This is a genomic window from Salipaludibacillus sp. CUR1 (genome assembly GCF_021028955.1).
Taxonomy (GTDB): Bacteria; Bacillota; Bacilli; order Bacillales; family Salisediminibacteriaceae; genus Salipaludibacillus.
This window is the reverse complement of record NZ_JAIWPE010000031.1, coordinates 1-56,906: the sequence shown is the minus strand read 5'-3', so window position 1 is coordinate 56,906 and position 56,906 is coordinate 1. Positions and strand designations below refer to the sequence as shown.

59 protein-coding genes are annotated in these 56,906 nt (G+C 42.3%); 34 read left to right on the top strand and 25 right to left on the bottom strand.

The annotated features are described in order from the left end of the window. Positions 1-38 precede the first annotated feature (38 nt). Positions 39-767, top strand: coding sequence for a hypothetical protein (locus tag K8O68_RS07500; RefSeq protein ID WP_230896299.1), 729 nt, complete (start codon positions 39-41; stop codon positions 765-767). Between the two features lie 553 nt (positions 768-1,320). Then, complete coding sequence (gene pdaA / locus K8O68_RS07495; protein WP_230896298.1) at positions 1,321-2,115, top strand: delta-lactam-biosynthetic de-N-acetylase; 795 nt, start codon at positions 1,321-1,323, stop codon at positions 2,113-2,115. 44 nt (positions 2,116-2,159) lie between these two features. On the opposite strand, the gene K8O68_RS07490 is transcribed toward pdaA, so the two are convergent. Continuing rightward, a complete protein-coding gene (locus K8O68_RS07490; RefSeq protein ID WP_093049230.1) occupies positions 2,160-2,525 on the bottom strand; it encodes a GAF domain-containing protein in 366 nt (121 codons plus the stop codon). A 128-nt stretch (positions 2,526-2,653) separates the two neighbouring features. Here K8O68_RS07490 and K8O68_RS07485 point away from each other — a divergent pair, with 128 nt between their 5' ends. Then, positions 2,654-3,526 carry a DNA-3-methyladenine glycosylase family protein gene (locus K8O68_RS07485; RefSeq protein WP_230896297.1) on the top strand — a complete coding sequence of 291 codons (873 nt, stop codon included), beginning with the start codon at positions 2,654-2,656 and terminating at the stop codon, positions 3,524-3,526. A gap of 15 nt (positions 3,527-3,541) precedes the next feature. After that, a complete protein-coding gene (gene rlmD, locus K8O68_RS07480) occupies positions 3,542-4,945 on the top strand; it encodes a 23S rRNA (uracil(1939)-C(5))-methyltransferase RlmD (RefSeq protein WP_370640498.1) in 1,404 nt (467 codons plus the stop codon). A 206-nt stretch (positions 4,946-5,151) separates the two neighbouring features. Here rlmD and K8O68_RS07475 read toward each other — a convergent pair whose 3' ends face one another. Further along, positions 5,152-5,541 (bottom strand): DUF948 domain-containing protein, encoded by a 390-nt coding sequence (locus K8O68_RS07475; protein WP_230896296.1) that lies wholly within the window; start codon positions 5,539-5,541, stop codon positions 5,152-5,154. A 374-nt stretch (positions 5,542-5,915) separates the two neighbouring features. Here K8O68_RS07475 and K8O68_RS07470 point away from each other — a divergent pair, with 374 nt between their 5' ends. From K8O68_RS07470 to K8O68_RS07460, 3 genes are all read left to right on the top strand, one after another. Continuing rightward, entirely contained in the window at positions 5,916-6,200 is a 285-nt protein-coding gene (locus K8O68_RS07470; protein WP_230896295.1) for a hypothetical protein, read from the top strand. Positions 6,201-6,988: 788 nt separating this feature from the next. Then, positions 6,989-7,384 carry a glucose starvation-inducible protein B gene (locus K8O68_RS07465; protein WP_304618979.1) on the top strand — a complete coding sequence of 132 codons (396 nt, stop codon included), beginning with the start codon at positions 6,989-6,991 and terminating at the stop codon, positions 7,382-7,384. An 85-nt stretch (positions 7,385-7,469) separates the two neighbouring features. After that, positions 7,470-7,646: a YjzC family protein gene (locus tag K8O68_RS07460; protein WP_093049246.1), complete on the top strand. Its 177-nt coding sequence runs from the start codon at positions 7,470-7,472 to the stop codon at positions 7,644-7,646. Positions 7,647-7,927: 281 nt separating this feature from the next. Here the strand turns inward: K8O68_RS07460 and K8O68_RS07455 are convergent, their stop codons facing one another. Further along, a complete protein-coding gene (locus K8O68_RS07455) occupies positions 7,928-8,350 on the bottom strand; it encodes a CBS domain-containing protein (RefSeq protein WP_230896294.1) in 423 nt (140 codons plus the stop codon). A 376-nt stretch (positions 8,351-8,726) separates the two neighbouring features. On the opposite strand from K8O68_RS07455, the gene K8O68_RS07450 reads away from it, so the two are divergent. Beyond that, positions 8,727-10,088: an MATE family efflux transporter gene (locus tag K8O68_RS07450; protein ID WP_230896293.1), complete on the top strand. Its 1,362-nt coding sequence runs from the start codon at positions 8,727-8,729 to the stop codon at positions 10,086-10,088. Positions 10,089-10,099: 11 nt separating this feature from the next. Here K8O68_RS07450 and K8O68_RS07445 read toward each other — a convergent pair whose 3' ends face one another. The 4 genes from K8O68_RS07445 to K8O68_RS07430 all read right to left on the bottom strand — a co-directional run bounded on the left by K8O68_RS07445 (position 10,100) and on the right by K8O68_RS07430 (position 14,918). Beyond that, the gene (locus K8O68_RS07445; RefSeq protein ID WP_230896292.1) at positions 10,100-11,542 is read right to left on the bottom strand and encodes a DEAD/DEAH box helicase; all 1,443 of its coding nucleotides are present in this window, start codon (positions 11,540-11,542) and stop codon (positions 10,100-10,102) included. 521 nt (positions 11,543-12,063) lie between these two features. Then, a complete protein-coding gene (locus K8O68_RS07440) occupies positions 12,064-13,578 on the bottom strand; it encodes an FAD-dependent oxidoreductase (RefSeq protein ID WP_230896291.1) in 1,515 nt (504 codons plus the stop codon). A 192-nt stretch (positions 13,579-13,770) separates the two neighbouring features. Next, the gene (locus K8O68_RS07435) at positions 13,771-13,941 is read right to left on the bottom strand and encodes a hypothetical protein (RefSeq protein ID WP_230896290.1); all 171 of its coding nucleotides are present in this window, start codon (positions 13,939-13,941) and stop codon (positions 13,771-13,773) included. A gap of 209 nt (positions 13,942-14,150) precedes the next feature. Continuing rightward, positions 14,151-14,918 carry a YqjF family protein gene (locus tag K8O68_RS07430; RefSeq protein WP_230896289.1) on the bottom strand — a complete coding sequence of 256 codons (768 nt, stop codon included), beginning with the start codon at positions 14,916-14,918 and terminating at the stop codon, positions 14,151-14,153. Between the two features lie 152 nt (positions 14,919-15,070). On the opposite strand from K8O68_RS07430, the gene K8O68_RS07425 reads away from it, so the two are divergent. Continuing rightward, positions 15,071-15,844, top strand: a complete 774-nt coding sequence (locus K8O68_RS07425) for an alpha/beta fold hydrolase (protein ID WP_230896288.1) — start codon at positions 15,071-15,073, stop codon at positions 15,842-15,844. Positions 15,845-15,954: 110 nt separating this feature from the next. Here K8O68_RS07425 and K8O68_RS07420 read toward each other — a convergent pair whose 3' ends face one another. Further along, positions 15,955-16,743, bottom strand: coding sequence for a hypothetical protein (locus tag K8O68_RS07420; RefSeq protein WP_230896287.1), 789 nt, complete (start codon positions 16,741-16,743; stop codon positions 15,955-15,957). A 218-nt stretch (positions 16,744-16,961) separates the two neighbouring features. Here K8O68_RS07420 and K8O68_RS07415 point away from each other — a divergent pair, with 218 nt between their 5' ends. From K8O68_RS07415 to treR, 4 genes are all read left to right on the top strand, one after another. Further along, a complete protein-coding gene (locus K8O68_RS07415) occupies positions 16,962-17,069 on the top strand; it encodes a putative holin-like toxin (RefSeq protein WP_230896286.1) in 108 nt (35 codons plus the stop codon). Between the two features lie 324 nt (positions 17,070-17,393). Beyond that, on the top strand, positions 17,394-18,239 hold the full coding sequence (locus tag K8O68_RS07410) for a FixH family protein (protein WP_230896285.1): 846 nt from the start codon (positions 17,394-17,396) through the stop codon (positions 18,237-18,239). A 572-nt stretch (positions 18,240-18,811) separates the two neighbouring features. Next, positions 18,812-20,506: an alpha,alpha-phosphotrehalase gene (gene treC / locus K8O68_RS07405; RefSeq protein ID WP_304618972.1), complete on the top strand. Its 1,695-nt coding sequence runs from the start codon at positions 18,812-18,814 to the stop codon at positions 20,504-20,506. Between the two features lie 22 nt (positions 20,507-20,528). Beyond that, positions 20,529-21,245 (top strand): trehalose operon repressor, encoded by a 717-nt coding sequence (treR, locus tag K8O68_RS07400; RefSeq protein ID WP_230896284.1) that lies wholly within the window; start codon positions 20,529-20,531, stop codon positions 21,243-21,245. A 57-nt stretch (positions 21,246-21,302) separates the two neighbouring features. Here treR and K8O68_RS07395 read toward each other — a convergent pair whose 3' ends face one another. From K8O68_RS07395 to K8O68_RS07380, 5 genes are all read right to left on the bottom strand, one after another. After that, positions 21,303-22,184 (bottom strand): hypothetical protein, encoded by an 882-nt coding sequence (locus K8O68_RS07395; protein ID WP_230896283.1) that lies wholly within the window; start codon positions 22,182-22,184, stop codon positions 21,303-21,305. Positions 22,185-22,267: 83 nt separating this feature from the next. Then, a complete protein-coding gene (locus tag K8O68_RS07390; RefSeq protein WP_230896282.1) occupies positions 22,268-22,474 on the bottom strand; it encodes a DUF4281 domain-containing protein in 207 nt (68 codons plus the stop codon). Between the two features lie 149 nt (positions 22,475-22,623). Then, positions 22,624-22,779, bottom strand: coding sequence for a YfhD family protein (locus K8O68_RS07385; protein ID WP_230896281.1), 156 nt, complete (start codon positions 22,777-22,779; stop codon positions 22,624-22,626). Positions 22,780-22,823: 44 nt separating this feature from the next. Continuing rightward, the gene (locus tag K8O68_RS21420; RefSeq protein ID WP_255717070.1) at positions 22,824-22,952 is read right to left on the bottom strand and encodes a hypothetical protein; all 129 of its coding nucleotides are present in this window, start codon (positions 22,950-22,952) and stop codon (positions 22,824-22,826) included. Between the two features lie 67 nt (positions 22,953-23,019). Next, positions 23,020-23,925: a TIGR01777 family oxidoreductase gene (locus K8O68_RS07380; RefSeq protein WP_230896280.1), complete on the bottom strand. Its 906-nt coding sequence runs from the start codon at positions 23,923-23,925 to the stop codon at positions 23,020-23,022. 85 nt (positions 23,926-24,010) lie between these two features. Between K8O68_RS07380 and recX the strand changes: the two genes are divergently transcribed. The 3 genes from recX to K8O68_RS07365 all read left to right on the top strand — a co-directional run bounded on the left by recX (position 24,011) and on the right by K8O68_RS07365 (position 27,126). Further along, on the top strand, positions 24,011-24,829 hold the full coding sequence (recX, locus tag K8O68_RS07375; protein ID WP_230896279.1) for a recombination regulator RecX: 819 nt from the start codon (positions 24,011-24,013) through the stop codon (positions 24,827-24,829). 139 nt (positions 24,830-24,968) lie between these two features. After that, positions 24,969-26,645, top strand: a complete 1,677-nt coding sequence (locus K8O68_RS07370; protein ID WP_230896278.1) for an L-lactate permease — start codon at positions 24,969-24,971, stop codon at positions 26,643-26,645. Between the two features lie 163 nt (positions 26,646-26,808). Further along, the gene (locus K8O68_RS07365; RefSeq protein WP_230896277.1) at positions 26,809-27,126 is read left to right on the top strand and encodes a YfhH family protein; all 318 of its coding nucleotides are present in this window, start codon (positions 26,809-26,811) and stop codon (positions 27,124-27,126) included. A gap of 73 nt (positions 27,127-27,199) precedes the next feature. On the opposite strand, the gene K8O68_RS07360 is transcribed toward K8O68_RS07365, so the two are convergent. Both K8O68_RS07360 and sspK read right to left on the bottom strand, forming a co-directional pair. Then, a complete protein-coding gene (locus K8O68_RS07360; protein ID WP_093049293.1) occupies positions 27,200-27,361 on the bottom strand; it encodes a YpzG family protein in 162 nt (53 codons plus the stop codon). A 26-nt stretch (positions 27,362-27,387) separates the two neighbouring features. Then, on the bottom strand, positions 27,388-27,549 hold the full coding sequence (gene sspK / locus K8O68_RS07355) for a small acid-soluble spore protein K (protein WP_093049297.1): 162 nt from the start codon (positions 27,547-27,549) through the stop codon (positions 27,388-27,390). A 92-nt stretch (positions 27,550-27,641) separates the two neighbouring features. Between sspK and K8O68_RS07350 the strand changes: the two genes are divergently transcribed. Next, a complete protein-coding gene (locus tag K8O68_RS07350; protein WP_093049300.1) occupies positions 27,642-27,908 on the top strand; it encodes a YfhJ family protein in 267 nt (88 codons plus the stop codon). Positions 27,909-28,033: 125 nt separating this feature from the next. Here the strand turns inward: K8O68_RS07350 and K8O68_RS07345 are convergent, their stop codons facing one another. Beyond that, the gene (locus tag K8O68_RS07345) at positions 28,034-29,020 is read right to left on the bottom strand and encodes a metal-dependent hydrolase (protein WP_093049303.1); all 987 of its coding nucleotides are present in this window, start codon (positions 29,018-29,020) and stop codon (positions 28,034-28,036) included. Between the two features lie 126 nt (positions 29,021-29,146). Here K8O68_RS07345 and mutY point away from each other — a divergent pair, with 126 nt between their 5' ends. The 5 genes from mutY to K8O68_RS07320 all read left to right on the top strand — a co-directional run bounded on the left by mutY (position 29,147) and on the right by K8O68_RS07320 (position 34,346). Beyond that, complete coding sequence (gene mutY, locus K8O68_RS07340; RefSeq protein ID WP_230896275.1) at positions 29,147-30,238, top strand: A/G-specific adenine glycosylase; 1,092 nt, start codon at positions 29,147-29,149, stop codon at positions 30,236-30,238. Continuing rightward, the gene (locus tag K8O68_RS07335; RefSeq protein WP_230896274.1) at positions 30,235-30,993 is read left to right on the top strand and encodes an SDR family NAD(P)-dependent oxidoreductase; all 759 of its coding nucleotides are present in this window, start codon (positions 30,235-30,237) and stop codon (positions 30,991-30,993) included. The genes mutY and K8O68_RS07335 overlap by 4 nt, the downstream gene beginning before the upstream one ends. 630 nt (positions 30,994-31,623) lie before the next feature. Next, positions 31,624-33,237 (top strand): gamma-glutamyltransferase family protein, encoded by a 1,614-nt coding sequence (locus K8O68_RS07330; RefSeq protein ID WP_230896273.1) that lies wholly within the window; start codon positions 31,624-31,626, stop codon positions 33,235-33,237. A gap of 15 nt (positions 33,238-33,252) precedes the next feature. After that, complete coding sequence (locus K8O68_RS07325; RefSeq protein WP_230896272.1) at positions 33,253-33,819, top strand: chromate transporter; 567 nt, start codon at positions 33,253-33,255, stop codon at positions 33,817-33,819. Beyond that, positions 33,816-34,346, top strand: coding sequence for a chromate transporter (locus K8O68_RS07320; RefSeq protein WP_230896271.1), 531 nt, complete (start codon positions 33,816-33,818; stop codon positions 34,344-34,346). The genes K8O68_RS07325 and K8O68_RS07320 overlap by 4 nt, the downstream gene beginning before the upstream one ends. Positions 34,347-34,350: 4 nt before the next feature. Here K8O68_RS07320 and K8O68_RS07315 read toward each other — a convergent pair whose 3' ends face one another. After that, positions 34,351-34,575, bottom strand: a complete 225-nt coding sequence (locus K8O68_RS07315) for a cytosolic protein (protein WP_230896270.1) — start codon at positions 34,573-34,575, stop codon at positions 34,351-34,353. 112 nt (positions 34,576-34,687) lie between these two features. On the opposite strand from K8O68_RS07315, the gene fabL reads away from it, so the two are divergent. The 5 genes from fabL to K8O68_RS07290 all read left to right on the top strand — a co-directional run bounded on the left by fabL (position 34,688) and on the right by K8O68_RS07290 (position 39,110). After that, the gene (gene fabL, locus K8O68_RS07310; RefSeq protein ID WP_230896269.1) at positions 34,688-35,449 is read left to right on the top strand and encodes an enoyl-[acyl-carrier-protein] reductase FabL; all 762 of its coding nucleotides are present in this window, start codon (positions 34,688-34,690) and stop codon (positions 35,447-35,449) included. A 71-nt stretch (positions 35,450-35,520) separates the two neighbouring features. Continuing rightward, a complete protein-coding gene (locus K8O68_RS07305; protein WP_230896268.1) occupies positions 35,521-35,874 on the top strand; it encodes a gamma-type small acid-soluble spore protein in 354 nt (117 codons plus the stop codon). A gap of 277 nt (positions 35,875-36,151) precedes the next feature. Further along, positions 36,152-36,616, top strand: a complete 465-nt coding sequence (locus K8O68_RS07300) for a DUF3939 domain-containing protein (protein ID WP_230896267.1) — start codon at positions 36,152-36,154, stop codon at positions 36,614-36,616. 69 nt (positions 36,617-36,685) lie between these two features. Beyond that, entirely contained in the window at positions 36,686-37,213 is a 528-nt protein-coding gene (ntdP, locus tag K8O68_RS07295; RefSeq protein ID WP_093049332.1) for a nucleoside tri-diphosphate phosphatase, read from the top strand. A 154-nt stretch (positions 37,214-37,367) separates the two neighbouring features. Continuing rightward, the gene (locus K8O68_RS07290) at positions 37,368-39,110 is read left to right on the top strand and encodes an ABC transporter ATP-binding protein (protein ID WP_304618967.1); all 1,743 of its coding nucleotides are present in this window, start codon (positions 37,368-37,370) and stop codon (positions 39,108-39,110) included. A gap of 499 nt (positions 39,111-39,609) precedes the next feature. Here K8O68_RS07290 and K8O68_RS07285 read toward each other — a convergent pair whose 3' ends face one another. The 3 genes from K8O68_RS07285 to K8O68_RS07275 form a co-directional block, all read right to left on the bottom strand. Further along, positions 39,610-40,692, bottom strand: a complete 1,083-nt coding sequence (locus K8O68_RS07285; protein WP_230896265.1) for an FUSC family protein — start codon at positions 40,690-40,692, stop codon at positions 39,610-39,612. A gap of 303 nt (positions 40,693-40,995) precedes the next feature. Then, positions 40,996-45,495: a glutamate synthase-related protein gene (locus K8O68_RS07280; RefSeq protein WP_230896264.1), complete on the bottom strand. Its 4,500-nt coding sequence runs from the start codon at positions 45,493-45,495 to the stop codon at positions 40,996-40,998. Between the two features lie 304 nt (positions 45,496-45,799). After that, on the bottom strand, positions 45,800-47,095 hold the full coding sequence (locus K8O68_RS07275) for a glutamate-1-semialdehyde 2,1-aminomutase (protein ID WP_235788443.1): 1,296 nt from the start codon (positions 47,093-47,095) through the stop codon (positions 45,800-45,802). Positions 47,096-47,693: 598 nt separating this feature from the next. On the opposite strand from K8O68_RS07275, the gene K8O68_RS07270 reads away from it, so the two are divergent. Beyond that, a complete protein-coding gene (locus K8O68_RS07270) occupies positions 47,694-48,134 on the top strand; it encodes a potassium channel family protein (RefSeq protein ID WP_230896263.1) in 441 nt (146 codons plus the stop codon). 54 nt (positions 48,135-48,188) lie between these two features. Continuing rightward, positions 48,189-48,659, top strand: a complete 471-nt coding sequence (bcp, locus tag K8O68_RS07265) for a thioredoxin-dependent thiol peroxidase (protein WP_230896301.1) — start codon at positions 48,189-48,191, stop codon at positions 48,657-48,659. 199 nt (positions 48,660-48,858) lie between these two features. Here bcp and K8O68_RS07260 read toward each other — a convergent pair whose 3' ends face one another. Genes K8O68_RS07260 through K8O68_RS07245 form a run of 4 tightly spaced genes read right to left on the bottom strand, consistent with a single transcriptional unit; the run spans position 48,859 to position 51,993 of the window. Next, positions 48,859-49,650 (bottom strand): hypothetical protein, encoded by a 792-nt coding sequence (locus tag K8O68_RS07260; protein ID WP_230896262.1) that lies wholly within the window; start codon positions 49,648-49,650, stop codon positions 48,859-48,861. Positions 49,651-49,667: 17 nt separating this feature from the next. Continuing rightward, the gene (locus K8O68_RS07255; RefSeq protein WP_230896261.1) at positions 49,668-50,483 is read right to left on the bottom strand and encodes a hypothetical protein; all 816 of its coding nucleotides are present in this window, start codon (positions 50,481-50,483) and stop codon (positions 49,668-49,670) included. After that, on the bottom strand, positions 50,476-51,258 hold the full coding sequence (locus tag K8O68_RS07250) for a hypothetical protein (RefSeq protein ID WP_230896260.1): 783 nt from the start codon (positions 51,256-51,258) through the stop codon (positions 50,476-50,478). Before K8O68_RS07250 ends, K8O68_RS07255 begins: the two co-directional genes overlap by 8 nt. Continuing rightward, the gene (locus tag K8O68_RS07245) at positions 51,259-51,993 is read right to left on the bottom strand and encodes a hypothetical protein (protein WP_230896259.1); all 735 of its coding nucleotides are present in this window, start codon (positions 51,991-51,993) and stop codon (positions 51,259-51,261) included. Between the two features lie 169 nt (positions 51,994-52,162). Here K8O68_RS07245 and K8O68_RS07240 point away from each other — a divergent pair, with 169 nt between their 5' ends. From K8O68_RS07240 to perR, 4 genes are all read left to right on the top strand, one after another. Further along, complete coding sequence (locus K8O68_RS07240; protein WP_230896258.1) at positions 52,163-52,600, top strand: hypothetical protein; 438 nt, start codon at positions 52,163-52,165, stop codon at positions 52,598-52,600. Between the two features lie 207 nt (positions 52,601-52,807). After that, the gene (locus K8O68_RS07235) at positions 52,808-53,758 is read left to right on the top strand and encodes a D-2-hydroxyacid dehydrogenase (protein ID WP_230896257.1); all 951 of its coding nucleotides are present in this window, start codon (positions 52,808-52,810) and stop codon (positions 53,756-53,758) included. An 18-nt stretch (positions 53,759-53,776) separates the two neighbouring features. Then, positions 53,777-54,073: a cyclic-di-AMP receptor gene (locus K8O68_RS07230; RefSeq protein WP_230896256.1), complete on the top strand. Its 297-nt coding sequence runs from the start codon at positions 53,777-53,779 to the stop codon at positions 54,071-54,073. Between the two features lie 208 nt (positions 54,074-54,281). Next, positions 54,282-54,719 (top strand): peroxide-responsive transcriptional repressor PerR, encoded by a 438-nt coding sequence (perR, locus tag K8O68_RS07225; protein WP_230896255.1) that lies wholly within the window; start codon positions 54,282-54,284, stop codon positions 54,717-54,719. A gap of 96 nt (positions 54,720-54,815) precedes the next feature. Here the strand turns inward: perR and K8O68_RS07220 are convergent, their stop codons facing one another. Continuing rightward, the gene (locus tag K8O68_RS07220; protein WP_093049385.1) at positions 54,816-55,175 is read right to left on the bottom strand and encodes a YgzB family protein; all 360 of its coding nucleotides are present in this window, start codon (positions 55,173-55,175) and stop codon (positions 54,816-54,818) included. A 229-nt stretch (positions 55,176-55,404) separates the two neighbouring features. On the opposite strand from K8O68_RS07220, the gene K8O68_RS07215 reads away from it, so the two are divergent. Next, entirely contained in the window at positions 55,405-56,283 is an 879-nt protein-coding gene (locus tag K8O68_RS07215) for a nucleotidyltransferase-like protein (RefSeq protein ID WP_230896254.1), read from the top strand. The last annotated feature ends 623 nt before the right edge of the window (positions 56,284-56,906 follow it).

Below are 56,906 nucleotides of genomic sequence, written 5' to 3'. Positions count from 1 at the left end.
TTTAACAAGAGGTAAACAGGGGAGGGGATGAACAATCAATGAAGAAGATCATGCTTTATGCCGTTCCAGCAGGGTTGCTTATTGTCATAGCGCTGATTTACAGTGTTGTAGAGTTTCCTCAATTGGCCAGTTCCGAGGATAAGGAAGCAGCTGAAAATGCCGAAATGGAAAGTGACCGAGCGACAGAGGAAAATGAAATGGATAATGATAATAATTCAGGGGATCAGAAGAGTTCGAACGGGACAAGCTCTGAAAAGAATGAGGGGAGCGGGGCTGAACGTATATTCTTTATGTCCGATACTTATTTTTATATTGATCGGAGTGAACATAAGGATGCGATTAACTACAAAGAAGGAAAAAAAGAAGAAGCAAAGGAAATAATCGGTGAGCTTCATGAAATAATGAACAACCTTGTAGGATTCGGGAAAGTTGAAGTAATTAACTTTCACAGCTTAAGAAATGATAAGTATTTTGACACTGATGCTTTTCAGGACCGGTTATCTGCTCTTCAGGAAGATTTACTCGCAGAGTCGAGAGCTCTGTATGATATAAGAAATTTACAAAACTTTTATATGATGGGCTCCAGCTATGAAACAGAGGACAGGATGGCCCTCCGGTATGCCCACCGAATTATTCATGACCTTGATATATATGTTAATGGTGACGGGAAAAAAGACGAGCGGCGTATCTGGGGAGTCACTGAAGCTTATGGAAATGATAGTGACATCGATAAAATGTATGATTATATTAGAAATTATGGAGAGTAAACAGGTTTAACAATGCGGTTTTAAATAACCAAACTGTTAGCATGAACAGTAGGGCTGGACAAAAGAATAGTAATCATAAAGAACAGCCGGAACAAAATTTTCGAATTTGGTTCGGCTGTTCTTTTGAGAAAAGGAGTGATTTCAGTCCGCCAGGCGGACGCTTGCCCAGGGGCTTGCCTTCAGCTAAATTCAACTCAGCCCTGAAGCTTCGTTGAATTGGATCTTCAGACTGCGCTTAACCCCTGTGGCGTCGCCGCCTTCTGTCCTTCAATTAAAAAAGCTGAGGCTATTTAAAAATTGGTAAAACTAAAATAACCCACCTTCTAAAATATCTGATAAAGAATTTTGTTCGTTTTTTATAAACTTGTCTTTATTTATGTCTCAGTTCGTTTTTTTTGAGTGCTTCCAGGCAGATTTTTATTAATAGCCCTGTTACAAGAAAAAGATATAATTAGTTATGAATAAATGTTATCCGCTCTCGCTGATTTGTATGTATGAAAAAGTTATTTGTACAAAAAATAACTTTAAGTAAAAGAAAGCGAGGGCATCGTTCATGAAACAAGTGACTTTAACATTATTATTAGTGATTTGTGTAAGTTTATTTCCTCAAGGTGCAGCGAGTGCTGAAGCGTTAAGCAATAAAGAGCATAACTGGAGCTTTAACCCGGCACAAAATAACCAGCCGGCAACAACTGAACCGCTTTATGAGGAGTTAATTGAGAAATACGGCGGTCTTTATATCGGGGATACACGAGAAAAAGAGCTGTATTTAACATTCGACAACGGATACGAGAACGGATATACAGGCGAGATTTTAGATGTATTGAAAGAAAAAGAGGTTCCGGCAGCTTTTTTTGTTACAGGGCATTATTTAAAAGAAGAAACAGATCTCATTGACCGAATGGTGAATGAAGGGCATACGGTTGGAAACCACTCTTACCATCATCCGAGTCTGCCGGCAGTTTCAGACGAGCGACTGGAAAGGGAAATCCGGTCACTTGAAGAAGAATATGAAAAAGCGACAGGACGGACAGATATGATGTACCTTCGCCCGCCAAGAGGCACCTTTAGTGAGCGCACTCTCGCCAAAACAGCAGAAATGGGATATGTAAATGTGTTTTGGTCACTCGCATACAAAGACTGGGAAACAGACAAACAAAAAGGGGCTGATTACGCTTATGAAAAAATCATGAAAAGGGTACACCCGGGAGCTGTGATGCTGCTTCACAGTGTCTCCAGCGATAATGCCAAAGCTTTACCGAAAGTTATTGACGATTTAAAAGCTGAGGGCTACACATTTAAAAGCCTGGATGAGTGGCGGCTGAAGCAGGAAATATTATTTCAGTAAACTGGAAAGAGCTGGGGGGACAGACCCCCCAGCTCTTTCCAATTTTAATGCGCAAGGCTTAGTTCGCCTAACGCCTGAGCAATTGTTTCCAATGTTGAAACATCGGTGACGTCAAAAGCGATTGCTTCTTTGCTGCGTACGACCATAATTCCTACGGCTTCGTTTGAAGAATTTTTTAGTGGGAACTTTAATTCCCCGTTTGCTTCCCATTCAAGATGGTCTTCCAGATTAGATGCTGCCACAAGGCGCATTTCTTCCTGTCTCTCAAAGTAGTAAATTCCGACCCAGTCAATATAAGGCACATCCTCTTTTAATGATTCCGCAGTCGTTTGCAAAACCTCAGGAAGTTCTTTTCTCTTATATACTTTAGACATAATTTTCAAGGAAGCAATATCTGTAGCAATAGACATGTAAATCTCTCCTTACTGAATATCAAGTTCACTGCTATTTTAACAGACACAAAGGAGGGAGAGGCATTCCAAGTTAAGGAAACCTCTGAAATATGATATCATTTGAAGGGAAGAAAGGCGGTGTCCCAATGGATGAGAAGATTAGGCCTAGTGGTCCATACAATTTTAGCCAAGCATTAAAAAGGCTCTCAATGGACCCTTTATTACACATAGATATGATGAAGGAAGAAATCCGCATTCCCCTCTGGATAAAGGGTTATCCGGTGGTTGCTCATATGAAGCAGACCGGCACATTTGAAGAGCCGTGTTTTCATATAAAGTCAGGAACCCACTCTTCAGTGACTGCTGACGAGATCATTGACCAGCTGTCTCACCTTTTCCACTGGCATATTCCATTGGAGGAAATTGCTGATTTTTTCAGAGATAAAGAATTAAACCGGCTATTTGACCAGTTTCGCGGCACACCTTTTGTTTGCGACTTTCAACTTTACGGCTGTCTAATGAAACTCATTATTCATCAGCAATTAAACATGGCATTTGCTTTTACACTTTCATCACGATTTGTGAAAACATTCGGTTTTGAAGAAGACGGCGTATGGTTTTATCCGACACCTGACATTGTCAGCCGGCTTCATCCGGATCAACTGAAAGAATTACAGTTCAGCCAGCGAAAAGCCGAATATGTGATAGACACATCTAAACTTCTTGCAGAAGGGAACCTTAACTTGGAAGAAGTGGCTTTGATGCCGGATGAAGAGGTTATTAAATCGCTTGTAAAAATCCGCGGTATTGGCCCCTGGACAGCAGAAAATTTCCTTATGTTCGGATTAGGCCGGATGGATCTTTTTCCGGTCCAGGATATAGGCATTCAAAATGCCATGAAAAAGTATTACAATTGGGAAGCGAAACCCACACATGCGGTGATGCTTGAAAAGTCAAAGGAATGGAAACCATATAGAACATATGCAACCCTTTACTTGTGGGAAAGTATTGAAACATAAATTGAGGTGTAACGAGTGAAAGAACGGAAGAAGGCCGGCGGGCCGAAAACTGAACTGAAAATTAAAAAAGGCCAGCGTTTCCCTTTGACAATTAAACGAATGGGGATCGACGGCGAAGGAGTAGGGTTCTTTAAGCGACAGGTTGTGTTTGTTCCCGGCGCCTGGCCAGGGGAAGAAGTCGTTTGTGAAGCGGTGAAGGTCTCCCATAAATTCGCGACAGCTAAAATTGTAAAAGTGAGGCGGAAATCCGATGAACGGACGACCCCACCGTGCCCTGTCTATAATGAATGCGGCGGCTGCCAGCTTCAGCACGTGAGCTACAGCGCCCAGCTTCGTGAAAAAAAAGATGTCGTTCGCCAGGCATTCGAGAGGTATACGTCTATTAATCTTGAGAAAGTTGATTTCCAGGATACTATTGGAATGGATGACCCGTGGCACTACAGAAATAAAAGTCAGATGCAAACCGGACTGCACAACGGTAAGGTGATTGCCGGGCTTTACAGCACCAACAGCCATAAGCTGATTGACATACCGGAATGTATCGTCCAGCACCCGCAGACGAATAAGGTTACCCGAACAGTCAAACAAATCGTCCAGGATTTAAAAATCCCCGTTTATAATGAAAAAAAACATAAAGGATTTTTGCGTACAATCGTTACCAGGGCGGGATTCAAAACAGGTGAATGGCAGCTTGCTTTAGTTACAAAAGAAAAAGAATTCCCCCGGAAGGAATTATTTTTAGAGGAGCTGAAACGGAGGCTCCCGGATGTAACTTCAGTCATTCAAAATGTTAATCCGGAAAAAACATCGCTCGTTTTCGGTGACGAAACGTTCGTCCTTTACGGAAAAGAAAAACTTGAAGAAAAACTGGGCGACTTTACTTTTCATTTGTCTGCCAGGGCATTTTTCCAGCTGAATCCTGTTCAGACAGAAAAACTTTACGATGAAGTAAAGAAAGCCGCAAACTTAAGCGGAAAAGAGAATGTTGTGGACGCATACTGCGGTGTTGGCACGATCGGTCTCTGGGTAGCAGATAAAGCGAAAGAGCTCCGCGGAATGGATATTATTCAAGAGTCCATTGCCGATGCTCGTAAAAACGCTGCCAACCACGGAATTGATCATGCCACGTATGAAACGGGAAAAGCAGAAATGTGGCTTCCGAAATGGGAAAAGCAAGGGTGGAAAGCGGATGTGGTCATTGTAGATCCGCCTCGTACCGGACTTGACGCCTCACTCATCGACACGCTGCTCAGAACAAAGCCTGAACGGATTGTGTATGTCTCATGCAACCCATCAACGTTAGCGAAAAATGTGAAAGAACTCTCTAAAGGAGGCTATAAACTTAAAAGCCTTCAGCCTGTAGACATGTTTCCTCAAACGGCACAAGTTGAATGTGTCTCATGGTTAGTGAAAAAATAAAAAGTAGGAAAGTGTAAGACTTGAGGAGATAATACAAGAGTAGTCGAGATTGAAGAGTAATATGTAAACTATAATGGAACGACAAAAGGTGTCAGATCCTATAGTTAAGAAGGGTCTGACACTTTTTTAGTTTTAAAATGTGGAAAAGTGCCAGTACTCATAGCATTATTGGTTTATCAGTGTGGGGGCATATATAATCTTTCTACTTACTTCAATTTAATTCGGACCGGACGGATCTTCTTTTTATCCTGCGTATCATCTGTCTCCTGTGTATGAATGGTTTTTCGGTTTTCTTTTTTCAAAGCAGTTCGTTTCATTGAACTTGTTGCATTGTGCAGCATCTCCCCCATATCACGAACCGAATCAACTAATGGATCAACAGATTCCATTTTTCCTTTTACATCAACTGAAATTTTGTTGGCTTCATGTATTAGCTCCTCTGCCTCATCTGTAATGCTGTTTACAGATTCCCTGGCGTCTGATAGCGTCTTCTTTGTTTCAGCCAGTGTTGCCATTAGTTTTCTTAATGTCAAAACCAAAAATACGACGAGAAAAACAAATGCAACAGCTGCAATGCCTACACTCCACGCAATCATTGAGACCACCTCCCTTCTTCACTCAGTCTATGAGGGTGGAGGTTCGGACATTCCCTATCACAACACTTATTAGTATGAAAATGTTCACTTTTTCTACTCCATATCAACATTTACTGTGAATTACTTCTAAAAAAAGCTCCCAAGGGGGCTTTTTTTAGTTCCCTGTTACCTGCAAAAAACCTTTTATAACCGAGAGTGAAGCAGCTGTTCAAAGACTTTAGCTGCCGCAGCCTGATCGATATAAGTATAAATTGAAGAGTAATTATAAAAATGATATCCTGCACTGAAAGCCGCTTATAACTAAAAGTTCTGAGGTTTTCTTATAACATTCTGGCTTAGCTGCTGCTCGTGATTAAATGAAGGGGGGAATGTATGTGAATTCTGAGACTGGCTGGACAACCATTGAAGAAGTCAGAGGAACGGTGGACAATACATATAGCAGATGTCAATTAAGAACAAAGATTGAGCTGAAATCATGGTTATATCATTCAGAAAAATGTCATGAGGAAGGAGCTTATCCTTTACCTTTTATGGATTATGTTTCCCGTATGAGTGATAAAGATTATCTTGAACAAGTTAAGCTTGATGAGATTAACTGTGAAGATTTAGGGGGGAAAGGTCAAGTCATAGACTATTTAACAAAACGCATGAACAGGTAAGGGACTTTCTCTTATCTGCCTGAAAGAACCAGAGGAGAGGCTGGGACAAAAGAATAGTAATCATAAAGAAAGCCGAACAAATCTTATGATTTTTGTTCGGTTTTTCGCTTTTGTACTTAATAAAAAATTAACTCTGATAAATAGTAATGGCAGTGATATCAGTCCCCCAGGCGGATGCTTCCCGGGGCTTGTCTTCAGCTAAATTCAATGAGCTTATTTGAATAGGGTCTTCAGACCGCGCTCAATCCCTTGGGCGTCGCCGCCTTCTGTCCTTCAATCAAAAAGCAGAGGCTATTTAATATGTGGTAAAACTAAAAGTACCCATGTTATAAAATGTTTGAAAAGTATTTTTCGTCTCTTACAAACTTGTCTTTGGTTGTGTCCCGGCCCCTTTCTTTACTTTCGAATGACTCTGGTAAAGCAGTATAGCTATATCATAAGCGGTAAGGTAAGTTATTATAGCAGCTGGATTATTTTAAGACCTGCGCCTTATTATAAATTTATTCTAAATTTACTTTTATAGGGATTAAGAAGGGCGTGGAAAAAACAAAACGAGATAAAGCCTGAGATGCCAGGAATTAATCATGAGGGAAGATGATCCCAAAAAATTCCATCTGAATTTATTTTTATTACTTTCATGGTTCGAAATCCTCTTTTAGTGTTACAAATCTATTAAAAGAATAACTTAAAATTTTTTAAAAAGGAGGTTTAAGAAAAACTCGGTTTAAAGAGAAGGACAAGTTGGAATATGTAGTAATGTAACATCAAAATTTAAGGAGGTTTTCAAATTGGCTAACAATCAAAATCAAGGAAATATGAGCAGAGAAGAAGCAGGACGCAAAGGCGGAGAAGAAACCAGCAGAAAATACGATCAAGAGCATTTCGAAAAAATTGGTCAAAAAGGTGGCGAAACCACCAGCGAAAAATATGACCAGGAACATTTCGAAAACATCGGCCAAAAGGGCGGAGAAACAACAAGCAAAGGTCAAGGTCAAGGTAATAACTTCTATAAGGATATCGGCCAAAAAGGCGGAGAAGCTACCAGTGAAGAGCATGGCCAGGAGCACTATCAGAACATCGGCCAAAAAGGCGGAGAAACAACAAGCGAGAAATATGGCGAAGAGCATTATGAAAAAATTGGAAAAAAAGGCGGCCGTAACTCTGGAAATGGTTCAAGCAACTAATCATTACGACCGCATAAGACAATAAAACCGATAGTTTGTTCTGGCAAACAAACTACCACCATTATTATAACGGAGGTGCTTAGAGATGGCAAACGAACAATATAAAACTGGTGAAAAAGCGCCAGAGAGCGGAAACTATAAAGTTGACCAGCTTGTAAACGGCAACTCCAGTACGGATAATTCAGAAATTAATTTAAGTGAAGGTGACCAATTCCCGCCTTCTCCGGGAGAAAATGAGGCGGCCTATTGGGTAAAAGCTTAAGCTAAATAATTTATATAAACTGGTCCCCCTTTGAGGTTTATCAAGGGGGACTTTGATTTGTACCTGTCGCAAAAAACTCTGACAAGTGTGCCCGGAAAACTGTGAAGATACATATTTTTTAGCCGTTAATAAGTCGTGCGTCGTATCTTACACCCATTCTGGTTTTAGCGGCTGAACAAAAGATTAAGAATGTCCTTCAACGGTAACTAGTGTGCCAGCAGAGGCACAAAAAAGGAGAAAGCGGATTTCCGCTTTCTCCTTCTAAAATCTAATAGCTTTTATTAGTTGTTTCCTTCACCTTTAGAAATTTCGCTTATAATATTTCCTGCAGTTTGTTCAGCATTCTCTACGCCTAAGTCGCCGAGAGTGACAACACCTTTAACACTGTCGTTTTCCAGTACTAACAGTCTTTTAATACGGTGATCCTGCATAATCTTGGCAGCTTCCTCAACATCCATGTCCGGGTGGCCGGTGATGATGTTTTCGGTCATTATATCCTGAGCTTTCACATGTTCAGGAGAGCCTTTAGCTAATCCTTTAACTACAATATCTCTGTCTGTTACAACACCGGAACATTTATCGTTGTCTACTACCGGAATGAATCCGACATCTTCTTCTTTCATTTTTTTCGCCATAGTAGCCAGGTTATCGTAAGAGTTGCAGTACTCCACGTTTGCAGTCATATACTCTTTCAATTGTGCCATTCACAAATCACCCTTTCTTAAAAAGTGTATATTCTTCTTTTACCATACAGATAAGGAGTCAAACTGAAAATTGGTTAATATTACAAACATTTTTTCCGGGTTTCAATCAAGTTAACCTCATATAAAATAGGGGTTACAGATAAGTCAGCTGTAGTTTTTTATAAGATCCTCACACAGATAAAGTTTATATATTTACGAGAAACGTACCGAATGATTTTCTTACAATGAGAAAATTATCAGGTTGGATGGTATGATAGATTCAATCTCATTTTTTTAGCAGGTTTTGCTGAATTCCAGAACGGGAGTGTTAAACTTTTAACAGCCTGCAGGGAACAGAGCCAAAAAAGATAGAAATAATTAATACGGGTGAAAAGCAATGGAACATGTGAATACGAGAAAAGAAAAAGTACAGTTATTTTTAAAAATATTATGGCCAATCATGGTCACACAGGTTAGTTTGTTTGCGATGAATCTGGTAGATACGATGATGTCCGGAAGAGTGGGAACAGACGACCTGGCTGGGGTCGCAATTGGATCCAGTCTATGGATGCCTGTTTTTACTGGAATTAATGGCATCCTGTTAGCCGTCACCACGATCGTCGCCCATCTCGTCGGGAGCGGCAGAAGCGATAAAATTACTGAATCCGTTACCCAGGCGATGTATTTAGCTATGGTCCTTGCTTTTTTAGTCGTAATGGGCGGAGTGCTGTTTCTTCAGCCTCTCTTGTCGATAATGAATTTAACACCGGAGGTTAACCATATTTCATTCGGTTACTTAGTCGGATTAGCCTTTGGAATTATTCCTCTGTTCCTGGCAAGCGTGCTGAGGAATTTCTTTGACGGGCAGGGATTCACGCGCATCACGATGCTAATAATTATAGCTGCAGTGCCTTTTAATATACTTTTAAACTATGGTTTTATTTTCGGTAACTTTGGTCTTCCGGCTCTTGGGGGGATCGGGGCCGGCTATGCGACAGCAGCCACGTACTGGATCATCCTCTTCTTCAGCGCCTGGATGACTTTTAAGGTACCGGCGATCAGGCATTTCCGTCTTTTTATGACATGGATGAAACCATCATGGGTTAAATGGAAGGAACAGTTGTCTATAGGTATACCAATCGGCCTGTCAATCTTTTTTGAGTCGAGCATCTTTTCAGTTGTGACGTTACTCATGGGGGTTATGTTTACAACGGTAACGATTGCAGCCCACCAGATCGCCCTGAGCTTTACCTCTCTGATTTTTATGATTCCATTAAGCATCTCCATGGCATTGACCATTGTAGTCGGTTTTTCTGTAGGGGGAGGGAGACTGCAGTCTGCTAAACAATACGGCCGCCTGGGGGTATTAGGGGGAATCGGATTTTTGGCAGTCGGTGCGGTTTTTCTCTACTTCTTCCGGGAGCAAATTGCATATTTGTATACTGAAGACCGTGATGTGGTTATTATGGCAGGGCACTTCTTCATCATTGCCATTGTCTATCAGCTGTCCGATGCCGCCCAATCCGGCCTCCAAGGGGTGCTGAGGGGATATAAAGACGTGAAAGTTCCCTTTATAACCGCCTTTACTTCTTACTGGGTAATTGGCATACCCGCAGGCTATTATTTAGCCGCATTTACTGCACTAGGCCCATTCGGACTTTGGGTGGGGATCACTTTAGGTCTGACCTGTGCGGCCATCGGATTCTTCGTCCGGCTGCAAATTATTCAGCGGCGTATTGAGTTGCAGAGTAACAGGTAGGTGTCTGCCTGTTACTTTTTTGCTATATGAACTTTTAATTTTTTACCTTTAACGGTTCTGTTTTTCATCTCCTGCAAAACTGCCGGGCCTTTTCCGTTCAGAATATCAATATAGGTCATACGCTCCTGAATGTTTATTATGCCAATATCGTCCGCTGAAATGCCCTGAATAGTTGTAAGGGTGCCAACGAAATCGACAGGTCTCAGCTTCTTTTGCTTCCCGCCGTTAAAATACAGTTTAGTGATGTTTTCGTTCAGCTGAGCACTCTTGTCTTTTTTGAGGGGCGCCTGTTTACTCATTTTTGCATTAAATGCTTGTGTATGTTTAGTCACTTCTGCTTCAGAAGGAGGGCAGGCTGTATTTATAGATAAGCCTGTAAAACGTTCGATTTCATCGATCGCAGGGGCTTCTTCAGCCGTAAATAAAGTGACCGCTTTACCTGTTTTACCAGCGCGGCCGGTGCGTCCTGTGCGGTGCACATAGCTCTCTGTTTCATAAGGCATGTCATAATTAATGACAAGGGAAATGTCCTCTATATCGATTCCTCTGGCTGCCACATTAGTGGCAATTAAGTAGCGGAATTCGCCCCGCTTAAACTCATTCATTACAGAGAAACGGTCTCCCTGAGTCATACCGCCGTGGATTTTCTGGCATGAATACCCGGATTGATCCAAAAAGCTCAGCACGTCATCCACTTTTTCCTGAGTGTTGCAGAAAATAATGCAGCTGTCAGGGTTTTCAACAATTGAGATTTTTTTTAACACAGCCAGTTTATTTTCATAAGTTACTTCGATAAACGAATGGTCAATATGCTTGGTTTCACTCGTTTCTGTTACCTTGATTTCAACAGGATTGTTCATATATTTCCGGGTAAGCTCTTCAACATCTTCTGGGATTGTTGCTGAATAAAGGGATGTTACTCTGTTTTCAGGCAATTCTTTTATAATTGATTCCACCTGGTCAATAAATCCCATGTTAAGCATTTCGTCCGCTTCATCAATCACTGTGAATTTTATATTGTCAAGAAGGAGAGTCCCTTTCAGGATATGGTCATAAACTCTTCCCGGCGTCCCGATGACGACATGTGTTTTTTGCTTTAGTTCCAGCTGTTGCTTTTTGAACGGCTGTTGTCCGATAAGAGCCGCAGCCTTGATACGTTTAAACCTGCCGATATTTGTGATGTCTTCTTTTATTTGAACAGCAAGTTCCCGGGTAGGTGTGAGAATCAGCGCCTGTGGCTTATTTTCGTCCCATTCCGCCAGTTCGCAGACAGGTATGCCGAAAGAGGCTGTTTTTCCGCTGCCAGTTTGAGATTTGACTACAAGATCTTTCTTTTCCAGAGCGGAAGGGATGACTTTTTCCTGAACCTCGGTAGGATGAAGATAATTTAAATCTTCCAGTGCCCGTTTAATCTCTTCACTTAATCCAAATTTATTAAAAGTATCTGTATTCATTTTAACCCTCATTTTATTTTAAATTTTGTTATTTATTATTTCCGAAGCAGGTTTCAAATCATTTACTCTTTTTGAACATGCTGTTAAAAACTTTATGAAAAAACCTGCTCGTTAAATTTACCAGTAATAGTGATATAAAGAAAGCTAATTTATGAGTGGAGCATTTTTGTAAAGAATGTAGGGAATTTGTTTTTTAAAGAGAGAGTCAGATAATAATTATTCAAAGTTACTGATAGAAGAGGTAAATTCGCCGATTGATTTTGTTTTTCGCTGATTGAATCATATTTTCGCTGATAGAAATCATTTTTCGCCGATTGGACCTCCATTTTCGCCGATAGAGACGATATTCCGCTGATTAAATTCAATTTTAACTGATTGAACAGCTCCTGTTCTGAAATCACTGCCCTTATTCTTTATAAAAGTTCATCTTTTTTAAGTATAAAAGCGAAAAACCGAACAAATATACGGCAAATTTGTCCGGCTTCCTTTAATAATTCATATTCTTTTCCCAGCCTCAAGGTTTAATCGTCTAATTTTTCGAGAGGCTTAGTTGCAGGCCCTTCAATAACCGATCCGTCTGGTTCAAATCGTGAACCGTGGCAAGGACAGTCCCAGGATCTTTCGGCATTGTTCCAAGCAAGGTCGCATCCCATATGAGTACAGGTCGGTTTCACAAGGTTCAGGTTGCCATCCAGGTCTTTGTAGGCTCCGGCTTTTTCTTTATCAGCCTGGACTAAGGCCCCTTCTCCACGGCCAAGTTCGTCAAGTTCAGCGTCTTTTCGGTTAAACTTGCCTTTGAAAAATTCTTTTCCTACCTTTGCATTTTCTTTTAATGCATTTTTTGTATCTTCTCCCGGATGAAATCTGTCCGGAGAGAACAGGTCAGCATACCGGTTCTCGTTACCGCTGATTAAGTCAGAAATTATTAGGGATGCCACCGTTCCATTTGTCATCCCCCATTTAGCGAACCCGGTTGCCATAAATATATTTGTATCTTTGTCATTGACAGGTCCAATATAAGGCATCATATCAAGCGTCATAATATCCTGGGAAGACCAGCGGTAAGGAACGTCTGAGACCCCGAAATGCTCTTCAGCATAAGAATACAGCTTGTTATAGCTCTCAAGCGGGTTATCGTGCTGGCCGGTTGGATGCCCTTCGCCTCCGATAATGAGAAGCTTTTCACCTTCTTCATTCATTGTGTACCTTATCGAACGTTTCGGTTCTTCCGCATTAATATACATCCCCTCAGGAATGTCAGTTGTTTTAACGGCAATTGAATAAGAACGTTCAATATGCTGCCTGGCAAAAAAACCTCGCTCAAAGTCTTTAAACGGATAATGAGTGGCCATAACCACATACTTCGAGGTGACAGAGTGGCCGCTTTCAGTGAGAACTTTTGGCTGCTCCCCTTTAATTATGTCGACTGCCCTTGTATTTTCAAAGATAGGGGTGTTGTTCTCTTTTAGATAAGCTACCAGGGGCAATAAGTATTTCACAGGATGGAAATGTGCCTGCGCGTTCATTTTAAGAGCAGAAGTTACAGGGAAGGGGAGCGGAATGCTGTCAGTGAGGCCTCCGTCTATCCCAAGTGTTTCATACGCTTTTGCCTCTTTCTGTAAGGTTTCATCCCCCTTATCAGTCGTGCTGTAAATATAAGCATCCTGACGGGAGAAGTCACAGGAAATATTATGTTCTTTAATGACACTTTCAATATATTTTAAAGCTTCCTCGTTCGCCTCATAGTACCGTTTAGCATTATCTTCGCCAAACGTATCAATAAAGTAATCATAGTTTACGCCGTGCTGGGATGTGATTTTAGCCGTCGTATGGCCTGTAGTTCCCTCGATGAGTCTGCCGGCTTCTATCATTACCACTTTATAGCCTTTTTTAACAAGAGAGTAAGCGGCGGTGATCCCGGTAATTCCTGAGCCAATAACGGTGACGTCTGCATTCATATTTTCAGAGAGGGCGGGAAAACTCTCCATTTCTAAATCTCTCCACAGCGATTTTGTGTCAGATTGAAAAGTATTCAATGTGTAGCCTCCTTTTTAAGTATGGCAGTATAATGCAAATCCTCAACAGACTAATGAAAAGCATTCGGATGCCTCCGCATTAACTGCTTCATATTTCCTTCATTTTAATCATAGAAAAGGGACTGAATAGGTAAATTCAGTCCCTTTCACTCCGTCTTCCCTTAAAGGAATAGTGAAAAAACTGAGGTAAGCTTAATCATTCTTTCCCTCAAAGTCATCAGGGTTCTTCTCGGAATTATCTTTATTTTTCTCTTTATCTGCTACTTCACGTTGAGGGTCTAAATCCCGCTTAGGGTCTTTTTCTTTGAACTTCTGCTCTGGTGAATCACTGTTGCCCTTTTCAGATTTCTTGTTGTCTGCCATATCTATCCCTCCTGCATGTGGTTTATTACTCCCATTCCTCCTAAAGCCGTTCAGTTAAACATCCTATGAGGGTGTTTTGTTACAGAATTATAAACCCCCGCGGCCCTCCTTATTATTTTTGACGGGGTATGCTGACCGCAATTGTCGAGCTTCTTTAACCAAGTGTGGGTCAGCAGATTAAATAAGTGGGACAGAAATATATAAAGCGCCTATCTGTTAAGTGACCTGTATTTTAAATTTCTTAATTCGTCAAAGTTTGTTTCAGCGACTCCGTATTTTTCAAAGGGATAAAATCTCACTTTTTTAGTTTCACAGAATTGGACGAGGGGCTCTTTTTTAAATGCGGATGGGTCCGTGAAGTCAGTCAGTTCTTTCATATTCCAGTCTGCTTCAGCTTCCTGTAAATCCCACGGCGTGTGGTAAATCGGCCCTTTATAAATATTGTTTCCTTTCAACGTCCATAAACAGTATCTCTCAACAAGCCATTCTGTTAGAGAACCTCTTTCAGCGTAATAACGTTTTTCAGACAGCGGGCGGTACTTTACTGATAAGCGTGCTTCCGGATAACCTCCGTGTGTCCGCCGGCTTTCAAAATACCGCCACTCTTTATTTTTTTCAAATGTCATATCCGCTTTAATATAAGGTAAAGAAAAGACTGTTCTGGCCCCCCGGACAGCTACGGGGCTGTCCGCATCCAGTGAGAAAAAATAAACTCCCGGCTCATCATTAAAATTAACGTATGTTCTTACATTCAGCTCAAGAAACGAACTGAAAGGGATTTGGCCGGGCATGCCTCTCGGGCCGTTTCCATTTGCTTCAAACAGCACAACGCTGACCCAGGCTTGCCCATCGTATGTTTCAATCTCAAATGGTGGAGGAACATAAGGTCTTAAAGCCTCGTAAGGCACAGGCCAGTGCATGAACAGCAAATTGTCCCAAACTTGTCTGGCAATCCAGGGCCATTTTCTTTTTCTCATTGCCGCTTCCTCCTAATAACTGTGTTTTCTGTTCTTTGCCCGTTTTTATCAGGTTAAAAACAGATTTTATCTTTTAGTGGCTTATCTTCTTAAGATATATTTAACAGAGGAAGAGATTAATAAAACGACTATGGACAGGAGGGAACAGCTTAGTGATACGTGTGAATGGTGTGCGGCTGAATGTGAAAATCTACGGGGAGGGAGAGCCGGTCATTCTATTGCACGGACTGGGAGGATCGTTAGAGGGAATGACTCCGCTTGCGAAGGGCCTTAAGGATAAATACAGAGTGATAGCTTACGATTGCCGCGGTCACGGGAGAAGCGAAAAGCCGGCGGTTTATTCACTTGAAGACCATACAAAGGATCTCATCGGACTGGTTAATTATTTAGGATATGAAAAAGTAAAAGCCGTTGGTTTTTCGATGGGAAGCTATATAACTATGAATGCCGCCGCTATCCACCCTCACCGGTTTGAAAAAATGGCTCTAATTGCTCCTAAAATAAAAGGGGACATGTCTTCGGTGGAAAAGCTGTTAAATGAACAAGGGCTGGACGCCCGCACAGCTTCTCCTTTACAACGGTACCTCGTCTTGAGAAAAGCAGCTTTTTCAGCAGACACCTCTTTTTTTAAAAAATTAAAGCTTATGCGTCTTGCCAGCTCTTCAAAATTAACCCGCCGTCAGTCGGCCGCTGCCGCAGAAGCTCTGCGGGGATTTGATTTAAGGCAGAAGCTTTCTGGCATTACTGTCAAAACACTTGTTTGTTCAGGGAAGCATGATGGAATAAACCCTGCTTCAGCCGGTAAAGAAACAGCAGCCATTTTACCGGAAGCTCAATTTGTTCTATTCAAAAACTCAGGGCACCATATCGTCATTGAAGAGGAAGAACGCTGTTTAAATATCATTGAGAAGTTTTTTGAAGAATAAGTCTTTACCTTTTAGCGTGGACAGTCCCTGATTAAACGTAAGGGCCTGAAGGGCTTAATAGGAGGGAGTTTCCGGCAGAGAACCAGACGGACGTCACTGCCGGAAAGAGATTAATAGGGGTAGCGCAGGTCTTTAAGTTCCTGTTTTCTAATATCATCTTTAAAATTTCTGTATTTATCTTTCGTGAGTTTAAGCATTTTTTCAGGATTTTTATGCTTAACCACAGGCAGGTTTTCAAGTTCGTGCTGCATATTTTCCTCGTTCTGAAGGAGCTGCAGATAGAACACCCGGTGGTTCTGTTTAAGTTTGTCCCACAGTTCTTCTTCTTTCATCGCTTTAACCCACTGATTAAGACAGTCTGTATTCTCAGCCGTTTCTCTCATAATTTCATAATGGAGCACTTCCAGGCTCGCACTTGTATGGATGGCCAGTTCAAGCTCTTCTTCTGTCAATGGCTGGCCTTTTTTCTGAAGTTCAGCTAATTTAGCGAAGAAATCAGCGTACAGTTTTTTAAAATAGGCCTGTTTATTATAAAGTGACTGAATCAGAGCGTGGCCTTCTTTAAGAGCTTCTGAATTTACTTGTTCGGATAAAGCTAAAGGAGCTGTAAAAAAATCGTCATTTATAGAAACCCTGACTTTTCCAGTGACGTGGATATGATTCATCAGCCTGTAAAATTGAAAAAGAGGTTTGTGAGCCTTCCTGGCATCACTCTCTGTTTCCTCTTTTTTATTATCAGAAAGAACTGCCATTCCTTGTAAATCGGAAAATTTTAAATAACTTATTAAAAAGTAAAACGTCCCGTTTATTTCCCAAGGCAGCGTATTAACTGATATTTTTTCAAATAGTTTTTTAAACTTTCGTGCCCGCTTCCGCACTTTGTAGACAGCCTTCTCCATGATAACTCACCTTTCCTGTTATAAATGTTATCCTGTTCTATTTATACTTTCGATCTGTCACTAGCCATTAAACTCAAGGAAAACAATGGATTATATTCCTAAATTTAAATTTGTGAACATAGTTTTATAGAAATGCGAACGTACGTTTGCTATAATAGGAAATGCAACTATATAAAGCAAGGTGGCGGCTGAGCCCTCTAAGAAAGGGGGTGAGGCTTATGACGTCATACGAAGCATTAAGTCTAATTTCGCAGTTCAGTCTCGTGCTGATTGCGGTCCTCACATTATTCGTAACCATTGTCGTCTATATGCACAAAAAGAAATAGCCACCCTGCAGCCAAACAAAGGTGACTATTTCCAATAGCACTTGAAAATGTTGGTCAGCCGCTGTTGACGCGGCATATGGTTGCTCAGACCGGGCGTTGCCGCGCCCGGTCTTTTCAGCATATCTAATGTTACTGTTATTATACATTAAACACAGCTTTTATGGCAATCGGGATGTAAAAGCTGTTAATACCCGGAGACGTTGTGAAATGTAGGTGAAGTTTGGTTTATTATATGGTATTTCACTTTAAAATTAGGTATGATCACTTTGAACATATTAATACTATCTTTACAGGAAAAAGTATAAATAGTGGGGTGGATACGTGATGAAATATGTAAGGTTTATCGCTTTTATAATCAGTTTATCAATCATTCTGGCAGCTTGCGGCCAGTCAGAGACAGAGAGTGAAAACAATGGTCCTGTCAGTGTGAACGATATCAATACGGAACAGCTTGAAGTGGAGCTGATTATTCCGGAAACAGCGGATCCCGGGGATGAAATCTCTCTTGAAGCTCTGGTGACTCAAGGCGATGAAAAAGTAGACGATGCGAGCGAAGTCATTTTTGAAGTGTGGATTGACGGAGAGAAAAGTGACAGTGATATGATTGAAGCAGATTATCCCGGTGAGGACGGAATGTATGAGGTCACTTATGAATTCACCGAAGAAGAGATTTATATGGTCCAGCCTCACGTCACCGCCCGAGGCATGCATGTGATGCCGGTTGGAGAGATTGCGGTGGGCGATGCGGAGCCTCGGAAAGAAGACGGAAATAACGAGGCCCAGGAAGATAATGGAGATCATAATCACGGAGACACTAATGAAGAAAACGATCATGGCCATAGCCATGAAGACGGCGGGCACGACCATGTGCACCTTCACGAAGCGATGTCAGTTGACTTGAAAACTGAACAGCCGCTGCAGGCAGGGGAAGAGGCCTCTTTACTTATAGAAGCAGAGTGGGAAGAAAGCCTATGGACAGGCGGAGAGGTCCAGTTTGAAGTTTGGACGCACGGTGATGAGCGCCGCGAATGGCTTGAAGCTGAGGAGACTGAAAAAGGTATCTATGAGGTGATCCATTCATTTGATGAACCTGGAGAATATCACGTGATGGTCCATCTTGAAGATGACGAACTCCATGAACATATTCAATTTATGGTGGATGTTGAGTAAAGAATTAAGTCATTCCCCCGAAAGGCCAGCAAGCCCCTCACATTTCAAATTTGAAATGTGAGGGGCTTTTAATTTGGCAGGGATTAACTTATGCCTGTGATGCAAGGATTCGCCGAAAGTGAACCGGCAGATTAATAAAAGAACTTTATTCGTATGGCAGCTGAATCTGAAAAACTATAAGGAATAAAATCATAGATTCTCCCCACCTGAAATAATAAAAAATCTGTACCACAAACTTTAAAATATAGATCCCGGTGAACGAAGGCGAGGTCACCCGAAGGATAAGCGAAGTCTGAAAATCCACTTTCCCGAAGAGGGCTTCGGGAAAGTTAGTTGAAGACAAGCCCTTGGGTAAGCCTTCGCCGAAAGTGAACCGGCATATTAAGTAAAGCTTTTTCTAATAACATTCTGTGCTGTTCCGGTTAAAAGTTGTGATTCCCGGGAATCAGACAAATACCTTTTTATATCTGGAGCCGATATGTAAAAAAAGCTGCACTCACTTTACTATCTTGTATATACAAGTTATAATAAGCCTATAAATTTCTGAAAACGTTTAACCGGAGGGATTCTTAATGAGTGAACAAATGAACGAATGGTGGAGAAAGTCTGCCGTTTACCAGATTTATCCTAAAAGTTTTAATGATACGACTGGTAATGGTGTAGGTGATCTTCAAGGGATTATTAATAAACTGGACTATTTAAAAGACTTGGGCGTAGATGTTCTATGGCTGACGCCTGTTTATCAATCGCCTCAGCGGGATAACGGCTATGACATCAGTGACTACTACAGTATCCACGAAGAATACGGAACGATGGAAGATTTTGACCGTCTTCTTGAAGAGGCCCACAAGCGGGGGCTTAAAATTATTATGGATATTGTGGTGAACCATACGTCCACAGAGCATGCCTGGTTTAAAGAATCTGCTCAATCCAAAGAAAATTCTTACCGGGATTATTATATTTGGAAAGATCCTGTGAACGGAGAGGAACCGACGAACTGGCAGTCTAAATTTGGAGGGAACGCCTGGAAATATGATGAGAAAACAGGCCAGTATTATCTTCATTTATTTGATGTCACACAGGCAGACCTCAATTGGGAAAATGAAAACGTCCGAAGAGATGTGTACGATATGATGCACTACTGGTTTAAAAAAGGAGTGGATGGTTTCCGGCTGGATGTCATCAACCTTATTTCGAAAGACCAGCGATTCCCAAATGATGACGGAAGTGTCGCGCCTGGAGATGGAAGAAAGTTCTATACAGACGGCCCCCGGGTTCATGAGTTTATGCAGGAAATGAATAAGGAAGTTTTTTCACATTATGATGTGATGACGGTAGGGGAAATGAGTTCAACGACAATTGATCATTGTATTAAGTATACGCGTCCGGATAGAAATGAGTTAAGCATGACGTTTAATTTCCACCATTTGAAAGTGGATTATCCGAACGGAGAAAAATGGGCTGTGGCTGATTTCGACTTTCAGGCACTGAAAGATATTCTGTCGAAATGGCAGACTGAAATGCATAAAGGAGGCGGCTGGAATGCTTTGTTCTGGTGTAACCATGACCAGCCCCGAGTCGTTTCGCGTTATGGAAATGACGGCCGCTACCATCGGGAATCAGCGAAGATGCTGGCTACCACCATTCATATGATGCAGGGGACGCCTTATATTTACCAGGGTGAAGAGTTCGGGATGACCAATCCTAAATTTCCATCCATTGATGATTACCGTGACGTTGAAACATTAAACCTCTACGAGTCTAAAAAGAGGGAAGGCATTCCTGACCAGGAGATTCTTCAAGTCATACAGGAAAAATCCAGGGATAATTCCAGGACGCCTGTCCAGTGGGGCGATGAGAAGAACGGCGGTTTCACTAACGGCCAGCCGTGGATTCCAGTTGCCTCCAATTACCCTGAAATAAATGCTGAAAATGCCTTGAAAGATGACGATTCAATCTTTTTTCATTATAAAAAGCTGATTCAGCTTAGAAAAGATATGGATATTATCACTTACGGGGATTATCAGCTGATTCTTGAAGATGATGACAGGCTGTTTGCGTATGTCCGTCATTACGGGGATGAAAAGCTTGTCGTTATTAACCACTTTTATGATGGGGAAGCCGAGTTTAATGCACCCGAAAATCTTGACCTGGGCAATTATAATGCTGAACTTGTGCTTTCCAATTATCAAGACAGCAGCCAGTTAAGCAATACACTGACACTGCGGCCTTATGAGTCCCTTGTTTATCATTTGAAGAAAGCATGATAAACTAAAATTGGTGATGCCCATGCAAAATAAATATTTACAAATATACCGGGAAATTGCAGATGATATCAGAGAAGGAGTATATCCTTCCCAATCAAAATTGCCTTCCGAACATGATTTGATGAAAGACTATGATACGTCGCGCGAAACGATCCGCAAAGCGTTAAACCTTCTTTCCCAAAATGGGTTTATTCAAAAAGTTCAGGGGAAGGGATCGATTGTCCTTGATGCAAAAAAATTCGATTTTCCAATTTCAGGCCTTGTCAGTTTTAAAGAGCTTGCAGGGAAAATTGGCGAGAGGCACAGGACACATGTTGAGGAGCTTGAACTGATTACTCCCGACGAAACAATCAGCCGGAACCTTGGTATAAGTAAGGGCGGGAAGGTCTGGAAAACTTACCGGGTAAGGGAAATAGACGGAGAGAGAATTATTCTCGACAAAGATTACTTTAACCAGACGTATGTAGAGAAGCTTACAAAAGAAATCTGTGAGAATTCGATTTATGAATATATTGAAAACGAGCTCGGTATGACAATCAGTTTTGCTAAAAAAGAAATCGTGGTAGTTGAACCGACTGAAGAAGACAGACGGCTCCTTCACTTGGAAGGATTCACCAATATTGTAGTAGTGAAAAACTTCGTATACTTTGATGATGCCAGTCTCTTTCAGTATACTGAGTCCCGCCATCGGCCGGATAAGTTTAAATTCGTTGACTTTGCCAGGCGGACGCACGGATAATTGTAAAAGCCGCTTCAGAGCAGTTATATGCCTCTGTAAGCGGCTTTTGTTGTATTTTTATTTGGCAGGTACAACTTTGTTTTTTAAAATTTGCACAATGTCTTTTCTTAAAGACGGGTTGTTAATTGTCTTGTTAAGCCAGTCTTTAGTAGAACTGTCTGTTTCTGCCTTTACACGTCTCAGCAACCTGATAAGAATGTGGCGGAAGACAGAAGAATAATACACATGATCTATTTTATGGGCTTGTTCCAGCAGCTTTTCAATTTGATCAGGGTCTTCAATGTCTGCATAAGCTGCGGCTTTATAGAGAAACAGTTCAACTATGCGGGCACGGTCGTAGCTTAAGTAATAGTCTGCTACGTCCTCAGTTAACTGGGGATATTCCTGAATATTTTTTGCGAGCAGCGGAATAAATGAATCCATCCGGTGTTTAAGAAGAAACTTAAAGGCTTTTAACGCATTAGCCTGTTCTATGGCTTCCTTAAGAGTAGTAAGAATGAGTGAATCATCTGATTTGCCGTCCGCATTTTGAAGGGCGATAAGACGGGAAGGCCATAAGTGCTTAATGTCTTCGAGGTGTTCATCAACCAGATGTTTTAAAATGTTTTCATTTTTCATCTTCGCTTCGTCTTCAGGTTTCAGAGCATCCTTTAGATCGTCCTGTGTGACTTTATGCTGTTTTTTGCGTTCAGAAATTTTCTTGTACTCTTCCATGGCTTTTGCAGATTCAGCGGTGGTTTTGTTCGAAAGATAAAACGAATCAAGGAAGGTACCTTGGTGGTCCAGAACAGCAAAGATGACCGGCGCTTCACGGTCAAATAACAACGCGTGAATTTTCCGCTTTCCCCGGCTCTCCTCGTACTTTAAAACATAGTAGCGTTTTTCACCACCATCTAAATACACTTTCTTTCCTAAAAAACTTTGGGGTAATACTGGCATATTACTTCACCGTTCCTTTCTAAAAATCTAATTTGTCCATGTTCCGAAAAGAGGGATGAAGTCTTTTCCAGACTTAAGAAAATTTAATTGTCATGACGGATAATGAGGTAAATAAGAAGTCCAATGACGGGAAAAAATAATGTTCCTATTAACACGACAATACTGAATTCTTTGCTGTTTCCTTTTCTCAAAGAATCCCGGTAAGCCCAGATACTTGTAAAAATATTTAAGAGGAAGACTCCTAAACCAAATAAGAGAATAAGCATTAAAAAACCGCCGATTTCGACCATCCGCCAAACTCCTTTAAATTAATCTCTCTCTTAATCATAACGGTCTTTCCTTTGTTTGTGTAGGTCAAAAGGAAATTTTTAAAATGGTATTTTCAGGTTTATAACATAAAAACCCTCATCAGGTAAAATATGGATGAGGGTTCAGTCAGTTAAATATTTTCTTTGTCTACGCGCTGTGCTGCTGCTTCTGCCCTTGCGACAGCTTCACGGTCTTCAATATCAGCCATTTCTTTATTGTATTCTACGTCTTTATTTTCCTTCTTAATAGTCACGTTATTGTTTTCCTCATGGCGTTTTTTCATCATAACCAATCCTTTCCTTAGAAGTGTGGGAGATGCTTTGCTGTATTTTAAAGGTTGGTTTTTGCCTTTCTAAACTCCTTGTCTGCTGCTTTAAAAGGAGATTGACATGACATTTGAAGAGCTTTCGGCATACTGCGCAGGCTTTCTTCTTTTTCTCTGTTGTTTTTATAACCCATACAGCCTTCCTCCTTTTATATCGTTTAAAATATTTTTCCCGGAGAGGAGAAGGCTATGCGTATAAGTTTATTTTTTCAAAAGGTCATTCAGCGCCTCTTTCAGGTGAGGGTACGTGAAAGTATAGCCGTTCTCCTGAAGCTTCTTAGGGAGAACTCTTTGACCTTCCAAAACAAGCATACTCATCTCTCCAAGTACAATATGCAGCACCGTACTTGGTACAGGCGCCCAAAACGGCCTGTTTAAAACGTCTGCTAATGTCTTTCCGAAATTTTTCATTTTTTCCGGGTTAGGAGCTGTAAAGTTAACAGGGCCTTGTATGTCTTTATTAGTTACACAATAAGCTAATGCTTTAGCAACATCTTCTATATGGATCCATGACATCCATTGTTCTCCGGTACCGAGCTTTCCGCCCGCTCCCATTTTAAATGGGGGGAGCATTTTTTTCAGTGCGCCTTCTTCCGCCGAAAGGACGATACCGAAACGCGTGCAGACCACTCTGACACCAGAAGGAGCTTTTAAGGCTTCTTCTTCCCATTGCTTTACCACGTCTGCCAGGAATCCGTCACCTGCCTCCCGGTCGTCCTCAGTGTAGGTTTTTGAATAAGATGAGTCATAAAAGCCTACAGCAGAGCCGTTAATTAATACAGACGGTTTTTGCTCCAGATTTTCCATAATTCGAACGGTCTCTCTTGTAGCGTCAATACGGCTATCCAGAATTTCTTTTTTCTTATCAGACGTCCACCTTCCGCTGTTGAGGTTTTCGCCTGCAAGGTTTATCATAGCGTCAACGCCTTCTAATTCTTTTTCAGGAAAGGCGTCTTTCTTAAGCCATTCAACGTAGGAAATCCCGTCACTTTCTTTTTTGTTTGATTTATTCCTTGTTAATATCACGACCTGGTGGCCTTCAGAAAGAAGTTCTTTTGTCACTGCCTGGCCAATTAATCCGGAGCCGCCGGCTATAGATACTTTCATTTATACCGCCTCCTGTTTTAAATGTACTATATATTATTTCCTTATATCGATTGAAATCAAACTTTTTTGGAAAGAGGAGAATTATATGCCCATTATAAGTAAAATAACTGCTGCTAAAAAGAAAAAAGGCAGGTTTCATATTTATTTAAAGACAGAAGAGGGAGAGGAGTATGCTTTTTCTGTCTCAGAAGATTTGCTCGTGAATGAGCATTTATTAAAAGGAAAAGAATTGACAGAGGAAGACATTGAACGGCTTAAGGAAAAAGATGATGTAGACAAAGCGATGCAGAAAGCGTTAAATTATCTTTCTTACAGAATGCGTTCTGAAGGTGAAATAACACGTTATTTAAGGGATCAGGAAGTGTCTGAGGGAGATATAGCCGACATTATCGACAGGCTTCGTGAACTCCAGTTTATTGATGATCTTCGTTTTGCCGAGGCTTTTGTCAGGACGAAGAGGGATACAGCCAAAAAAGGCCCCTTACTTATTGAGCAGGAACTTTATCAGAAAGGTGTCTCCCAGCATCATATTGATAGAGCAATGAAGGAATACGCTGAAGAGACCCAGCTTGATCATGCCATTAAAATGGTTGAAAAAAAACAAAGCTCTTATAAAAAAGAAGGAACAAAAAAGAAACAGCAAAAACTGATGCAGTTTGTCATACAGCGGGGCTACCCACAATCTGTGGCAAGTAAAGCAGTAGCAGAAGCTGAGCTTGAAACAGACCCGGAGGCAGAATGGGAGGGGCTTGTTAAACATGGTGAAAAAGCATGGAATAAATTTTCAGGAAAAGAAGACTGGGAGCGGATCCAGCGGGTGAAACAACAATTATATACCCGGGGATTTACTAGTGAAAAAATTGAGGAATGGCTGACTTATAAAAAAGAAAAAGAGGAAGAATAAAGTCTGGGAAGAAGGTTGAAAGCGGTTCATTAATTGATACATAATTGTCAACTTTGTTTATGAACTAAAGTAATTCAAGTGATAAGATGTCTGTAGTTTTACAAGTACTTATTACATTTTTTCAGAAAGGGTTAGATTTATGTCGTCAATTGTTGCATTAACACCTATAATAGCGGTTATGCTTTTTCTGGTAGTTTTAAAAATGCCAGCAGTTAAAGCTATGACAATCAGTCTCCTGGCTACAATTATATTGGCTGTAATTTACTGGCAGGTTCCGCTCGTTGTGATAGCTGCTTCTACTGTTGAAGGGATTATAATTGGTATATCAATTTTATATATTGTGTTTGGGGCTATTTTACTTCTAAATACTTTGAAGCTCTCAGGAGCAATAGATACAATCCGCACCAGTTTTATGGGAGTATCAAAAGACAGGCGTGTACAGGTTATTATCATTGCCTGGTTATTTGGCGCTTTCATTGAAGGTGCTGCAGGATTTGGAACTCCGGCAGCTATTGCTGCCCCTCTTCTGGTGGCACTGGGCTTTCCTGCAATGGCAGCCGTTGCCCTCGCGCTAATTGCCAACAGTTCTCCGGTACCGTTCGCTGCGGTCGGAACCCCCATTATCATCGGGGTAAATCAAGGACTTGATGAGGGTGGCAGCATTAGTCCTGTGGTACAGCCTGTGGTAGATGCGAGCGGTGGAATCACAGGGTTTCTTCAGGAAGTTGGGGCACAGGTTACTCAAATCGATGTATTTGTAGGTACCCTCATGCCTTTAATTATTGTTATGTTAATGACACGTTTTTTCGGTGAGAACCGTTCTTGGAAAGAAGGGCTTGCTGCGTGGAAATTTGCTATTTTTGCAGGATTAGCCTATACAGTGCCGGCCTTAATAGTGGCAAACCTGCTAGGTCCGGAATTTCCGACAATTTTTGGTGGGCTTATAGGTATGGCTATCGTAGTTCCTGCCGCAAAAAGAGGTTTTCTTGTACCAAAAGAAACCTGGCAGTTTCCTGAGTCCAAAAATTGGCTTGATTCATGGATTGGAAGTATTGATCCAGGCCCTGACGAAAATCAGAGTAAAAGTACATTGTCTACCGCCCGGGCATGGGTACCTTACTTAGCAGTGGGAATTATTCTGGTGCTTACCAGGTTGGAAGCTTTGCCATTTCGCAGCATTCTTGAAAATGTATCGATTGGGGTAACTGATATATTTGGAACAGGGATCTCTGAAGAATTTGAACCGTTCTTTCTCCCTGGTTTTGTTTTTGTCGTCGTTGTACTAATCACTTTCTTTGTCCACAAAATGACTGTGAAGCAGCTGGGACTGTCTTTTCAGCGCTCTGGTAAAGCCATTATAGGTACTGCGCTGACCCTTTTTACCGCAGTTCCAATGGTGCGTATTTTCATTAATTCAGGCGGAGATATGAATATGAGCGGCCTTGAAAGTATGCCAATAGAGCTTGCTAACTCTATTTCCGCCCTTTTGGGGCCAATGTATCCGCTCCTTGCTCCAATTATTGGGGCACTAGGAACGTTTATTTCAGGCAGTGCGACATTTAGTAACATGATGTTCAGTCTTTTCCAATCGAGTGTGGCTGATCAGATTAATACAGACCCTCGTTTAATCGTTGCTCTTCAAGTAATGGGGGCGAGTGCCGGGAATATGATCTGTGTGATGAATGTCGTGGCAGCGGCTGCAGTGGTAGGCTTAAACGGCAGAGAAGGTGCGCTAATCAGGATTACAATTATTCCCATGCTTTATTATACGCTTTTAACCGGAATAATAGGTCTTGTTCTGTCATTCTTACTGTAAAGGGAAAATAATTGGATTTTACAGGAAGACTTATTATAAAAAGAAATAAACTTTAAATCAGTTAATTGTTAAGACGCCTCTTTGTCAAAGAGGCGTCTTTGTTTGGGTGGATAGGCTAAATAAGCTATAATTAAGAAAGTAAGACTGTTAACGGAGGGATCTGATGGATAAGAAATACAGCCAAATGTCACCTGCTGAGCTTCAGCAGGAAGTGGCCGATTTGAAAGTTAAAGCCCAGAAGGCAGAACAGATGGGGATGATAAATGAATTTGCTGTTTATGAACGGAAAATGCTTATGGCTCAGGCTTATTTAATGGATCCAACTGACTTCAGGCCTGGCGAAAGATATGAATTAAAAGAAAGCGTCAATGAATTTTTTGATATCGATTATTTAAACGGGATTTTCGCCTGGGGGGACAGAAACGGAAGCGGTAAACAGGAGGCTGTGCCTATATCAGTTTTAGGAACGCGCATAAAATAACATATGAGCTATTTTTCTAAGACAGATAATAAAGGAGAAGAGCGTTAACTGCTCATCTCCTCTACTAAAGAAGTTACGTTCTTTTGCGCATTTCAACTTCCAGTATTTGATTGTGCAGACTCTGTTCAGTCTCACCGTTAACCTGGTGAAAAGCCTTTTTAGGGTTTGCACGGGGTGACTGGAATGGATCACGATAAAAAGGTTTCTTATCTTTATTGCCCTGATTATTTGCCATTTAATTAAGCCTCCTTAAATGGTTATCTAATGAAGGGTGTCATCCCGGTGTTCTCCGCCTGCTCTCATCCGTTCCTGAGGATGGTCTTTAATAGAACCGTCAGGACGTTTTGAGGCAAAGCGGGCCATTTCCCTTTTATCTTTGCTTAAAGAAATACGGTGCGGCAAACTCCGGTTATTGTTGCGCAAAATCATAACCTCCTTATGATGGGGATATTAATACTGTTTCCTGTTTGACAGTGGTTTCATGCTTAGAAAATTTTTGAAAGGAGGCCATCGCCTTGCAGGATTACTATGAAAGGCTAACTGCACGTCTTCTTGAACAAAACGACCAATTGTCTTATTCAGAAGCCAGAACGTGGGTGGAATTATTATGGGAAGATTTCGAAGCGACTTATGCGAAGGCAGGCCAAAAATACAAAGGAAAAGAAGTGACGGAAAAAGTAATCATTCAATGGATTGATAACTACGGGTCACGTCTTCATGAAATATTACTTGAAAAGCCTAAATACCGCGAATGGTTTGATAAAAAGAAATTTTACCATTAATAAAAAGGTGCCAGTAAAATTATAATTTTACGGCACTTTTTTTTGGTTAGAGAGTTGAAAAGTTTCCTTATGCAGCAAACAGACGTGATTCTCCAGGTTTAAATATATTCACCTTCAAGGTTTTTTTAGCTTTCGGTTGCAGCCACTTGCAGCTTTCTTTTGAGCGTATCTGTATTATATATCCACCCGGTATATGAGCTGAGCAGATTTAAGTCTTCATCAAGACGCACAATTGCTACGAAAGGATAGTAGCCTTTACTCCGGTAGCGCAGATCTACAAATTTTACAGAGTAACCATGCTCCTCAATTGATACGGCCCAGCGGTAAGCCGGGGAGAAAGAAAGGAAAGACGAAAGGTTTTTATCCTTTCTTGCCGCATTGATTACAGGGTCATCAGGAATCGGCTCGAACGGATATGTCTCAAAATAGTTAATTTTACCTTTTCTGCTTTGAGCGACATACATTTTTGAATTAGTCCTCACAACCACGTGCCATAAATTCCATTTGAATGTAGGCGATGTAAAAATATGAGTCGCATCCGGATGGTATCCTCTTACCTTTAAATACACCTGCCGCTGCGCATGTATTCTCCACACATAATAGCCGGCAATAATCAGGTACATAACAAGAAATGTCCAGCCCGGGTCTGTACCGAACCTCCACAGGGTAATGGCAGCGATATGTGCGATAAATATAAATGGGTCGAAAATATTTATCACACCTAAAGCCAGCCATTTCGGATAAAACGGTGAAAATGCTTTTGTGCCGTAAGCATTAAATATATCAACAAAAACATGTATGAAAACAGCGAAAAAGACCCATGCCCATAAATGCATTAAATTCAGGCCCGGCATCAGCCAATATAAAAACAGGGTGATGAGGGTGGGCCATATAAACCAAAATGGAATAGAGTGAGTTACTCCGCGGTGATGGCGTATATATGAAGCGTTATTACGCAATTTCAGGACTGTATCAAAATCAGGAGCCTGGGAGCCGATCAGAATTCCAACCATGGCCGCCTGCGTCATTTGAGGGCTTCCTGAGACAACCGGATCCAAGGTGGCTAATCCGCCTATAGCAATCCCCATGACTACATGGGTTCCTGTGTCCATGAGTTGTTCCTCCCTGTATATAAGATGTAAAGTTCAATGCTTTATAGTATCATTTGTAAGAGATCATATCAAAACTTATATATTTATTGATACCCCATTTTTATATGTTTAAAAGGAGAATGTTTTGTGAGAGAGATTAAACCTGAGGATTTTCAGCGGGATTTACTGGAATGGTATGACGAAAATAAGCGGGACCTGCCCTGGAGGCGGGAACGCGATCCATATAAGATCTGGGTGTCTGAAATCATGCTTCAGCAGACACAGGTCGATACGGTGATCCCGTATTATCAACGCTTTATGAGTTTATTTCCAACCGTAAAAGATCTGGCCGAAGCAGACGAAGAAACAGTTTTAAAGGCGTGGGAAGGTTTAGGGTATTACTCACGTGCCAGAAACCTTCATTCAGCAGTGAAAGAAGTGAACAACACTTACGGCGGAGAAGTCCCTTCTTCGGAAAAAGACGTGAAAAGCCTTAAAGGTGTGGGTCCGTATACGGCCGGAGCAATTCTTTCCATTGCTTTTAATATTCCTGCCCCTGCTGTGGATGGAAATGTAATGCGTGTCACGTCCCGTCTTTTGGCAATCTATGATGATATAGCTAAAGCCTCATCCAGGAAGACATTTGAAGAAACAGCGATGGAACTGATTGATAAAGACCGTCCTTCAGATTTCAACCAGGCCTTAATGGAACTTGGGGCTCTCATCTGCACCCCTAAGAATCCAGATTGTCTTATCTGCCCTGTCAATGAACACTGCTCTGCGCGTAAAGAGGGGGTGCAGGACCTCCTGCCTGTTAAGTCAAAAAAGAAGCCGCCTAAAAAGATGAAGATGAAAGTGCTATTAGTGAAGGATGAAAATGACAGAGTATTAATTGAACGGCGTCCTGATACAGGCCTGCTGGCTAAACTTTGGCAGTTCCCTAATATTGAAGCAGAGACAGACGACCTGTCTGATTTAAACCATCTTGGTGAATCATTAGGGCTGACGTTGGAAATAGAAAAGAAGAACATTCAGGAAGTTAAACATGTTTTCTCTCACGTGGTGTGGGAAATGGAAGTGTATAAAGGGTTTGCTAAGTCCGTACATAACACTGAGTTGTATAATGAATCAGCGTTAAAACAATTTGTGGCCACGGAAGACATCAATTATTATCCTTTTCCTGTTTCACATCAGAAAATAATAGATGGCGCCCTGGCGAAAGGAGAGATGTATAAATGAATTTAAATCTTGAAGGAAAAAAAGTTCTCGTCACAGGAGGCTCAAAAGGAATTGGGAAAGGTATTGCCGAAGCATTCACAGCTGAAAAGGCAAAAGTGGGTGTAGTGGCACGAGGTGAAAAAGGCCTTAAAAAAACGAGAGAAGAACTTTCTGAAGTGGAAGTATTTCAGGGAGATTTATCAAACGCAGAGGAACGGAGCAGGGTTTTTCAGGAGTTTATAGATACATTCGGCACCATTGATATATTAATCAATAATGTCGGAGGGAGCAGTGGAGGCAGCAACCTCGAAACATCGCTGGAGCAGTTTGATGAAGCTATGCAGCTTAATTACTTCTCAGCTGTTCACTTCAGTCAGCTGGCCGCTCCTTATATGAAAAAAGCCAATAACGGAGCTATTGTAAATATTTCTTCGATCTTTGGAAGGGAATCAGGCGGCAAGCCTTCCTATAACAGCTCTAAAGCTGCCATGATCAGTTTTACAAAATCCCTGGCGGACGAACTAGCCTTGGAAGGGGTCAGAGTTAACGGAGTGGCCCCGGGAGCTATTTTACATCCAACCGGCAACTGGCAAAGAAGACTTGACGAAAACCCTGAAAAAATTGAAAAGTTTGTAGAGGACCAGATTCCTGCCGGAAGGTTTGGCACCGTGGAGGAAGTGGCAGATGTTGTTGTATTCCTCGCTTCTGAACGGGCGAAATGGGTGATCGGGGCCACTCTCAACGTAGATGGCGGCCAATCCAAGTCTAATTTTTAGAAGAGCACAGAGAACAAAACTAAATAAAGTTTGAATTATAGAATATTACTTTGATTGAAGGACAGAAGGTGGCGACGCCACAGGGATTAAGCGCAGTCTGAAGATCCAATTCAGCGAAGTTTCAAGCTGAGTTGAATTTAGCTGAAGACAAGCCCCTGGGCAAGCGTCCACCTGGCGGACTGAAATCACTGCTTTTATTCTATCTCAGAGGCGATCTTTAACTAAAAATGGATAATGAGACAACAGTCTTTACTTTTTTGATTGAAGGACAAAGGTGGTGACGCCACAGGGGTTTAGCGCAGTCTGAAGATCCTATTCAGCGAAGCTTAAGGCTGAGTTCAATTTAGTTGAAGACAAGCCCCTGGGCAAGCGTCCACTTGCCGGACTTAAATCATAGTTTTATTCTGGTCCAGGTTAATCTTCTTTAATTATAAAAGTTACTAAAACCCGAAGAATTATCTAAGATATTTCTTCGGATTTTTTAATGGTTACTATTCTTTTTTTCCCTGTCTTTTTATTAGAGCGTTCAACAATAAAAAAAACCTCGTTTTTTTCAAAAAAATTAAATAAATTATCATTTCGTTACCCGAAATATGTTAAGATGATGAAAAAATAAAGGAGACTGATGATATGACACAATCAGATGCTTTAAATTATCCTTATTCATCACAGCGCATGGTTACATATGGACGAAAAGGGATGGTGGCTACCTCCCAGCCTCTTTCAGCCCAAGCGGGGCTCGACATAATGAAAAAAGGCGGAAATGCCATTGATGCGGCTATTGCGACAGCAGCGTGTCTCACGGTAGTAGAGCCCACTTCAAACGGAATCGGCGGAGACGCCTTTGCCCTGGTGTGGACGAAAAATAAACTCCACGGACTTAATGCAAGCGGGCCGGCCCCTCAAAATATATCTATAGAAAAGCTTAAAGAGCAGGGAATAGAAGACCTTCCGAAATTCGGGTGGACGCCTGTCACAGTCCCTGGAGCCCCTGCAGCCTGGGCTGAACTCTCACAAAAGTTCGGTAAGCTCCCTTTAAGTGAAACACTCGCACCGGCGGTTAATTATGCGAAAGAAGGGTTTCCTTTAAGTCCCGTATTGTCTTACTATTGGGAGAAAGCAGCAAAAAATTTCGGGGAAATCCTGGACCATGACATGTTCCAAAGCTGGTTTGATACCTTTGCACCTGGCGGAAGGGCTCCTAAAGCGGGAGAAATATGGAAGTCTCCCGGCCATGCTGAGACTCTTAAGGCAATTGGCGAGACGAATGCCGAATCATTTTATAAAGGCGACCTGGCAGATGCGATAGACGCCTTCTCACAAAAATACGGGGGGTACCTGCGTAAAGAAGACCTGGAGAGGTTTGAACCGGAATGGGTGACCCCTGTCAGCGTGAATTACCGCGGGTATGATGTATGGGAAATCCCTCCAAACGGGCAGGGACTGGTAGCTTTAATGGCTTTAAATACTCTTAAAAATGATACGTTTAGCGTGAGAGAAAATGAGGAAACGTATCATAAACAAATTGAAGCGATCAAACTTGCTTTTGCAGATGGAGAAAAGTATATAACTGACCCTGATTATATGAGCCGTAAAACAGAAGATTTACTTAGCGACGCGTACGGAGAAAAACGCCGGGAGCTGATTGGGGACGAAGCGATCCAGCCTGAGGCAGGCGATCCCTCTTCGAGTGGAACGGTTTACTTGTCAACAGCAGACGGCGAAGGAAATATGGTCTCATTCATTCAGAGTAATTATATGGGATTCGGGTCCGGTCTGGTTGTTCCCGAAACAGGAATTTCCCTGCAGAACCGGGGTCACAATTTCAGTCTTGACCCTGCTCACGACAACGCATTAAAAGCCGGGAAACGTCCGTTCCATACCATTATCCCCGGATTTTTAACAAAAGGAAATCATGCCGTTGGACCTTTCGGAGTAATGGGAGGATTTATGCAGCCGCAAGGGCATTTGCAAATGGTTATGAATACGGTGGACTTTGGCTTAAACCCGCAGGCCGCTTTAGACGCTCCCCGCTGGCAATGGATGAAAGATAAACAGGTTCTGGTTGAATCAAGTGTTCCTGCCCATATTGTTCATGCTCTTGAAGCAAGAGGACATGACGTAAAGCTTACCCATATTTCAGGCAGCTTTGGCCGCGGACAGATTATTTGGCGCGACCCTGTGACCGGGGTTCTGTGCGGCGGCACAGAAGCTCGTACTGACGGGGCTATTGCAGTTTATTAGGAAGGTGTTTTCAAGATGAAACAAGCTGAAATTTTTATGGCTTTTCTCCGTGTCGGCCTGTTAGGGTACGGGGGAGGGCCATCTTCCATTCCTCTTATTCAAAGAGAGGCTGTTGAAAAGTACGGATGGCTCAACGATGATGAATTTGCCGATATTCTAGCCATAGGGAACACACTCCCGGGCCCTATTGCTACTAAAATGGCGGGTTACATAGGTTACCGTGTATCAGGGATTACCGGGATGCTCAACGCCATTGCTGCTTCGGTTCTTCCTACTGTCATACTCATGATTTTTTTACTTGTTTCGTTATCATCATTCAGAGAGTTGACATGGGTTCAGGGAATGACACACGGCGTACTCCCGGTAGTAGCCGTGATGCTGGGCGCTTTAACATGGGGATTTGTCCAGAAATCAACTTCCGATCTGGGAGGGCTTCCAGCTATTCTTCTTATTATCGCTTCGGTTATTCTTATCCAATGGGCAGGACTCCATCCCGCTATTTTAATTGGCATTTTAATAATATTTGTTCTAGTCAAACCTGTGAAACCGGAAGGTAACGAAAAGGCAGGTGATAATGGATGATCTATTGGGAAATATTTCTGGCTTTTTTCATCCCGGGCATTATCGGTTACGGAGGAGGCCCCGCAACCATTCCTTTAATTGAGTATGAAGTCGTACACAGGTACGGGTGGATGAGTGTAGAAGAGTTTGGAGAAGTTTTAGCCCTTGGGAATGCGCTCCCCGGGCCAATAGCAACAAAAATGGCCGGATATATCGGATTTGAGCAGGCAGGCATTCTCGGTGCTTCAGTCGGTTTGTTTGCTACTATAGCGCCCTCATTAATTTTAATGATTATTCTCCTTGGCATTCTCTTGAAGTTTAAAGATTCTCCGAAAGTAAAGCTTCTCTCAGCGGTAGTAAGGCCTACGATTGCTGTTCTGCTCGGTGTTATGACATTTCGCTTTCTTCAAACATCTTATGTGGATAACGGCTGGATGCAGACAGTCTTTTTAACCGTGGCCAGTTACATTTTACTTGAAAAAAGAAAGGTTCATCCTGCTTTTGTCATATTAGGGGCATTAATATATGGCGCACTCTTTCTCGGTTAAGCACTCAATCAAAATGGAGGCGTGTGCCGCTTGTCCAGTCAGCTTCCATTTTCGGAAGTCCGCCGCGTTCCATAATTTCATTTACAATTTCCCTGTGAATCGTCACACCCTCCACACTTAAATAAGGAGATATTTGTTGAAAAAGCTGGTGGAAATAAGCCAGCTCTTTTTCTGTCCAGTCAGTTTTAGGCACCATTAAGAGCTCTGTCATATCTCTTCCTACATACATCTTTTTTCACCTCCTGTTTTGTTTATTACGTTTTTAGTTTAACTACTGTAAAATGAACTTATTCAACACGCAGAAATGAAACCAGCAATTAAAAAAGGAGAGCATGAGCATAATGACTAAAGAAACAGAAAAAGTAGCCCTCATTACCGGAAGCAGCCGGGGAATAGGAAGAGAAATTGCATTGAAACTTGCGGAAAAAGGGTACCACATAGTCGTAAACTATGCGAGAAGCAGAACAAAAGCAGAAGAAACGGCAGAAGAAATCCGTCGTCTTGGCCAGAAAGCGCTGACTGTAAAAGCTAATATTGCAAAAAAAGACAAAGTAGAGGATATGTTCCGGCAGATTGACGAAGAATTCGGCAGGCTCGATATACTTGTCAATAATGCGGCTTCAGGAGTGCTTCGCCCGCTAATGGAAGTGGAAGAGAGCCACTGGGACTGGACAATGAACATCAATAATAAAGCCATGCTCTTTTGTTCGCAAAAGGCAGCAGAACGAATGATAAATCAAGGATCAGGCGGTGCGATTGTGAGTCTGAGTTCATTAGGAGCGGAGAGATACTTGCCAAATTATACAACTGTTGGAGTATCGAAGGCGGCAGTCGAAGCACTGACCCGTTATCTCGCTGTTGAACTGGCCCCTTACAATATTCGTGTCAATGCTGTATCAGGCGGAGCTGTAGATACGGACGCCCTGACGCATTTTCCGAACCGGGAGGAATTACTGGAAGATGCCAGCCGGCGGACGCCTGCGGGAAAAATGGTCGAACCGGAAGATTTAGCAAATGCCGCTGTGTTTTTACTGTCAGAAGAAGCCAGTATGATCCGCGGCCAGACCATAATTGTAGATGGAGGAATTTCACTTTTAACGTAATTATTACAGCATAGTGCGCAGGATATTCTTTTTTTCGGCTGGTTATATTAACTCATGTGGAGGTGATAAACATGAGAAACAACCAGCAGCAAAACCAATCCAGAACAAACGTCTCCCGAGTAAGACAGCAAAATCAGCAGTCTGCCCAGGGACAGAGCTACGAGTTCGCAAGTGAAACTGATGCTCAGCAGGTAAGGCAGCAAAACCAGCAGTCTCAGCAGGGTATCCAACAACAACAGCAGCAACAGCCAAACGCTTCCAGCACAAATACTCAACAAGTAAGACAGCAAAATCAGCAATCTGCCCAGGGACAGAGCTATGAGTTTGCAAGTGAAACTGATGCTCAGCAGGTGAGACAGCAAAACCAGCAGTCTCAGCAGGGTATCCAACAACAACAGCTGCAACAGCAGCAGCGTCAACGCTAAATTTTAAAAGTGCTTTATAGTATTTAAAAAAGGTGATTCTGGTGGACCTGCCGTTCTGCCGAATCACCTTTTATATTTAAAGGTACCTTAGTTTTCCATCTGCATCCGGCAGCAAACTGATTTATTAAGCAAGTCAGGCAATTGAAGGGTTTCTATTCATTTTAAAATACTGCAAACAATAGTATAATAAATATGATAGGAAATAATCGCCTGTTGGGCGGTGAATCGAGTGTCTGGAAATTATCATCCGGTTACTAAACATGCAGGGAGGCAAAAAATGAAATTTGGACGTAAACGGAAGGAGAAAAAGCAGAAGGCAGAACAGGAAGAGAGTGTAAAAATCATACAGGCCACATTGGAAGATGTACGCTCAGCGGTGAGCCGTTATACTAAAGACTTAGGAGCAGGTATATCTCTTCGCAGTATCATTTTGGATACCCATGAAATTGATTTCGAAATTCTGCATAAATATCTTGGCGGAAAACCGGACAGGCCTTTTTATATGTCTAAAGAAACGTTTGAAATTTTTGAGGAACCTGATTATCCAAAATATATTGATCAATGCCAGATCGCCTGTGACCAGTATTTTCTGGAAACAGGAGAAGAGCCTGTAATACCTGGAGACCGTACTAAAAAAATCAGCTATTTCAAACTGCAAAACTATCTTATCGATAAACCTCCCTTCGATTTGTATTTAGACCGTTATGACCGGATGGTCACCCATCGTAAACAGACTGATTAGTTAAAGAAGAGCATTACTTTTTTGTCCTGTTACGGTGGGATTTGAAAGTACAGAGAAAGGAGCAGCATTGTGGATTTCCCTAAAGTAGGCAGCAACATTGAAGTTCAGAGTTACAAACATAATGGGCAACTCCATCGTGTCTGGGAAGAAACCATTATATTAAAGGGAACGACTCAGGAAGTCATTGGCGGAAATGACCGGATTTTAGTGCAGGAATCCGATGGCCGGCAGTGGAGAACAAGAGAGCCGGCCATTTGTTATTTTACCGCACATCACTGGTTTAACGTGATTGGCATGATCCGCAATGATGGTATTTACTATTATTGCAACCTGGGCACGCCCTTTACTTATGATTCAGAAGCGTTAAAATATATTGATTACGACCTGGACATTAAAGTGTTTCCCGATATGACTTATAAATTGCTGGATGAAGATGAGTTTGCCTTACATAAAAAACAAATGAATTACCCTGATGCAGTAGAAGTTATACTGCGAAGAACTGTCGATGAGCTTGTATCGTGGGTCAGTCAGCAGAAAGGCCCGTTCGAGCCAGGTTTTATCGAATACTGGTATGAACGTTTTTTACAGCACCGTTAAATGTGCGCGGCAGCAAATCAGTGTAAGAGAGCGGTCCCGGAAACAGGAAGGACTGCCTCTTTTTTGTTTAAGCAATTTAAACAGCTGAGGTGAGACGAATAATAGAACAAAGTTTATCTCGTTTCAGGCCGCCTTAAGCAAGGGGATGTTAGTTTTGGACAGCATAAAACGATATATGAAGTTTGTTAAACCATACTGGAAAGAAATTATTATTACTGTCATCATCGGGATGTTAAAGTTTGGTATTCCACTGATCATACCGCTTATTCTAAAATATGTCATAGATGATATCATTGGGGCTGACGGGATGACAGCTAATGAACAGCTGAATGAGCTGTACTGGCTTATGGGGATTGTCCTTTTCGTCTTTGTGGTGTTCCGTCCTCCAATAGAATACTACCGTCAGTATTTCGCCCAATGGACAGGGAATAAGATTTTATATGATATCCGTGACCAGCTTTTTAGCCATTTGCAAAAATTAAGTTTAAAGTTTTATTCAAACAGAAAATCCGGAGAAATTATTTCTAGAGTCATCCACGACGTCGAACAAACAAAGAATTTTATCATCACCGGGATGATGAACATCTGGCTCGATTTATTTACGATTGTCGTAGCGATCATCATCATGCTGACAATGGATGTATGGCTAACTTTAATTGCGGTTTCCCTTCTCCCTTTCTACGGTCTCGCTATAAAATATTTTTACAGCAGATTACGTTATTTAACACGAAGGCGTTCCCAGGCTCTTGCAGAGGTTCAGGGGCACTTGCACGAACGGCTTCATGGGATGAATGTGATTCGAAGCTTTGCTCTTGAAGATTATGAACAAAAGCAATTTGATGAACAAAATGGAAATTTTTTAACAAAAGCTGTAGACCATACGAAGTGGAATGCCAAAACATTTGCAGTAGTGAACACCATCACCGATATTGCTCCCGTACTTGTTATCGGAGTCGCAGGTGCCATGGTTATTCAAACAGGTTTGACGATCGGAACAATGGTCGCTTTTGTCACATACATGGACCGGCTCTACAATCCGCTGCGCCGCCTGGTTAATTCATCCACCACCCTGACACAGTCTGTTGCTTCGATGGACAGGGTGTTTGAACTTGTAGATGAAGAATATGATATAAAAGACAAAGAGGGGGCAGTCCCTTACTCATACCCTCAAGGAGAAGTCATTTTTGACAATGTAAGCTTCAGTTACAATGAAGGTGAAACTATTCTTAAGAACCTGGATTTCCGGGTTGAACGCGGAGAAACTGTAGCCATCGTCGGAATGAGCGGCGGGGGTAAAAGTACGATTATGAGTCTGATTCCGCGGTTTTATGATGTGACCAGCGGCCGTATTCTTATAGACGGGAAAGATGTACGCGAGTACCAGGCACGCACCTTGCGTGACAGAATCGGCATGGTTTTTCAAGACAACATCATTTTCAGTGATTCAGTTATGTTCAATATCCGTATGGGGAATCCGGAAGCCACAGATGAAGAAGTTTATGCCGCCGCCCGTGCTGCAAACGCCCATCATTTTATTCAGGACCTGCCGGAAGGCTACCATACAAATATTGGTGAACGCGGCGTTAAGCTCTCAGGCGGCCAAAAACAGCGTGTGGCTATCGCGCGTGTATTCTTAAAAAGCCCTGAAATCCTCATCTTTGATGAAGCAACCAGCTCGCTCGACTTGGAAAGCGAAAGCCTTATCCAGCAATCTCTTTTCCAGCTGGCAGAAGACAGAACAACTTTTATCGTCGCCCACAGGCTATCCACAATCACCCATGCCGATAAAATTCTCGTCATAATTGATGGCGAACTCGCAGAAATGGGCAGCCACGACGAACTTATAAAAAAACAAGGCGCTTACTACAACCTCTTCCAAGTCCAGCAGCTGAATTAAAACTTGAGCCCCTTCAAATATGAAGGGGCTTTTTGTATGGGAATTCTGCAGTCTGATGCTCGGGGCAGAGGGAGGAAGGTGAATGGGAAGATTGGAAGGTGGAGTGGAAACGTAGAGTGGGTGTTACGTAGGTGCTGCCGCAGTAACAGTCAGGTATCACCCACCAGTGGAGCACAGAGAAAACAGGAGAAAAACTGAGGAAAGAGGAGCGTTATGGGAGTGGGTGATACGTAGGTGCTACCGCAGTAACAGCCAGGTAACACCCACCAGCGGGGCACAGAGAAAACAGGAGAAAAACTGAGGAAAGAGGAGCGTATAGGGAGTGGGTGATACGTAGGTGCTACCTCAGTAACAGTCAAGTAACACCCACCAGCGGGGCACTTTTAATTGCGACGAGCAAGCGAAGTGGCACAGGAGCACTCACCACCTACGGCGCAGAAACACCAACCAACGAAAAACTCCCCCGGCATCAAACAATGCCGGGGCCCTCTTAAATATACTAAAACATTTCGCGTTCTCTGATTTTCACTTCGTTATCTTCTGTGTGGTAGGTGAAGAAGCCGTCTACAAGGCGGTCCAGGTGTTCGAGCTCTTCGCTGTATTCGATGATCAGGCCAATAACAGGGAGGAAGTGGACCCAATCGTCGGTAGTTATTTGATCATCATTGTGATAGGTCATGAAGACATTAATGAGCTGATGTTTTCCTTCATTAACTTCATCGTAAAAATCCTCGGTCGACTGCGGTTTAACCTTGCCGGCGTATTTGAGCAGGATCCGCTCGTGGTAATTAGTTAAATAATCCAGCTGGAGCTGAAGAAGCTGATCCATTTCGTCGGGAAGCTGGTTGACCACATTATCGTTTTTACTTAAGCTTTTCAGTATATCTTTAGCTTTCTTCGTGCTGCTGATCATTTGCCTGAATAGGACGACTTTGCGCATCCTCGAATATTCGCTTTTTCTGAAATAGTTTCTTTCCTCTTTATAGAGGTTAAAAACATTTTCCAGTTTTAAAACAGAATCGCGGATTTTTTTCATGTCCTGTTTCAAGGTCTGGTAATCCACTTCATGGTGAAGAATCAGACGGATCCACTGAATGATCTGGTCGTTGGCATCTGTGACTTTATGGTAGAGGATGTTTTCGTGTTTGGGCGGCAGAAAGATCATATTTACAATAAATGCCGAAAATACACCAATCATAATCAGTACAAACCTGTTAGCCGCGAAGTTCACAAAGTCATCTGTCGGGCTGCCCATTATAATAATGGCGGTGACGACAGCTAAAGGAATAATTGATTCTTTTTTCAGCTTAATATGAATGGCAATAATAAGCAGGACGACGGCCCCTATTACAAACGGCTGGTGGCCGAATGCAAGGACAAACACTATCGCCAGGAGGGCACTGATAATATTAGCCTGTACCTGATCCCAAATGAGTACAAGGCTTTTATGAACGGAGGGCTGAACAGCAAAAAAAGCAGCTAACGCTCCGTAGACAGGCGTTTCAAAACCGAGCCACATAGCGGCATAGAGTGCAAATGTGACAGCGACGCCAGTTTTAAAAATACGGGCTCCAAGCCTCATGATTTCAAATTCCTTTCTTTCTGGTTAATTATAATAATAAAATAATATCTTATATACGGAAGTACTATACACCTGTTTTTCACAAACATCAAGAAGTAAAACTGTTTTTTTATACTTTAAGAAAGTTTAACTCATTTGGCAGTTTAAAGTATCGAAAAAAATTATAGGCTGCCCCCATTATCTGACCGCAGCCAAGCTTTTCTAATAAAATACTCACACAGCCTGTAAAGTAAGAAAAAAGGATGATCTTCTAAGGAAACTTAGAGATCATCCTTTTAATAAGAACGAAGAATACAAAAGCAGTTATTCTGTAGAGACAGCCGGATCAGCCTGCTGTTTCACTGGTGTGACTTGTCTGAAGTTAGCAGCAGGATCTTCTAATAATTTATCCACTAATGCCACCTCTTCAGCCTGGTTTAATTGGGCAAGTTCATTTTTGTAAACAGTCAGAAGTTCTGTCACATCTTTGAGCCCCGTTTCTGACAGTGGCTCGATTGCAACTTTCGCCCCTTTAGCAATTCGGCTGTTTAATGTCTGTTCGTCAAGTCCTGCTGCAGGATCGTGGCGAAGGTAAACGGCACCGCCGGTCATACCTGCACACATCCATGGGCCAGGATCGCCCATGACAAGACCTCTTCCGTTGGTCATATACTCGAAGGCAAACCCTTTTATATTCGCGTGAACGCCCGTGTTATACTGCCTTCCTTGCTTAAGCGGGGTTTTAACCCGTCCGCCAAAGATCATATCAGCTCCGGAAAGACGGATACCTGCACGGGAATCGGCATCACCCTGAATGATAAACGTCCCTTTTTGTGCACCGTAACCGGCTCCTTTACCGACAGACCCGTTGATGAGCTGGCCATTAACTCCTTTAGTTTTAAAAACTTTAAAGGAACCGCCGAATGATGTTTTTCCGACGCCGTCCTGGGCTCCTCCGGTAATATGAATATTAACGCCGTCACTGTTATAAGCGCCAAGGCCATTGCCGAGAATAGAGCCTTTCGTGTAACGCAGATCTATTTCAGGAAGTGTACGGTAGGAGCCATCCAATTTTCCGCGTACCCGGTGACAGGAGACACGGCTTCCAAGAATACGCTGTTCTGCTGTTACGGCCTCAAACTCTCTCGAAGCCGTAAGCTCTGACACATTGCCGTCAAGGTACTCAAATTCCGCCCCTACAGCTACAGCAAGCTGCTGTTCTTCTGCTTCTTCCATCGCTTTGGCAGGCTCAAACGGTGCGAGGTCCTGTTCAGGCAATGTAGAAAGAAGGTCGGTTAAGTCGAGATTGTCATGTCCGCGGGTCTGCTCAAGCAGATCGGCACGGCCGACAATGTCCTGTGTACGGTCAAAGCCAAGTGAAGCAGTTAACGCCTTCAGCTCTTTTCCAAAGGCCGAGAACATCGTCATCAGACCCTGTACCGCTAAATCGTATTCACGCGGTACAAATCGTCGAAGGCCATGGTCTTTTGCCTGGGCTTCTGATTCAATTTGAGTGGCAATACCGACATGACATGTGTCAAGGTGACAGCCGCGGCAGGCAGTACAGCCGACTGCAATCATTGAAAGTGTCCCAAATCCGATACGGTTGGCACCTAACAGCATAAGTTTAATGGCGTCCTGTACACTTTTTACACCGCCGTCGGCCCAGATTTCCACCTTATGGCGAAGACCTGCTTCAAGAAGGGCAAAGTGAGCAGCTTTAACACCGATTTCCGCTGGAAGGCCAACATGCTGAAGGGCATGTACTCTCGCTGCTCCAGTCCCGCCGTCGAATCCGCTCAAGGTAATAAAGTCGGCGCCCGCTTTGGCAATACCTACAGCGATCGTACCGATGTTAGGTACAATAGGGACTTTAACGGCTACTTTCGCCTGGTCGTTTGCTGTTTTAATTTCAGTGATCATCTGCGCCAAATCTTCAATTGAGTAAATATCATGGTTGTTAGATGGCGAGATCAAGTCAGAACCGGTGGTAGCATTTCGTGCTGCCGCTACTTTATCTGTTACTTTTGAACCTGGAAGGTGTCCGCCTTCACCCGGCTTGGCACCCTGTCCGATTTTAATTTCAAGCAAATTAGATGAATTCAACAGCTCAACGTTGACACCGAAACGCCCGGAAGCGATCTGCTGGCCGCGGGTGTTTGGATATTTGCCGAGCATATCTTTAATTTCGCCGCCTTCACCGTTGAAACTGATCATGTTCATACGGTCCGCTGCTTCCGCATACGCCCTGAAAGCAACTTCATTTTGAGACCCGAAAGACATGGAACTGATCATAAACGGCAGGTCGTGATTAGCTACTCCGATATCAACCTTCTCCGGCTCGAGGTCCGAATCCACCAATTTTAAATCTGTATAATGGCGGATAGTAGTCGGGTTCTTAGTTTCCTGCTCAGCTATTTTATCTCCGAATTCTTTATACTCTATTTTCCCGGAAGCGAGGTCACCGAGAGACTTCCAGATACGCGGGAAGATATGGAACGTCTTTCCCGGTCTTGCTTTTTCGCTATTGAAGTCTTCTTTGCGGGCAAGACTGTCTTCCTTCATTTGAGTATAGTTGTAGCTGACATCTTTACTTGCCAGATAGTTAACGATATTTAAGTGAGAAGCGATTTCTTCATTCAAACCGATTGACGAGAACAGCCGGCCATAGCCGCGCAATTCATGAATACCGATAGTGGAAATTATTTTTTCAAGGCCTTTATTTAACGCACTGTAAAGCTTCACAGCCGGTTGAGCGTTATCTTCAGTGACAGTTGCAAACATGATATATGGATTAACAAGGTCTGCGCCTAATCCGAAGACCACTGCTATATCATGAAGCGTCCTGATGCTTCCGGACCTTAACACTAATGAACAGCCACGCCGCATTTCTTTCAAGGTCAGCCCCTGGTCGACTGCCGAGACGGCTAAATGCGGATCGATCCAGTACGCGTTCTCTTCGTGGGTGCCGTAATCATCAAGCACAATCAATGTTTTCCCTGACTCAATAGCTTTTGCAGTATCGTCAGTGAGACGCTGTAATGCCTCGTCAACTTCTTCATCTTCAAAACGGACAAGGCGAAGCTTTTTAACTTCACTGTTAGTTTCATAGTATTCGAGAATTCCTTCATAGGAAGGATGATTAAACTCTTTTTGAAGCCCTTTCCCGGCGATTCCTTCTGTTACGATAGGAGAATCGAGCTGGGTGACTGTCTTCAAATCTTTCTCCTGGAAAAGCCCAGGACGTCTGCCGATAACAACGCGTGTGGAGAAGTGCTCCATTTCACGGTCTCTGTCAATCGCCGGATTGGTCACAACAGCTACGCTTTCTTTAATAAAGTCAGCCACGTTTTTACGGCCCGGGTGCATGGCAGCCAGCGGAGCATCATGGCCGAGTGAACGGATCGGCTCCACCCCTTTTTCAGCCATCTGCTCAATTAACTGGATATGTTCGCGGTCCCAGCCGTTAGCAGCATAAACAGTCGGTTTAACATTCTGCTGGAAAAGGACAGTTTCAGGTGATTCATTCCATTCTGTAGCCAGACGCTTTCGGGCATTTTTCACAGGCAGCTTTTCAGCCATCCTGCTGTAAACCTCTTCCTGAAGCTCATCATGCCACAAAACCTCGATCGTCCCCTGGTCGTTACGGCTTAAAGCCACTTTTTCCCCCGGAGCAAAAGGTTTAGGTTCAGACATATACTGGTCTGAAGTGAAAAGTCCTTGCTCTGAAGCAAAAATGTAACTCGTTTCCGTTTCAAGCATCCAGACAGGACGCAGGCCGAGAGAATCCACACTAAATACACATTCGTTTCCATGACGGGATATAATTCCTGCCGGGCCCTGTGCAAAATGGCCCCATGCTTCACGGATATAAGTGTAAAGGTCTTTCAGGTGATCCGGATAATGTTTAATTTCATTCACAATCGGCGGGAATATTACTTCCATCGTTTCAAATAAAGAGAGAGTATGCCTGGAAGTAAACGTATCTATGACCCTGTTTAAATCCTGGGAGTCACTTCCGCCTTCAACAAGCGGCACTCCAACCATATTTGCTTCGTCGCGGAGTTTAGCAATCGTATTAATTTCCCCGTTATGGCCAAGCACACTGAAGGGCTGGACACGGAAAAAATTAGACAGCGTATTCGTAGAATAACGGTTGTGCCCTAAAGTGGTTGCCGATGCAACAAGCGGGTCAGCAAGGTCAGCATAGTATTCAGGAAGAACATCGCCTGCGCCCATCACTTTATACACCGCATTGTCACTGCTTAAAGAAGCAACATGGACAGCAAGGTTTTTCTCACACTCAAGTGTTAAGTCAAACAAAGTGGAGCGGAGGGTATTAGAATCTTCCATGTTTTCCGCAACTAAAGCGACCTGCCAAAAAAGCGGCTCCGCTTTTTTAGCTATAGGTCCAAGTGCTTCACGGTCTGTCTGATCTGTACTTTCAAAAATCAGGCTGAATCCTTTCGTTCTGAAAAGATCTTTCATTTCTTGTTGAAATTTACTTGTTTCCTCAGTCTTTTCAATAAATAAATGGCCAACAACAAATGAAGGAGAGTCAACCAGCGATGGATCCACCTGGACTTCCTCAAGTTTCTTTTTCCAGAGAGCTCGCGGAAGGTCGATATGAATACCTACACCGTCACCTTCTTCATTAATAAAACCTGCACGGTGATTCATTTTAACGAGTGCCTGAATCGTGTCGTCGATGTTTTTCTTAGTTGGAATATTTTCTTTCTCGATAAATGATACGATTCCGCAACTATCGTGCTCTTCTTGCAGCGCTCCGCGGAAGCGCTCGATTTCTTTGGATACTTTCCTCATAAATGCCGGTCAAAAGTCGACCTCCACCTCCTGTAAAAATAAATCAACTGCCCTCTGACAGATAATCTGACACGCCGAGACAGAAAAAGGCCTGGATCTCAGAATTGTCAGAATTATATCTTACTTTACCACTTTTTTAAAATGAAATCAATTAATTATACAAAATAAAGAATAATTTATTCAATTGTTAGAAGGGAGGAATGCAGAGGGGAAGATAGGAAAACGCTTTTGGAAGCGTTTTCAAGAGGGTGTACATGAAAAAAGAGCGGAATTATAAAATCCCGCTCTTTTACACAATGTATATTTATGCATTGTTCCAGTTTGAAAATACTTCGTCGACAATTTCTGATGTCTTTCGAACATCTTCTTTTGTATGGGCTGTTGTCAGAAACCACGCTTCGTACTTTGATGGAGCAAGGTTTACGCCGCGTTTTAACATTTCTTTAAAGAAGTAGGCGAACATCTCGCCGTTGCTGTTCTCAGCATCTTCATAATTCGAAACTTCGTCAATATCAAAGTAAATGGTGAGAGCTCCTTTCAATCGGTTGACTGTGACAGGAATATTATGCTTATCCGCCGCATTTCTTATCCCTGCTTCCAATTGCTCGCCAAGTTGGTCCAAATTTTCATAAACATTCGGTTCCTTTAATACTTCCAAACAGGCGATTCCCGCTTTGATGGACGCTGGGTTCCCAGCCATCGTACCGGCCTGGTAAGCAGGCCCGAGCGGTGAGACCTCTTCCATTATAGCCCGCTTTCCGCCGTAAGCTCCAATTGGAAGACCCCCTCCGATTATTTTTCCCAGAGCGGTAAGGTCAGGTTCGACGCCTAAAAGGTTCTGTGCTCCACCGTACATGAATCGGAAGGCGGTGATGACTTCATCATAGATCACTAACGCGCCGGCTTCGTGTGCAAGATCATTGACGGCCTCAAGAAAACCAGACTTAGGCTCAACAATCCCGAAGTTTCCGACAATCGGTTCGACCAGCACGCCGGCTATATCGTCACCCCAGTAATCCAAGGCTTCTTTAAAGGCCTCAATATCGTTAAAAGGAACAGTAATGACTTCTTTCGCGATGCTTTCAGTGACACCGGCAGAGTCGGGATTGCCAGTAGTTGACGGGCCTGATCCGGCGGCCACAAGAACCAGATCAGAATGGCCGTGGTAGCATCCGGCAAATTTAATTATCTTATCGCGCCCTGTATAGGCTCTAGCCACCCGGATAGTAGTCATGACAGCTTCCGTGCCCGAATTAACAAACCTTACGCGCTCCAAAGACGGAATAGCTTCCTTGAGCATTCCTGCAAACGTATTTTCATGAACTGTGGGCGTGCCGTAAAGAACACCGTCTTCAGCCGCTTCCTGAATGGCCTTTGTGATATGGGGATGAGCATGCCCGGTGATGATCGGACCGTAGGCAGCCAGGTAATCAATATAATGGTTTCCGTCTTCATCCCAAAAATACGCGCCCTTCGCTTTCTTCATAAAAACAGGGGTGCCTCCACCCACACCTTTATATGCCCGCGACGGACTGTTAACGCCGCCAAGAATGACATCCTGGGCCTCTTTATACAGCTGTTCAGATCTTTCAAATGCCATAGTTATGTACCTCCTGTAAATGTTCATTATGTCACGTGTGATTGTAACACGAAATAGAGAGGTAGGTGCTACCGGTGTAGCACCTACAAATGTATCAGGAAGGTATCGAGAGGAAACGGAAGGATAAGAAAGTTAAAAAAGAGTTACAGAGAGGTAGGTGCTACCGGTGTAGCACTCAACACCTGCGACGAGCAAGCGAAAGCGGCGCAGGAGCACCAACAAATGTATCAGGAAGAAATGAAGAGGATTGGTATGCACACGAGTGGGTGATACGCAGGTGCTGCACGAGTAACAGTCAAGTAACACCCACAAACGTCGCACAGAGAAAAAGGAAGCTGAAAGGAGTAAGAAGAAGGAGCACACGAGTGGGTGATACGCAGGTGCTGCACGAGTAACAGTCAAGTAACACCCACGAACGTCACACAGAGAAAATAGAAGCTACAAGGAGTAAGATGAAGGAGCGAACGAGTGGGTGATACGCAGGTGCTGCACGAGTAACACCCACCTCTAACCCCACCCCAAACCACACCCACCTCCCTACGTACAAACATGTCCTATTTTCTTCTTTGTTTTCATATAGTCAAACAGGGGTGATGATATGGAGAGCCTCCTGATAGTTGCTGCTATTGCAGCTTCGTTTATGGGAATAGGAATTAGTCTGAATCTGCTTATTAAAAAACAGCCAGTTAACCACCGGCGGGTTTCTATCCGGCATTTCATTGTGCTTATATTTGTCTACGCAAATGTGATGGTGGGCTTTGGGGTGCTTTATATAGCGCTCGAATTGCTTGGGGTTCACGTTTTGAAAGAAAGCGACGGTTTGCAGACGGATTCGTTTTTGCATTTAGTTGAGGATGTCCTTTATTTCAGTGCGGTCACATTATTGACAGTTGGTTATGGAGATATTACTCCTCAGGGAGTTGGCCGGTGGATCGCCATGATTCAGGCACTGATCGGATACTTGCTGCCGGCGGCTTTTGTGGTCACAACATTTTTCCATCATGATGAACGCCCTTCTAAATATCCGGAACGTTTGTAGCTCTTATTAAAATCCGGTATGATAATAAGGACAAACGATGAAGGAGGATGGATGATGACCATTGCTATTGGAGACCAGGTACCAGATCTAACATTAAAAGCAAACAGCGGGAAGGAAACTTCTCTTTCAGATTACCGCGGGAAGTATGTGGTTCTTTATTTTTATCCGAAAGACATGACGCCGGGCTGTACAACCGAAGCATGTGATTTCAGAGACAATTATGAAAGTTTTAAAGAACTGGATGCCGTGATTCTGGGAGTTAGTCCTGACCCGGTAAAGCGCCATGAAAAATTTATTGAAAAGCATGACCTTCCGTTTGAACTGCTCGCTGATGAGGAGAATGAACTGGCTGAGGAGTTTGGGGTATGGAAATTAAAGAAAAACTTCGGTAAAGAATATATGGGGATTGAGAGATCCACTTTTGTTATTGATAAAGATGGGAAATTAATGAATGAGTGGCGAAAAGTACGGGTGAAAGGGCACGTGGAAGAAGCTTTGGAATACCTGCGCGAAAACACTCAATAATTACAGCTGATTAGAATCCACCTGCCGCCTGGTTCAAACACAGGCGGCTTTTTATATGCCTGCATGTCCTGCTTCCCATTCATCCCGCCTTATTCCCATCCAGCCAGCTTTTAAAAAACCGACCGAACATTAAAAAACATTTCAGCTGAAAAATTCATTTCCGACTTAAGTAGGAACGGTCACATTTTGCCTCAATTAATCACCACTGGTCATTTTCTGCGCCTTCTTCAGGAAACTTCACTCCCAGTTCCGCTTCCAGAAAAGTTTCAGCTGTTTCTCTGTCTGAACTCCTCATTAATTCGCCTTCGGAAGAGACAATGACATATTCAGAAGGCTCGTCCATCTCCAAATAGTCGATAACCTGGTCGTTTGGCATATAGCGGACATCTAAATACACGTCTTTGTCATGATGCAGGCTTTCTGACAGGAGCATCAATCTGCGCCAATAAGCATCGTCGTACGACTCCTCTTTTATAAAGTAAATAAATCGGTTATCTTCCGGTTTAATAAAACTGATATAATCGCTGCTTGAGTAAGGTTCTATGTAAATTTTTTCAGCTTTCACAATTGGCAGAAGGGCGTTTTGATAAGAAATATGATGGGAGGCCTCTGTCCACTTCCGCTCAAATTCAGTTCCTACTTCCACTTTCATCCGCTGGTTTGCGTATTCGAAAGGATAGGTGCCTTCTGCCGGATGGATTTCTTCGCTGGATGCAGCGTCTAAAAATTGGGTCTCATCTGTTACGTTCAGCAGGTAAGCTTCCGTTTTATAGGCATTCAAGTCTATATCCCGGTCATTGTACAAATAGGTATAGTCTTTTCCCGCAAAAGTATCCTCCACAAAAAACATTAATAAGCCGAGCTCAGGGTAGCTGCCGAAAGCATACCGGCCTTCAATTACTTGAACTTTCTCGTTATTATCTTCTACTCCCCCGCAAGCGCCGGCAGTTAAAATCATTAACAGCCATGGCACTAAAATAAACCGTTTCATAACTAAACAGATCTCCTTCAGTTGTTTAATAGCTCGCGCCAGCCTGTATCTCCTTCCCGGGGAATTCCCATGCCTTTACGGTTTTGAAAGAAATCGTGGATATCATTCCACTGGCTGGTTTTTAATTTCATCCCTTTCTTTGAAAGGATCAGGTAGGCAGGCTGGTCATTTACGTTTAAAAAGTCAGTAAAGTAACCGGGGTTTCCGTGTCTGATATCTATAAACAGATGGTGACGCACCTCATGATGTGCCGCATACTCGTTTAAAATTCCTAAATACTCCCTGTCAAAAGAGTCGTCAAATAAAAATAATATATAATGGTCTTCAATTAAAGGAGAGTGGACGTCAATGAAATCTTCCTTAGTATAAGAATAGGAAAATATCTTTTCAGCTGTATAAACGGGCAGAAGTCTCGTTTCATGGAATATATGCCTGTCGTATGCCTGTATCCGGGGCTTAAACTCTTCCGCTGTTTTTACAGACACTTTCTGATTTGGCCAGTGGAACGGTAAGGTTACTTCTGAATAAGTCATTTCCTGACCTGTTTCAGCATCGGCAAAAATGGTGTCTTTACTGATATGAATCCGGTAAGCTTCTGCTTTATAGTCTGCAGGAAGATCATAGGGAAGGCTCGGGATATACTTATAAACATTTCCTGACAAGTTATCTTCCGCAAACAGCATGAACGCCCCGTCTATAGAAGATGTGTGCATGTATCTTCCATGAATATCGTAATCTTCTTCCGTGTGTTCATCTTCACCGTTACAGCCTCCAGATAACAGTAATATAAGCAAAACGGCAGCTGGTTTAAAAACTGGCCAGAGGTTAACCATCGTTTTTCTCGCCGAAAACGCGAAGCCATTCTACCGCTTCGTCCTGGTCACCGGTAGTCTTTATATCGCCGTCGCCGGTCGTAAATAAGTAAGTGGGTTCATAGCTGAAATCAAGTTCTTCAACATCAAAATAGGCCTCATGAAGATACATACCGCTGACGGAATAATCCCTTACAGATAAATTTAACTCTCTTTTTTCCCGTAACTCATTAATCTGCTTCATAATCGGAACTTCTGATGTGACCGGATAGGCCTCTTTATCCAACACAGTTATAGCTGCTTTTCCTTTTTCAGGGCTGTGAAGCTTTTTTACATCAGACAGAGTCATATCATGAATGAAAATTTCGTTTGCAGTATAGACGGGATTCAGAGCTAAAATATCCTCATAATCTGTGCTTTTCTTTTGCATGAGAGGGGAGAAGTCTTCTTTAAAATTAATTTCTATTTCATTGCCTACGTACAAAGAATCTTCTGGCAGTTCTTTATAAGACTGGGCGTTTTCAAAGTTACTATGATAGATAGCCGTGTCTTCAGTCAGTGCAATTAAATAAATCTCTGTTTCGTAGTCATTATCTAAACCTCTCATATTCTGGAAACTGATATGGTCAGAAAATGAATCTTTTACAAACAAGTGGAAATAGCCAGCCGGAAAATTAGTGCTGATGGCCTGTCCTTTGACATCAGCCTGAAACTCTTCTTCATCAGTCATTTCTGAGCATCCCGCCAGACTGGCTATTAAAAGCAGGCCCCCGGCGACCGCTGTTTTTTTCATCACTCACTCATCCTCCCGGTGTTTTAAATAGTCTGCCACTTCCCGCCAGTCATTTGACATGATTTCTTTCCCTTCGTGACTGAGAACTAAATGAGTGACGGGATCTAACGCTAACTCTTCCTCTAACGGATTTCCGGAATGAAGGTAAAAGCTTTCCCATGTCATCCGCTCCCTTTCTCCTAAATGCTCTCTTAATTCTTCATTAGCCTCAGAGGTAAAAGCTAAATCTTCTTCATTTTTATAAAAAGTAAATATACTTAGCCTTGAGTCATTTAAAGGCGAGTTAAAGGTGATGAAATCGTCCAAAGTATAAGGGGAAAGTTCGATTTTATCAGCTGTATAAACAGGAAGGAAACGTGGCTGGTACCGTAAATAGCGATTCAGTTCAGTCCATTCTTCTTCCCATGGCTCCTTCGTATGAATGGCGACTCTCCGGTTTGAAAGGAATAAATACGGAAGATCCTCAACTTCGCCTGCAGTCATAGTGCTGCCATCAGCATCACTGATTTCTGTCGAGGGGGTGAGGTGAACCCTGTAGGCGTTAGCTTCATAATCACTCCGCAAGTGCCTGTTAACATCGTTTTTAACTGATTCCCCGCCGAGAGTGTCTTCCTTTAAAACAAGCAGAACATCGTATTTATCGGGAGGACCTGTGACGCGGCCTGAAAAATCCGCTATTTCTTCCTGCTCCTGCGAGCATCCTATCAATAAAATAGAAATAACTAACAAAACCCACATTTTCCCCGCACCTCCTTAGTAAAATTTTAACATGTATGCGGGAGGAAAGGGGGGCACCCTCTTCAATAATTATTCCATCCCACCGTACATATAAAAAATTAAAACAAATTTCAATTAACCTTTGGTAAACTTATAAAAGGATGAGCGAAAAGAACGGGAGATGGACGCAATGAAGCAGATAATGCCATTTATTTTAATTGGTTTAATCGTTGCAGGGGTTATGTTTTTCATGCGCGATGATTACGAAGAACCGTTTCGGCCTGAATTAAGTGATGAAGTAACTGAAAGTCACTGGACAGCGACATTTTTTATAAATGATATTGGAAGTGACAGTGCTGAAACCGGACTGAGGCTTGAATCCAATAATGAGCAAATGACTAGTGAAGAAATCACAGCCATTGAATTTTTTGCCGAAACCGATGTGGGCGGATTCTTTTATCAGGACCTGGAACTTGAAGACTTTAATGGTGTCCTTCTGCACGAAGAAGCATGTGAGGCATGCGGACAGATAGAAGGGGAAACCGTCCAGGCTTCAGCGGTCGTAAACTGGCGGGAGAGCGGGGAAACAAAAACAGAACATTTTAATTTTCGTGTGTTAATAAATTAATGCCGTTTTCTGGGGGAAAATCTAATCATAACTGTCTGTATTGAATACTATATTGCAAGTCGGCTGTTCCTCCTTACAGACTGACTCAAGAATGGGACGGAGCTCAGCTCCGTCTTTTCTATTTGAAAGGAGCCATGAAGTGTTCCCACTTTATCGCCTATGTTAATATAATAGGTAATAAATGAATGCGGGGAGGAAAAAGCTCGTATGATGGTAGTCACTTCAGCTAAAATACGCAGAGATCTGAGACATCATTTAAAGCATACTTATCCTGACATCGATTTTCGTTTTCATACTCATATGAATGAAGTAAATGAAGATCTTAAAATAGCAGACATACTTATTACTTACGGGGAGGATTTAACTGACTCTCATATCGACTCGGCTCAGAACCTTAAATGGATTATGGTTATTTCGGCCGGCCTTGATCGAATGCCATTGAAAGCGATCGGGAAGAGAGGGATTACCGTTACCAGTGCAAGAGGAATCCATGCAGTTCCAATGGGGGAATTTGCGTTAGCTATGATGCTTCAAACCGCAAAACAAAGTAAAGCCCTTATTAAAAATGAACAGTCCGGCACGTGGGACCGGTCGCCCCGTATGACTGAATTACATGGCAAAACACTTGGTTTACTGGGGACAGGGGCTATTGGGAGGGAAATAGCCCGGCTTGCGAAAGCATTTAACATGACAGTAATAGGCCTGAACCGCAGTGGACAACAAGTTGATCATGTTGACCGGATTGTCACCTCTGACCAATTACCGCTTGTTCTTAAAGAAGCCGATTTTATAGTATCTGTCCTTCCTAAAGTAAAAGAAACCGATCAGTTATTTACAGAAAAGGAATTTAAGCTGATGAAAGAGGATGCCATCCTTATTAATATGGGTCGCGGCAACATAATTAATGAAACAGATTTATTGAACGCTTTAAAGGAAGAAGAATTTCAGCATGCTGTTCTCGATGTTTTCAATGAAGAGCCTTTACCTGAAGGTCATCCGTTCTGGAGTGAGAAAAGAATTACGGTAACGCCGCATATATCTGCTATTACTCCTCAGTATCAGCCGCGGGCACTGGAGATTTTTGAACATAACCTGAAAGTGTACAGGGGAACTAAAGCCGATTATATCAACCTGGTTGACCCGCAAAAAGGATACTAGCCTGAAGGGGATGAGATAATGAAACTGATGATTTGCGTAGTTCAGAACAGGTACCGCGACGCGATGGAAGAAGGTCTGAAAAGTAAAAGCTACAGAATGACAGAGTTAGCCAGCAGCGGAGGTTTTATGAAGCGGGGCAGCACCACGTTTTTGATAGGTATATCAGAAGAAGATATCGGAAATTTACAGGAAACTATGAGAGATATCTGCCTGGCATATGAAAAGAAAAAGGGTAAGTCTAAAGAAACAGCTGGCCGGTATACGTCATTTTTAATAGATGTAAAAGACAGCTTGCCTTTCTTTCAGCAAAAATAGGAGTTTACAGAGTTTGGTAAGTTACTGAATTTTGTATGACAATTAATTAAACATAATACATTAGATATGTTGTTTTTATTGACAGTAATTGTGAGTATTAGGTATACTGATTGTAAATATTATAAAGTAATAATGCTTACTTGTAGCTTATAATTATCCTATTTGGAAATAATCAGACAGTAAGTTTCAAGCAGAAGAGGTGAAATCAATGGAAAATCAACGACTTCAAGAGGCTTTGCATTCATTAAAAAATACAAAAGTTCGAATGACACCTCAACGTCATGCGATTTTGGAGTTCCTTTTCAGTGCCCGTACACATCCGACTGCGGATGATATTTACAAAGCACTTGAAGGGAAATTTCCGAATATGAGTGTGGCGACTGTGTACAACAACCTGCGTGTGTTTAAAGAAGTCGGGTTGGTTAGGGAGTTAACTTACGGGGACTCTTCGAGCAGATTTGACAGTAATACGTCTGATCATTACCATGTGATTTGCGATGAGTGCGGCAAAATAGTTGACTTTCATTATCCAGGTCTGGATGAAGTGGAAACTCTTGCCGAGCATGTAACCGGGTTTAACGTATTTAATCACCGTATGGAGATCTACGGCACATGTACCGATTGCCAAAATAACAAAAAACATTAATTTAAGCCTGGAGCTTTGAGCTTCCGGCTTTATTTTTTTTGAGGGCTTTCAAGTATGTTTTTTATAGACGGCTGCCAAACTAAAAGGCAAAGGGACTCAGTCTCCTTTGCCTTTTTTACGATTATATTTCTCATCAAATTCTTTGCCTTCGAGAGATTTGTCCAGAGTCAGCGGCTCATTGCAGTACATACATGCATCGACCCGGCCCAGCATTTTTGTATATTTGCCGCATTCGGGGCATTGGACCTGGACTGTCTTTGAAGAGAGCATCCCGATCCAGAAGTAAATCACTGTACTTGCGATGATTGCTAAAAAGCCCAGTAACATAAATAAAGTCATAGCAATCGGGCTTGTTTGAAAGAATAAGCCTAAATACATAATAACGATCCCGGCAAATATCAGCACCAGCGCAAACGTTCTGATTTTATTAATTTTATTAGAATATTTCACACCCATATAAAACGCCTCCTGAGGAAAAATTATATCACAATCGTGAATCGGAGAATAGATAACAATTACCGATGACTTAATGAAAGTTTATTAATAATAAAAGAGGGATTTTAAGCAAGGCGTCGAAAAGAAGAAAAGAGGTTTGCCGCTTACAGAGGGGATGGTTGAGCGGAAAGGCCTTGTGGGTCAGTGACTCCTATGAGTCCACTTAAGAGGTAAGAGGAGGATTAAATGAATGGATGATCTATTACGGCAATTATATCAGGACCGCACGAGTGATAAACACACATTAGGCATATTGTTCACAGAAAAAAGGAGGAACGATGATGCCAATACAGATTATTTTGATGTTGTCCTGCTTGTTATATTAGATGAAAGCAAGCCTAATTGGGAAATTAAACATTATGAATATACCGGCTATAAAGTAGCGATGCATTTAGTCAATACAACACAGCTGCATGACTGGCTGCTGAACAGTTCAAACCGTCGTGTAGTGGATTGGCTTGTAAACGGCAGACTGCTTTACGACCGTAATGAATATATGAAGGGTTTCAGAAAACAAATGATGGAATTTCCATACGAGGAGCGGCAAATAAAGATTGGGGTAGAATTTTCGAAGTTAATCCGCCGCTTTAAAGATGGGAAGGCTCTCTTTTACGAAGGTCACTACCTTGACTCGTACAATCAGATCGTACACGCCCTTCATCATCTTGCAAGGTTATCTGTCATTGAACACGGGTTTTATCCGGAAGTCACAGTTTGGCAGCAGGTAAAAAAAATCGAGCCTGAAATACATAAACTATACTCTGAACTTGTAACCGGAGCGGAGTCGATAGAAAAAAGGCTCGAGCTTCTAATTATTGCAAATGAATTTGAACTGATGACAAAAACAAAGATGGGAAGTGCCCATCTGATCGATTTAATGCAGTCGAAACAGACACCGTGGACGATACAGGAACTGAAAGAACAATTACAAATACATGATTATTCTCTTGATTTAAGTATTCTGGTGGAGTATTTGGTTCAAAAAGGCTACATAGATGTAGTGAAAGAGGAAACGAAAGGAAAATCGATTTATCACCGCCAGTACGTACCGAGCCGTTCTTTAATATAAATGTCTGATTGGGAATTCGGCAGCAGTAGGGGCCGGATTCTTTTTATTACTCCTGACAATTATTTATTGTTGATATAAAATAATATTTCCGACTTCGTCGAGACTGCAGTGTTGTGAAAGTCGCAAAGAGGCTGGCGAAACATTGAAGGGTTTATCTCCAGGAGAGAGGTAGAGACAGGGAAAATTAATAGTGAGTATGAGATGGGCAATTATATAATGAAGGGAAAGGCTTTCGTAAGAAGGTTTTTGAGACGTTAATTTTATTGTATAATGGAAGGAGTCTGCAGGAGAAGAAAACATTGAATAGTTGAGCTTGCGCAGTTTTATTGTTTTTATACACTTTTTTTAAAAAAAGGGTTGCTTTCTTAATTTAAATCATGGTATATTATTTCTTGTCGCTGCAGAGCGGCTACAGCAGCTCACAAAAAACTTTTAAAAAAATGTTGACTAATGAGTTTGTTGGGTGTTATACTTAAAAAGTCGCTAAAAAACGACTTTGAGTGTTTTGACCTTTGAAAACTAAACAAAAAGCCAAGCGAAGAGGGATATTTAAATATCCCGTCAATGAATTATTTTTATTTTGATGTCAGAGACATCGAACTCTTTTATGGAGAGTTTGATCC

Bases quoted from the DNA above. Each gene is read 5' to 3' on its own strand.
- K8O68_RS07435 (WP_230896290.1), bottom strand. From the start codon at position 13,941: ATGGCAGACAACAAGAAATCTGAAAAGGGCAACAGTGATTCACCAGAG.
- fabL (WP_230896269.1), top strand. From the start codon at position 34,688: ATGACTAAAGAAACAGAAAAAGTAGCCCTCATTACCGGAAGCAGCCGG.
- K8O68_RS07370 (WP_230896278.1), top strand. From the start codon at position 24,969: ATGTCGTCAATTGTTGCATTAACACCTATAATAGCGGTTATGCTTTTT.
- treC (WP_304618972.1), top strand. From the start codon at position 18,812: ATGAGTGAACAAATGAACGAATGGTGGAGAAAGTCTGCCGTTTACCAG.
- K8O68_RS07270 (WP_230896263.1), top strand. From the start codon at position 47,694: ATGGAGAGCCTCCTGATAGTTGCTGCTATTGCAGCTTCGTTTATGGGA.
- K8O68_RS07490 (WP_093049230.1), bottom strand. From the start codon at position 2,525: ATGTCTATTGCTACAGATATTGCTTCCTTGAAAATTATGTCTAAAGTA.
- K8O68_RS07300 (WP_230896267.1), top strand. From the start codon at position 36,152: ATGAAATTTGGACGTAAACGGAAGGAGAAAAAGCAGAAGGCAGAACAG.
- K8O68_RS07415 (WP_230896286.1), top strand. From the start codon at position 16,962: ATGACGTCATACGAAGCATTAAGTCTAATTTCGCAGTTCAGTCTCGTG.
- K8O68_RS07390 (WP_230896282.1), bottom strand. From the start codon at position 22,474: ATGGTCGAAATCGGCGGTTTTTTAATGCTTATTCTCTTATTTGGTTTA.
- K8O68_RS07240 (WP_230896258.1), top strand. From the start codon at position 52,163: ATGAAGCAGATAATGCCATTTATTTTAATTGGTTTAATCGTTGCAGGG.
- K8O68_RS07275 (WP_235788443.1), bottom strand. From the start codon at position 47,095: ATGGCATTTGAAAGATCTGAACAGCTGTATAAAGAGGCCCAGGATGTC.
- pdaA (WP_230896298.1), top strand. From the start codon at position 1,321: ATGAAACAAGTGACTTTAACATTATTATTAGTGATTTGTGTAAGTTTA.
- K8O68_RS07430 (WP_230896289.1), bottom strand. From the start codon at position 14,918: ATGAGAAAAAGAAAATGGCCCTGGATTGCCAGACAAGTTTGGGACAAT.
- K8O68_RS07230 (WP_230896256.1), top strand. From the start codon at position 53,777: ATGAAACTGATGATTTGCGTAGTTCAGAACAGGTACCGCGACGCGATG.
- K8O68_RS07385 (WP_230896281.1), bottom strand. From the start codon at position 22,779: ATGATGAAAAAACGCCATGAGGAAAACAATAACGTGACTATTAAGAAG.
- K8O68_RS07445 (WP_230896292.1), bottom strand. From the start codon at position 11,542: ATGAATACAGATACTTTTAATAAATTTGGATTAAGTGAAGAGATTAAA.
- K8O68_RS07325 (WP_230896272.1), top strand. From the start codon at position 33,253: ATGAAACAAGCTGAAATTTTTATGGCTTTTCTCCGTGTCGGCCTGTTA.
- K8O68_RS07245 (WP_230896259.1), bottom strand. From the start codon at position 51,993: ATGTGGGTTTTGTTAGTTATTTCTATTTTATTGATAGGATGCTCGCAG.
- K8O68_RS07410 (WP_230896285.1), top strand. From the start codon at position 17,394: ATGAAATATGTAAGGTTTATCGCTTTTATAATCAGTTTATCAATCATT.
- K8O68_RS07455 (WP_230896294.1), bottom strand. From the start codon at position 8,350: ATGGCACAATTGAAAGAGTATATGACTGCAAACGTGGAGTACTGCAAC.
- K8O68_RS07485 (WP_230896297.1), top strand. From the start codon at position 2,654: ATGGATGAGAAGATTAGGCCTAGTGGTCCATACAATTTTAGCCAAGCA.
- K8O68_RS07260 (WP_230896262.1), bottom strand. From the start codon at position 49,650: ATGAAACGGTTTATTTTAGTGCCATGGCTGTTAATGATTTTAACTGCC.
- K8O68_RS07330 (WP_230896273.1), top strand. From the start codon at position 31,624: ATGACACAATCAGATGCTTTAAATTATCCTTATTCATCACAGCGCATG.
- K8O68_RS07220 (WP_093049385.1), bottom strand. From the start codon at position 55,175: ATGGGTGTGAAATATTCTAATAAAATTAATAAAATCAGAACGTTTGCG.
- K8O68_RS07215 (WP_230896254.1), top strand. From the start codon at position 55,405: ATGGATGATCTATTACGGCAATTATATCAGGACCGCACGAGTGATAAA.
- bcp (WP_230896301.1), top strand. From the start codon at position 48,189: ATGACCATTGCTATTGGAGACCAGGTACCAGATCTAACATTAAAAGCA.
- K8O68_RS07280 (WP_230896264.1), bottom strand. From the start codon at position 45,495: ATGAGGAAAGTATCCAAAGAAATCGAGCGCTTCCGCGGAGCGCTGCAA.
- K8O68_RS07345 (WP_093049303.1), bottom strand. From the start codon at position 29,020: ATGGACACAGGAACCCATGTAGTCATGGGGATTGCTATAGGCGGATTA.
- K8O68_RS07380 (WP_230896280.1), bottom strand. From the start codon at position 23,925: ATGAAAGTATCTATAGCCGGCGGCTCCGGATTAATTGGCCAGGCAGTG.
- recX (WP_230896279.1), top strand. From the start codon at position 24,011: ATGCCCATTATAAGTAAAATAACTGCTGCTAAAAAGAAAAAAGGCAGG.
- K8O68_RS07475 (WP_230896296.1), bottom strand. From the start codon at position 5,541: ATGATTGCGTGGAGTGTAGGCATTGCAGCTGTTGCATTTGTTTTTCTC.
- K8O68_RS07395 (WP_230896283.1), bottom strand. From the start codon at position 22,184: ATGCCAGTATTACCCCAAAGTTTTTTAGGAAAGAAAGTGTATTTAGAT.
- K8O68_RS07320 (WP_230896271.1), top strand. From the start codon at position 33,816: ATGATCTATTGGGAAATATTTCTGGCTTTTTTCATCCCGGGCATTATC.
- K8O68_RS07450 (WP_230896293.1), top strand. From the start codon at position 8,727: ATGGAACATGTGAATACGAGAAAAGAAAAAGTACAGTTATTTTTAAAA.
- K8O68_RS07360 (WP_093049293.1), bottom strand. From the start codon at position 27,361: ATGGCAAATAATCAGGGCAATAAAGATAAGAAACCTTTTTATCGTGAT.
- K8O68_RS07365 (WP_230896277.1), top strand. From the start codon at position 26,809: ATGGATAAGAAATACAGCCAAATGTCACCTGCTGAGCTTCAGCAGGAA.
- treR (WP_230896284.1), top strand. From the start codon at position 20,529: ATGCAAAATAAATATTTACAAATATACCGGGAAATTGCAGATGATATC.
- K8O68_RS07335 (WP_230896274.1), top strand. From the start codon at position 30,235: ATGAATTTAAATCTTGAAGGAAAAAAAGTTCTCGTCACAGGAGGCTCA.
- K8O68_RS07420 (WP_230896287.1), bottom strand. From the start codon at position 16,743: ATGGAGAAGGCTGTCTACAAAGTGCGGAAGCGGGCACGAAAGTTTAAA.
- perR (WP_230896255.1), top strand. From the start codon at position 54,282: ATGGAAAATCAACGACTTCAAGAGGCTTTGCATTCATTAAAAAATACA.
- K8O68_RS07500 (WP_230896299.1), top strand. From the start codon at position 39: ATGAAGAAGATCATGCTTTATGCCGTTCCAGCAGGGTTGCTTATTGTC.
- K8O68_RS07315 (WP_230896270.1), bottom strand. From the start codon at position 34,575: ATGTATGTAGGAAGAGATATGACAGAGCTCTTAATGGTGCCTAAAACT.
- K8O68_RS07255 (WP_230896261.1), bottom strand. From the start codon at position 50,483: ATGGTTAACCTCTGGCCAGTTTTTAAACCAGCTGCCGTTTTGCTTATA.
- K8O68_RS07235 (WP_230896257.1), top strand. From the start codon at position 52,808: ATGATGGTAGTCACTTCAGCTAAAATACGCAGAGATCTGAGACATCAT.
- K8O68_RS07305 (WP_230896268.1), top strand. From the start codon at position 35,521: ATGAGAAACAACCAGCAGCAAAACCAATCCAGAACAAACGTCTCCCGA.
- K8O68_RS07285 (WP_230896265.1), bottom strand. From the start codon at position 40,692: ATGAGGCTTGGAGCCCGTATTTTTAAAACTGGCGTCGCTGTCACATTT.
- K8O68_RS07460 (WP_093049246.1), top strand. From the start codon at position 7,470: ATGGCAAACGAACAATATAAAACTGGTGAAAAAGCGCCAGAGAGCGGA.
- K8O68_RS21420 (WP_255717070.1), bottom strand. From the start codon at position 22,952: ATGGGTTATAAAAACAACAGAGAAAAAGAAGAAAGCCTGCGCAGTATG.